Origin of the sequence: Nonomuraea sp. KM88 (assembly GCF_052245635.1) — a bacterium.
Lineage (GTDB): Bacteria > Actinomycetota > Actinomycetes > Streptosporangiales > Streptosporangiaceae > Nonomuraea.
In genome coordinates this window covers 170955-226101 of record NZ_JBQQCC010000015.1, presented here as the reverse complement: position 1 = coordinate 226101, position 55147 = coordinate 170955, and the positions used below count along the sequence as shown (strand labels likewise).

Annotated in this window: 53 protein-coding genes, 2 tRNA genes and 1 pseudogene (2 of these 56 only partly in view); 26 read left to right on the top strand and 30 right to left on the bottom strand. The window is 71.4% G+C overall.

The features are described from left to right. The 4 genes in view from ACTWPV_RS36380 to ACTWPV_RS36365 are tightly spaced (at most 23 nt apart) and all read right to left on the bottom strand, a layout consistent with a single transcriptional unit that may run on beyond the window. Window positions 1-891 carry the 5' portion of an ABC transporter permease gene (locus ACTWPV_RS36380; protein WP_443155248.1) on the bottom strand. 126 nt of this gene lie to the left of the window's left edge, so only the first 891 of its 1017 coding nucleotides appear in the window; its start codon is at window positions 889-891; its stop codon lies off the left edge, out of view. A gap of 5 nt (window positions 892-896) precedes the next feature. Further along, the gene (locus ACTWPV_RS36375) at window positions 897-2510 is read right to left on the bottom strand and encodes an ABC transporter substrate-binding protein (protein ID WP_443155247.1); all 1614 of its coding nucleotides are present in this window, start codon (window positions 2508-2510) and stop codon (window positions 897-899) included. Between the two features lie 23 nt (window positions 2511-2533). Next, window positions 2534-4207 carry a hydantoinase/oxoprolinase N-terminal domain-containing protein gene (locus ACTWPV_RS36370; protein WP_443155246.1) on the bottom strand — a complete coding sequence of 558 codons (1674 nt, stop codon included), beginning with the start codon at window positions 4205-4207 and terminating at the stop codon, window positions 2534-2536. Continuing rightward, window positions 4200-5270, bottom strand: a complete 1071-nt coding sequence (locus tag ACTWPV_RS36365) for a DUF917 domain-containing protein (protein ID WP_443155245.1) — start codon at window positions 5268-5270, stop codon at window positions 4200-4202. The genes ACTWPV_RS36370 and ACTWPV_RS36365 overlap by 8 nt, the downstream gene beginning before the upstream one ends. Window positions 5271-5496: 226 nt before the next feature. Here ACTWPV_RS36365 and ACTWPV_RS36360 point away from each other — a divergent pair. The 6 genes from ACTWPV_RS36360 (at window position 5497) to ACTWPV_RS36335 (ending at window position 10181) form a co-directional block, all read left to right on the top strand. Then, a tRNA-Met gene (locus ACTWPV_RS36360) sits at window positions 5497-5569 on the top strand. A 3-nt stretch (window positions 5570-5572) separates the two neighbouring features. After that, window positions 5573-5645 (top strand) — tRNA-Arg (locus ACTWPV_RS36355). Window positions 5646-5679: 34 nt separating this feature from the next. Further along, window positions 5680-6114: an RpiB/LacA/LacB family sugar-phosphate isomerase gene (locus ACTWPV_RS36350; protein ID WP_443155244.1), complete on the top strand. Its 435-nt coding sequence runs from the start codon at window positions 5680-5682 to the stop codon at window positions 6112-6114. Between the two features lie 15 nt (window positions 6115-6129). Then, window positions 6130-6354, top strand: coding sequence for a PF20097 family protein (locus ACTWPV_RS36345; protein ID WP_443155243.1), 225 nt, complete (start codon window positions 6130-6132; stop codon window positions 6352-6354). 128 nt (window positions 6355-6482) lie between these two features. Continuing rightward, window positions 6483-7646, top strand: coding sequence for an amidohydrolase (locus ACTWPV_RS36340; protein WP_443155242.1), 1164 nt, complete (start codon window positions 6483-6485; stop codon window positions 7644-7646). Between the two features lie 27 nt (window positions 7647-7673). Then, window positions 7674-10181 (top strand): Tex family protein, encoded by a 2508-nt coding sequence (locus ACTWPV_RS36335; protein ID WP_443155241.1) that lies wholly within the window; start codon window positions 7674-7676, stop codon window positions 10179-10181. A gap of 157 nt (window positions 10182-10338) precedes the next feature. Here ACTWPV_RS36335 and ACTWPV_RS36330 read toward each other — a convergent pair whose 3' ends face one another. Next, a complete protein-coding gene (locus ACTWPV_RS36330) occupies window positions 10339-10641 on the bottom strand; it encodes a hypothetical protein (RefSeq protein ID WP_443155240.1) in 303 nt (100 codons plus the stop codon). A gap of 131 nt (window positions 10642-10772) precedes the next feature. Beyond that, window positions 10773-13619, bottom strand: coding sequence for an AfsR/SARP family transcriptional regulator (locus tag ACTWPV_RS36325; protein WP_443155239.1), 2847 nt, complete (start codon window positions 13617-13619; stop codon window positions 10773-10775). 149 nt (window positions 13620-13768) lie between these two features. Between ACTWPV_RS36325 and ACTWPV_RS36320 the strand changes: the two genes are divergently transcribed. Next, window positions 13769-14740 carry a hypothetical protein gene (locus tag ACTWPV_RS36320; RefSeq protein ID WP_443155238.1) on the top strand — a complete coding sequence of 324 codons (972 nt, stop codon included), beginning with the start codon at window positions 13769-13771 and terminating at the stop codon, window positions 14738-14740. 110 nt (window positions 14741-14850) lie between these two features. Here the strand turns inward: ACTWPV_RS36320 and ACTWPV_RS36315 are convergent, their stop codons facing one another. Next, window positions 14851-15465: a M23 family metallopeptidase gene (locus ACTWPV_RS36315; protein WP_443155237.1), complete on the bottom strand. Its 615-nt coding sequence runs from the start codon at window positions 15463-15465 to the stop codon at window positions 14851-14853. Window positions 15466-15633: 168 nt separating this feature from the next. On the opposite strand from ACTWPV_RS36315, the gene ACTWPV_RS36310 reads away from it, so the two are divergent. Then, window positions 15634-16077, top strand: a complete 444-nt coding sequence (locus ACTWPV_RS36310; protein WP_443155236.1) for a hypothetical protein — start codon at window positions 15634-15636, stop codon at window positions 16075-16077. A gap of 3 nt (window positions 16078-16080) precedes the next feature. Further along, window positions 16081-16386, top strand: coding sequence for a winged helix-turn-helix domain-containing protein (locus ACTWPV_RS36305; protein ID WP_443155235.1), 306 nt, complete (start codon window positions 16081-16083; stop codon window positions 16384-16386). A gap of 165 nt (window positions 16387-16551) precedes the next feature. On the opposite strand, the gene ACTWPV_RS36300 is transcribed toward ACTWPV_RS36305, so the two are convergent. The 3 genes from ACTWPV_RS36300 to ACTWPV_RS36290 are packed head-to-tail and all read right to left on the bottom strand — an operon-like array spanning window position 16552 to window position 18731. Further along, window positions 16552-17625 (bottom strand): spore photoproduct lyase family protein, encoded by a 1074-nt coding sequence (locus ACTWPV_RS36300; RefSeq protein WP_443155234.1) that lies wholly within the window; start codon window positions 17623-17625, stop codon window positions 16552-16554. Between the two features lie 18 nt (window positions 17626-17643). After that, window positions 17644-17994 (bottom strand): hypothetical protein, encoded by a 351-nt coding sequence (locus tag ACTWPV_RS36295; RefSeq protein WP_443155233.1) that lies wholly within the window; start codon window positions 17992-17994, stop codon window positions 17644-17646. 38 nt (window positions 17995-18032) lie between these two features. Continuing rightward, a complete protein-coding gene (locus ACTWPV_RS36290; RefSeq protein WP_443155232.1) occupies window positions 18033-18731 on the bottom strand; it encodes a TetR/AcrR family transcriptional regulator in 699 nt (232 codons plus the stop codon). Between the two features lie 98 nt (window positions 18732-18829). On the opposite strand from ACTWPV_RS36290, the gene ACTWPV_RS36285 reads away from it, so the two are divergent. Next, a complete protein-coding gene (locus tag ACTWPV_RS36285) occupies window positions 18830-20092 on the top strand; it encodes a saccharopine dehydrogenase family protein (protein ID WP_443155231.1) in 1263 nt (420 codons plus the stop codon). 33 nt (window positions 20093-20125) lie between these two features. Continuing rightward, a complete protein-coding gene (gene ilvD / locus ACTWPV_RS36280) occupies window positions 20126-21775 on the top strand; it encodes a dihydroxy-acid dehydratase (RefSeq protein ID WP_443155230.1) in 1650 nt (549 codons plus the stop codon). Window positions 21776-22005: 230 nt separating this feature from the next. Here ilvD and ACTWPV_RS36275 read toward each other — a convergent pair whose 3' ends face one another. The 7 genes from ACTWPV_RS36275 to ACTWPV_RS36245 all read right to left on the bottom strand — a co-directional run bounded on the left by ACTWPV_RS36275 (window position 22006) and on the right by ACTWPV_RS36245 (window position 27487). Then, entirely contained in the window at window positions 22006-22389 is a 384-nt protein-coding gene (locus ACTWPV_RS36275) for a hypothetical protein (RefSeq protein WP_443155229.1), read from the bottom strand. A 275-nt stretch (window positions 22390-22664) separates the two neighbouring features. Next, window positions 22665-23051: an STAS domain-containing protein gene (locus ACTWPV_RS36270; protein ID WP_443155228.1), complete on the bottom strand. Its 387-nt coding sequence runs from the start codon at window positions 23049-23051 to the stop codon at window positions 22665-22667. A gap of 41 nt (window positions 23052-23092) precedes the next feature. After that, window positions 23093-24070, bottom strand: a complete 978-nt coding sequence (locus ACTWPV_RS36265; protein ID WP_443155227.1) for a phosphotriesterase family protein — start codon at window positions 24068-24070, stop codon at window positions 23093-23095. Between the two features lie 38 nt (window positions 24071-24108). Continuing rightward, on the bottom strand, window positions 24109-25587 hold the full coding sequence (gene metG / locus ACTWPV_RS36260; protein WP_443155226.1) for a methionine--tRNA ligase: 1479 nt from the start codon (window positions 25585-25587) through the stop codon (window positions 24109-24111). A gap of 137 nt (window positions 25588-25724) precedes the next feature. Continuing rightward, window positions 25725-26228: a TrmH family RNA methyltransferase gene (locus tag ACTWPV_RS36255; RefSeq protein WP_132505553.1), complete on the bottom strand. Its 504-nt coding sequence runs from the start codon at window positions 26226-26228 to the stop codon at window positions 25725-25727. 110 nt (window positions 26229-26338) lie between these two features. Next, window positions 26339-26797 carry a universal stress protein gene (locus ACTWPV_RS36250; RefSeq protein ID WP_347647211.1) on the bottom strand — a complete coding sequence of 153 codons (459 nt, stop codon included), beginning with the start codon at window positions 26795-26797 and terminating at the stop codon, window positions 26339-26341. 66 nt (window positions 26798-26863) lie between these two features. Then, window positions 26864-27487 (bottom strand): DUF998 domain-containing protein, encoded by a 624-nt coding sequence (locus ACTWPV_RS36245; protein WP_347647210.1) that lies wholly within the window; start codon window positions 27485-27487, stop codon window positions 26864-26866. Between the two features lie 233 nt (window positions 27488-27720). Here ACTWPV_RS36245 and ACTWPV_RS36240 point away from each other — a divergent pair, with 233 nt between their 5' ends. Further along, window positions 27721-28695, top strand: coding sequence for an aldo/keto reductase (locus ACTWPV_RS36240; RefSeq protein WP_443155225.1), 975 nt, complete (start codon window positions 27721-27723; stop codon window positions 28693-28695). Between the two features lie 9 nt (window positions 28696-28704). Here the strand turns inward: ACTWPV_RS36240 and ACTWPV_RS36235 are convergent, their stop codons facing one another. Then, on the bottom strand, window positions 28705-29637 hold the full coding sequence (locus ACTWPV_RS36235) for an anti-sigma factor RsbA family regulatory protein (RefSeq protein WP_347647208.1): 933 nt from the start codon (window positions 29635-29637) through the stop codon (window positions 28705-28707). Between the two features lie 180 nt (window positions 29638-29817). Between ACTWPV_RS36235 and ACTWPV_RS36230 the strand changes: the two genes are divergently transcribed. Continuing rightward, the gene (locus ACTWPV_RS36230) at window positions 29818-30372 is read left to right on the top strand and encodes a DUF1707 SHOCT-like domain-containing protein (protein ID WP_347647207.1); all 555 of its coding nucleotides are present in this window, start codon (window positions 29818-29820) and stop codon (window positions 30370-30372) included. On the opposite strand, the gene ACTWPV_RS36225 is transcribed toward ACTWPV_RS36230, so the two are convergent. Next, a complete protein-coding gene (locus tag ACTWPV_RS36225; RefSeq protein ID WP_443155224.1) occupies window positions 30342-31436 on the bottom strand; it encodes an aromatic ring-hydroxylating oxygenase subunit alpha in 1095 nt (364 codons plus the stop codon). The two genes, ACTWPV_RS36230 and ACTWPV_RS36225, sit on opposite strands and share 31 nt — an antisense overlap. Before the next feature lie 81 nt (window positions 31437-31517). Beyond that, complete coding sequence (locus ACTWPV_RS36220) at window positions 31518-32648, bottom strand: FAD-dependent oxidoreductase (protein ID WP_443155223.1); 1131 nt, start codon at window positions 32646-32648, stop codon at window positions 31518-31520. Window positions 32649-32698: 50 nt separating this feature from the next. Here ACTWPV_RS36220 and ACTWPV_RS36215 point away from each other — a divergent pair, with 50 nt between their 5' ends. The 3 genes from ACTWPV_RS36215 to ACTWPV_RS36205 all read left to right on the top strand — a co-directional run bounded on the left by ACTWPV_RS36215 (window position 32699) and on the right by ACTWPV_RS36205 (window position 35286). Further along, window positions 32699-33262 carry a TetR-like C-terminal domain-containing protein gene (locus ACTWPV_RS36215; RefSeq protein ID WP_443155222.1) on the top strand — a complete coding sequence of 188 codons (564 nt, stop codon included), beginning with the start codon at window positions 32699-32701 and terminating at the stop codon, window positions 33260-33262. An 87-nt stretch (window positions 33263-33349) separates the two neighbouring features. Beyond that, entirely contained in the window at window positions 33350-33724 is a 375-nt protein-coding gene (locus ACTWPV_RS36210) for a hypothetical protein (protein ID WP_347618804.1), read from the top strand. Window positions 33725-33816: 92 nt separating this feature from the next. Further along, the gene (locus ACTWPV_RS36205) at window positions 33817-35286 is read left to right on the top strand and encodes a DUF2079 domain-containing protein (protein WP_443155221.1); all 1470 of its coding nucleotides are present in this window, start codon (window positions 33817-33819) and stop codon (window positions 35284-35286) included. On the opposite strand, the gene ACTWPV_RS36200 is transcribed toward ACTWPV_RS36205, so the two are convergent. Beyond that, on the bottom strand, window positions 35262-36428 hold the full coding sequence (locus ACTWPV_RS36200) for a glycosyltransferase family 4 protein (RefSeq protein ID WP_443155220.1): 1167 nt from the start codon (window positions 36426-36428) through the stop codon (window positions 35262-35264). The genes ACTWPV_RS36205 and ACTWPV_RS36200 overlap by 25 nt on opposite strands. Window positions 36429-36451: 23 nt before the next feature. On the opposite strand from ACTWPV_RS36200, the gene ACTWPV_RS36195 reads away from it, so the two are divergent. From ACTWPV_RS36195 to ACTWPV_RS36185, 3 genes are all read left to right on the top strand, one after another. Next, a complete protein-coding gene (locus ACTWPV_RS36195; protein WP_347647200.1) occupies window positions 36452-37270 on the top strand; it encodes a PIG-L deacetylase family protein in 819 nt (272 codons plus the stop codon). 93 nt (window positions 37271-37363) lie between these two features. Continuing rightward, on the top strand, window positions 37364-38422 hold the full coding sequence (locus ACTWPV_RS36190; RefSeq protein WP_347647199.1) for a lysylphosphatidylglycerol synthase domain-containing protein: 1059 nt from the start codon (window positions 37364-37366) through the stop codon (window positions 38420-38422). 252 nt (window positions 38423-38674) lie between these two features. Then, the gene (locus ACTWPV_RS36185) at window positions 38675-42049 is read left to right on the top strand and encodes a BTAD domain-containing putative transcriptional regulator (RefSeq protein ID WP_443155219.1); all 3375 of its coding nucleotides are present in this window, start codon (window positions 38675-38677) and stop codon (window positions 42047-42049) included. On the opposite strand, the gene ACTWPV_RS36180 is transcribed toward ACTWPV_RS36185, so the two are convergent. Next, window positions 42039-42545 (bottom strand): hypothetical protein, encoded by a 507-nt coding sequence (locus ACTWPV_RS36180; protein ID WP_443155218.1) that lies wholly within the window; start codon window positions 42543-42545, stop codon window positions 42039-42041. The genes ACTWPV_RS36185 and ACTWPV_RS36180 overlap by 11 nt on opposite strands. 163 nt (window positions 42546-42708) lie before the next feature. Between ACTWPV_RS36180 and ACTWPV_RS36175 the strand changes: the two genes are divergently transcribed. Next, on the top strand, window positions 42709-43239 hold the full coding sequence (locus ACTWPV_RS36175) for a DedA family protein (protein WP_443155217.1): 531 nt from the start codon (window positions 42709-42711) through the stop codon (window positions 43237-43239). On the opposite strand, the gene ACTWPV_RS36170 is transcribed toward ACTWPV_RS36175, so the two are convergent. Next, entirely contained in the window at window positions 43236-43463 is a 228-nt protein-coding gene (locus ACTWPV_RS36170; protein WP_443155216.1) for a YegP family protein, read from the bottom strand. The two genes, ACTWPV_RS36175 and ACTWPV_RS36170, sit on opposite strands and share 4 nt — an antisense overlap. A 73-nt stretch (window positions 43464-43536) precedes the next feature. Between ACTWPV_RS36170 and ACTWPV_RS36165 the strand changes: the two genes are divergently transcribed. Beyond that, on the top strand, window positions 43537-44376 hold the full coding sequence (locus ACTWPV_RS36165; RefSeq protein WP_443155215.1) for a D-alanyl-D-alanine carboxypeptidase family protein: 840 nt from the start codon (window positions 43537-43539) through the stop codon (window positions 44374-44376). Window positions 44377-44445: 69 nt separating this feature from the next. On the opposite strand, the gene ACTWPV_RS36160 is transcribed toward ACTWPV_RS36165, so the two are convergent. After that, window positions 44446-44808, bottom strand: a complete 363-nt coding sequence (locus tag ACTWPV_RS36160; RefSeq protein WP_347647193.1) for a DUF4267 domain-containing protein — start codon at window positions 44806-44808, stop codon at window positions 44446-44448. A 155-nt stretch (window positions 44809-44963) separates the two neighbouring features. Between ACTWPV_RS36160 and ACTWPV_RS36155 the strand changes: the two genes are divergently transcribed. After that, window positions 44964-45284: a hypothetical protein gene (locus ACTWPV_RS36155; RefSeq protein ID WP_443155214.1), complete on the top strand. Its 321-nt coding sequence runs from the start codon at window positions 44964-44966 to the stop codon at window positions 45282-45284. Window positions 45285-45375: 91 nt separating this feature from the next. On the opposite strand, the gene ACTWPV_RS36150 is transcribed toward ACTWPV_RS36155, so the two are convergent. Beyond that, window positions 45376-46365: an NAD(P)-dependent alcohol dehydrogenase gene (locus ACTWPV_RS36150; protein WP_443155213.1), complete on the bottom strand. Its 990-nt coding sequence runs from the start codon at window positions 46363-46365 to the stop codon at window positions 45376-45378. A 177-nt stretch (window positions 46366-46542) separates the two neighbouring features. Between ACTWPV_RS36150 and ACTWPV_RS36145 the strand changes: the two genes are divergently transcribed. Continuing rightward, complete coding sequence (locus tag ACTWPV_RS36145) at window positions 46543-47208, top strand: DUF2306 domain-containing protein (protein ID WP_443155212.1); 666 nt, start codon at window positions 46543-46545, stop codon at window positions 47206-47208. Here the strand turns inward: ACTWPV_RS36145 and ACTWPV_RS36140 are convergent. From ACTWPV_RS36140 to ACTWPV_RS36120, 5 genes and pseudogenes are all read right to left on the bottom strand, one after another. Further along, window positions 47198-47854: a response regulator transcription factor gene (locus tag ACTWPV_RS36140; protein ID WP_347618790.1), complete on the bottom strand. Its 657-nt coding sequence runs from the start codon at window positions 47852-47854 to the stop codon at window positions 47198-47200. The two genes, ACTWPV_RS36145 and ACTWPV_RS36140, sit on opposite strands and share 11 nt — an antisense overlap. After that, window positions 47851-48981 carry a sensor histidine kinase gene (locus tag ACTWPV_RS36135; protein ID WP_347647189.1) on the bottom strand — a complete coding sequence of 377 codons (1131 nt, stop codon included), beginning with the start codon at window positions 48979-48981 and terminating at the stop codon, window positions 47851-47853. The genes ACTWPV_RS36140 and ACTWPV_RS36135 overlap by 4 nt, the downstream gene beginning before the upstream one ends. 52 nt (window positions 48982-49033) lie before the next feature. Beyond that, window positions 49034-49297: a DUF4235 domain-containing protein gene (locus tag ACTWPV_RS36130; protein WP_347647188.1), complete on the bottom strand. Its 264-nt coding sequence runs from the start codon at window positions 49295-49297 to the stop codon at window positions 49034-49036. Window positions 49298-49378: 81 nt separating this feature from the next. After that, window positions 49379-50191 carry a TrmH family RNA methyltransferase gene (locus ACTWPV_RS36125; protein ID WP_443155302.1) on the bottom strand — a complete coding sequence of 271 codons (813 nt, stop codon included), beginning with the start codon at window positions 50189-50191 and terminating at the stop codon, window positions 49379-49381. Window positions 50192-50308: 117 nt separating this feature from the next. Further along, window positions 50309-50896, bottom strand: a pseudogene (locus tag ACTWPV_RS36120) (DUF4184 family protein); the annotation flags it as partial. Between the two features lie 282 nt (window positions 50897-51178). Between ACTWPV_RS36120 and ACTWPV_RS36115 the strand changes: the two are divergent. From ACTWPV_RS36115 to ACTWPV_RS36105, 3 genes are all read left to right on the top strand, one after another. Next, the gene (locus tag ACTWPV_RS36115; RefSeq protein WP_443155211.1) at window positions 51179-51733 is read left to right on the top strand and encodes a cation transporter; all 555 of its coding nucleotides are present in this window, start codon (window positions 51179-51181) and stop codon (window positions 51731-51733) included. 134 nt (window positions 51734-51867) lie between these two features. Then, window positions 51868-53640, top strand: a complete 1773-nt coding sequence (locus ACTWPV_RS36110; protein WP_443155210.1) for a substrate-binding domain-containing protein — start codon at window positions 51868-51870, stop codon at window positions 53638-53640. Window positions 53641-53750: 110 nt separating this feature from the next. Next, window positions 53751-55147, top strand: partial view of a sigma-70 family RNA polymerase sigma factor gene (locus ACTWPV_RS36105; protein ID WP_443155209.1) — the 5' portion only. Its footprint extends 181 nt past the window's final position; 1397 of the gene's 1578 nt are visible here — the first part of the coding sequence; its start codon is at window positions 53751-53753; the stop codon falls past the right edge of the window.

Sequence of the window (55147 nt, the reverse complement as noted above, 5' to 3'; positions counted from 1 at the left end):
CGACTCGGCGGCGTAGCGGCCCAGGCCCGGCCAGTTGAAGATCGCCTCGACGAGGAAGCCGTTGACGAGGGAGTAGGCGAAGACCAGGGCGATCAGCGACAACACGGGGCTCAGCGCCGGCCTGAGGGCGAACTTGGTCAGGATGGACGTCTCGCCGAACCCGAGCGCGCGTTCCAGCCTGGCGTGGTCCTGGCCGGACTCCTCGATGAGGGTCGCCCTGGTCATCTGGGCGATGACGCCCGCGGGGTAGGCGGCCACGACCAGGGCGGGCAGCGCCAGGTGGTGGAGGGTGCTGGTGAGGATGGGCCAGTTGCCGGTGATGAGGGCGTCGACGACGGTGATGTTCGTCCACAGGGTGAGAGGGCTCGTGGTGTCCAGCGAGGAGTCGTACTCGCCGGCCACGGGGAACCAGTCGAGCTTGCCGGCGAAGATCAGCTGCAGGGCCAGGGCCAGCCAGAAGACGGGGACGGAGACGGCCAGCATGCTGCCGAACCGCACCCCCAAGTCCGGAAATTTCATTTTATAGCGGGCGGCCAGCACCCCGACCGGGATCCCCGCCGCCACCGCGATCAGCAGAGCCGCCCCGACCAGTTCGAGCGAGGCGGGAAAGGCGAGATAGAGATCCTCGCGCACGGGTTGCCGGGTGCGCAGGCTGACCCCCCAGTCGCCGGTGAACAGGTCGCGCACGTAGGCGAAGAGCTGCGCCGGCAGCGGATCGTCCAGCCCGAACCGCTCGCGCGCCGCGGCGAGCTCCTCCGGCGAGGCCTTCGGCCCGGCGAACGCCACCGCCGGATCCCCCGGCACCAGCCGCATGACGGCGAACGTGAGCACGACCACGCCGGCGACGACCAGGAGGGCCTGGCCGAGCCGGCGGGCCAGATAGCGCAGCATGGGCGTCAGCGTGCGCGTTTGAGGTCGTAGAAGAAGACGACGTTGGGATAGGCGGGGTTGTCCACGTACCCCTTGACATCAGCGGTCAGCGCGCGCTGGTAGGTCTGCACGTACGGCACCGCCACCGCCGCCTGCTCCCCGATGATCTTCTTCTGCAGCTCCTCGAACGCGTCCTCCGCCTTGAGCGCGTCGGTCGCCATGAGCTCGGGCAGCTTCTCGACGGCCGCGTCGATCTCGCGGTCCTTCAGGTACGACAGGTTGAACCGCGGCTCGTCCTCGCTCTTGAACACGTTGAGGAACCACGAATAGGCGTCCGGATAGTCCGGATACCAGTACATGACGAAGATGTCCTGCCCCTGCTTCTTCCCCAGGTCCCACTGGGCGCTCCACGTCATGGGCCTGGCCTGCAGCGTGATGTTGAGCTTCTTCAGCGCCGAGCTCAGGAGCGTGACCAGCATCTTCTGGTCCTCGTCGCCCTGCGCGTAGGTGAGGGAGAGCCTGAGCTCGGCGAGGTCGGGGCCGTATCCGGCCTCGGCGAGCAGTTCCTGTGCCCTGGCCGGGTCGTGCTCGGGCTCCATGCCGTTCACGTGGCCGAGCAGCCCTTCCGGCACCAGGCCGCCGGCCTTCAGCCCCGCCCCCTTCAGCGCCGCCGCCAGGCCGTCGTAGTCGATCGCGAGCTGGAGCGCCTTCCGTACCCTGACGTCCTTCGTCGGGCCCGCGGCCGTGTTGAACAGCACCAGCAGGTTCTGGAACGACGGCGACCGCGCCGTCTGCACGTTGTCGGTCATGCCGGCCTGCTCGAACAGCTGCGGGTTCAGCCGCTGGACGAAGTTGACCTCGCCCTTCTGCAGCAGCTGCCACGCGGTGGTGGTCTCCGGGGTGACCCGGAAGGCGACCTTCTTGTACTGCTCGGGCGTCCAGCCGCCCCAGTAGTCCTCGAACGCCTTCAGCGTGAGCTCGGTCTCCTTGCCCTTCTGCCAGGAGTCGATCGTGTACGGGCCCGTGCCGGCGGTCGTCTTGCCGTCGGCGTCCACCGCGCCCACGTCGTAGATGTAGGCGGCGTAGCCCGAGGAGGCGATCAGGTCGAGCGGCGCGGCGCGCCTGAGCGTGAACTTCAGCGTGGTCGCGTCCACGGCCTCGATCGTGTCGACCGAGTTCCAGATGTAGGCGGCGCCGCCCTTCTTCTCGATCGTCCGCTCGATCGCCTTCTTGGCCGCCTCGGCGTCGAGCGTGGCGCCCGAGTGGAACTTCACGCCCTGGCGCAGCTTGAACGTCCACTCCTTGCCGCCGTCGGCCGAGCTCCACTCGGTGGCCAGGCGCGGCTCGGCCTCGCGGGACTGGAAGTTGTAACGGGTCAGGCCCTCGTAGATGTTCGACAGGGCGACGATCTCGTTGGAGTAGGAGGTGGCCGGGTCCCAGTCGGTGACCACGTCCAGGTTCGGCACGTAAACGAAGGTGCTGTCGTTGGCCTTCGCGGTCTGCGTGGCGGCCGGGCCGGAGCTCTTCGCCGTCTCCGGCGTGCCTCCGGCGCCGCGTACCTGGCCGCCCGCGCACGCGGCTGCGGTCAGGGCCAGGGCGCCGGTGAGCCCGGCTACGAGCAAGCGCTTGTGCCAGCGCATGGTGGGGGGATCCTTTCGATCTTTCACCGGGCGAGGGGTCCGGCTGCTTTGACGTGTACGCGTACGGCGGGCTCGGAGAGATAGCTCAGCGGCACCTCGAGGAGATCGACGATCTCGACGCCGGAGGGATCCGCCCCCGCCGCCACGGCTCGCGCCACCGCCTCTTCCTTGGCCCTTTCGATCGCTTCTGGCCGACTATCTCCCGCAGGCAAGATCGTATCGACTCTGCCACTCGCGAGGGCGATGGCCGCTCCCACGGCGTTGGCCACCTCGGCGTGCTCGGGGCGGATCACCCGGCTCACGCCCGGGATGCGGGCGGGCAGGATGAACGCTCCGCCACCGACCGCGACCAGGGGCCGGTCGGTCCTGCCGAGCGCCATGCGATCCACGGCGTCGATGACCATCTCGTCCGCGACGGCGATCGCCCTCGCCAGGATGTCGGCGATCGTTTCCGTCCCGTCCCGCGCGACCGGCCCTCCGCCCGGCCCGTCGCCCGCCGCCGCTGCCCGCGCGTCCGCGCCGTTCCGTCGTGCGGCCGCGCGGGCCAGGACGGCCGCGGGGAGACGCCCGCGCCATGCGGCGGCCCCCGGCGGGGTGCGGCCCGCCGCCACCGCCGCGTCGGTCATCGTCGCCGTGGCCCCGCCGAAGACCAGCGCCTCACCGGCGATCCGGTAGCCGACCGAGTCGGGGCCGACCCCGCGTCCGCGCACCACGCTCCCGCCACCGAGGGCGACGGAGAGGATGTCCGGCATGCGGAAGTTGGTGAGCACCCCGCCGATCTCGACCGCCGCCGCCGACTCGCGGGGGAAGCCGCCGGCCAGCACCCCGAGATCGGTGGACGTGCCGCCGACGTCCACCACGACCGCGTCCGCCACGCCGGACAGCAACGCGGCGCCGCGCAAGGAGTTGGCCGGGCCCGACCCGATCGTCGCGACCGGCAGCCGCGCGGCGTGCTCCACCGTCATGAGCGTGCCGTCGTTCTGCGCCAGGTACGGGCGCGCGTCCAGCCCGCGCTCGGCCAGGACGGCGCTCAGCGCGCCGGTCACGTGGGCGGCGACGCCGTAGAGGGCGGCGTTCAGCACGGTGGCGTTCTCGCGTTCGAGCAGCCCCAGCGTGCCGATCTCGTGGCTCAGCGAGACCGGCAGGCCGTACTCGGAGGTGACCAGCTCGGCGACGAGCCGCTCGTGCCCGTCGCTCGCCGGGCTGAAGACGCTGGTGACGGCCACCGCGTCGGCCTCCACGCCGTCCAGGAAGCGGCGGACCGCGCCGAGGTCGGGCGCGCTGATCTCGCGGCCGTCGACGTAGTGCCCGCCGGGGACGACGGCCTCCCCCGCCGACACGGCCTCGCGCAGGTCGTCCGGCCAGCCGGAGAGCGGGGGCACGGCGGTGGTGGCGGGCGCGCCGAGCCTGAGCACGGCGACCCGGCCGAGGTTCCCGCGCTCCAGGATCGCGTTGGTCGCGTGGGTGGTACCCAGCATGACCCGGCCCACCCGGCTCCGCACGCCGCCGTCCGGCGTCCGCGGTCCCGCGGCCCCTTCCAGCTCCGCGAGCACCGCGTCCATGGCCGCCCGCAACCCTCCGGTCACGTCCCTGCTCGTCGGCCGCTTGGCCTTGGCCACCACCCGGCCGTCGGCGCCGAGCACGACCGCGTCGGTGTTCGTGCCGCCGACGTCGATCCCCATCCGCAGGTCAGCCATGCGCCGTCAGCTCCTCGACGGGTACGTAGTCGAGGTCGTAGCCGAACGCCACGGGCCCGGCCGTCTCCAGCCCCCTGGGCGTGCGCCAGAGCGGGTCGCAGGGCCAGGCGAGCACGCTGACGCGCTGGCCGTACCGCAGGCTTTCCGTCTGGACGGCGGCGGCGGTCTCGGTGTCCACGATCGTGATGAGGTCGGGGACCATGGCCCGCACGGCGCCGTCCTCGACGGCGACGAGGTTCTCGTTCTGCAGTTCCACGGTGAGGCGGCGGCCGCGGTCGTCGCCGGTGCCCTCGATCGTGGCCGTCCCCCGGACGAAACCGCCGGTGGTGCGCCGCTCCACGTCGGTCAGCTTGCCGGTGATCAGGCGTACCGCGCCGAGCCGGTCCTGGAGCGCTCCGAGCGGGTCGGCCGCGCCCTCCGTGGCCCTGCCGATCGCCAGCGCGCGGGTGACCGTGCCCTCGATGACCGCGCCGCGGGCCCGGCCGGCGGTCAGGACGTAGTCGGCCATCAGCGCGTGCGAACCGGCGGCCACGCACACGGCCCGTGCCAGACGCTCGGACCAGAGCCCGTCGATCGGGCGGATGGTCACGACGTTCCCCACGATGTCAGACATGATCACCAGGTCGGCCGGGATCCCGGCCACGTACATCGACACCATCTGGACCTCGGGGAACGCCCGGCCCATGCCGTCGGCGTCGAGCAGCGGCACCCCGAGGCGCGCGGCCCAGGCTACGGGTGCGACCCCGTTCGAGCCGCCGATCTCGGAGGACATGATCGCGCTCGGCGGCCGGCCGAAGAGCCGCTCCACCTCCTCGGCGACGCGCTCGGGCTCGTCCTCGCCATGGATCATCTCGTGGCCGACCGTCGGCGCACCGATCCCGGACAGCGGCACGACCAGCGCGTCGCCGGGCAGGTCGGCCAGCTCGACCAGCGGCACCTCGCCGTACGCCCGGATGGCCCTGACCGCGGCCAGCGACCCCGTACGCACGTCTCCCCCGCCACCGGTGCCCAGGATCGCGCACCCCCGGGCGAGCGCCGGGATGTCACTCTCGTCAATGCTCATATGGCTGCACAACCAAGCACATGCCGCACCAATGCGCCAGTCTGACATGTGCGGCATAAACGCGTTGCGCCGTCACGCGTACGACCGCCATGCTCGATACCGGCACCTGATCCAGCGAAAGGACCTCCCATGACCACCCGGCGAATGCGCATGCGGCGCCGCACGGGCGTGTCCTGGGCGCGTCGGGGCTGATCTCCGCCCCCGGCCCCGCCCGGGCGTCTTCCCAGGCGGGTGGGGGCGCTGGTGTGCCCGGCGATTTCATGCGTCGCTCCAGGCGGGTTCGATTCCCGCACCCGCCACGGGCCCTCGTGGCGCAGCGGAGAGCGCGCCTGTTTCCGAAACAGGAGGCCGCTGGTTCGATTCCAGCCGGGGGCGCTGGTACATCTGAGGTGAGCAGCCGGGAGGACACATGCGGATTTCGGTGGCCGCCGACAGCAAGGACGGCGTGGCCGAGCGGGTCGTGGCGGAGTTGCGCAGGCGCGGGCACGAGGTGGTCGCCCACGGCGCGCTCGGCGACGGCGAGCGCGCCGACTGGGCGTGGGCCTGCGAACTCGCCGCGAGAGACGTCAGCGAAGGGCGTGCCGACCAGGCGGTCGTCTGCTGCTGGACGGGCACGGGCGCGTCCATCGCGGCGAACAAGGTGCCCGGCGTCCGCGCCGCGCTCTGCGTCGACGCCTACACCGCCGACGGCGCCCGCACCTGGAACGACGCCAACGTGCTCGCGCTCAGCCTCCGGCTGACGTCCGACGTGGTGCTCGGTGAGATTTTCGACGCCTGGTTCGAGGGGCGGCCAAGCACCGACGCCGCCGACATGGCAAACGTCTCCCATCTCGACGAGATCTGACTACGCTCGGGCCGCATGTCCATTCTGCGGTGCACGCATTGCGGGGAAGAGGCGCTGGAGCCCGGATTCATCATGGATTCCGGCCAGAGCTCCCAGGGATACGTCAGATGGGTGGAGGGCGCGCTCGAACGCGGCCTGTTCGGCGGAGCCAAGCTCTTCGGCCGGCCCAAGTGGCAGGTCGAAGCCTACCGCTGCCGTACGTGCCACCATCTCGAACTCTTCGCCCGCAACCCCAGCTGACCCGATCACCCAGCCCGTCCACCCCGGGCCTCCGTCACCCTGGATGACGTCCGCGCCCCCGCCGGCGGTCCGGAACCGTCACAGCGGCGACACGGAAATCGTCGGTCCGGCCGTTTAGGGTGCTGGGCATGACCGACGTGCTGATCCGTGGCGGGCACCCCTGGGGGCTCGGCGCACCCGCCGACGTCCTCGTCCGCGGCGGCCGCGTCGCCCGGGTCGGCCAGGGCATCGACGCGCCCGCCGCCCGGGTCGTCGACGTCACGGGTCAGCTGGTGCTGCCCGGCCTCGTCGAGGCCCACTGCCACCTCGACAAGACGCTTCATGGCGGGCCATGGGTGCCCCACTCGGCCGGCGACACGCTCGCCGGCCGCATCGGCAACGACCTCGCCCGCCGGGCCGAGCTGGGCGTGCCGAGCGTCGAGCGGATCGGCGCGCTGCTGGAGCGCATGAGCGCGGCCGGCACCACCCATGTGCGCACCCACACCGACATCGATCCCGAGGTCGGCCTGCGCGGCGTGGAGGCCGTGCGCGAGGCCGCCGCGCGCTCCCCTCTCGACGTGCGCCAGGTCGCCTTCCCGCAACACGGCGTGCTGACCAACCCCGGCACCGCCGAGCTGCTCGAAGAGGCGCTGAAGGGCGGCGTCGAGGCGGTCGGCGGGCTCGACCCCGCGGGCATCGACCGCGACCCGGTGCGCCACCTCGATCTGATCTTCGGCCTGGCCGGGCGCTACGGCACGCATCTCGACATCCACCTCCATGACGGCGGCTCGCTGGGCGGCTGGGAGCTCGAGCTCATCACCGAGCGCACCAGGGTGCTCGGGCTGGGCGGCCGGGTCACGGTCAGCCACGCCTACGCGCTCGGCCAGCTCGACGAGCCCTACGTCGACCGCCTGGCGCAGGGCTTCGCCGACGCGGGCGTGGCGCTGGCGACCGGGGCCGTCTACAACTACCCCGTGCCGCCCATCAAGAAGTTGCGGGCCGCGGGCGTCACGATCGCGTGCGGCCACGACGGCATTCGCGACCTGTGGGGCCCCTACGGCAGCGGCGACATGCTGGAGCGGGCGATGCACGTCGCCTACCGCAGCACCTTCCGCGCGGACGAGGACATCGAGCTGGCGCTGGAGGCCGCCACCTACGGCGGCGCCCGCGCGCTGGGGCTCGCGGGCTACGGCCTGGCCGAGGGTGACCGGGCCGACCTGGTGGTCGTGCCCTCGGGAGGCCCGGCGGAGGCCGTGGTCGTTCACCCTGGGCGCACTCTGGTCATGAAAGACGGCGTAGTCCTGCACAATTGACCGGCGGGACCATCGAAAGGCAGGCAAGTGCTCTCTATTCACCAGCGGATCGCGGCAGAGCTCGGCGTACGCGACGGGCAGGTGCAGGCGGCCGTCGATCTGCTCGACGGCGGCGCGACCGTGCCGTTCATCGCGCGATACCGCAAAGAGGCCACCGGCGCCCTCGACGACGCGCAGTTGCGCACGCTCGAGGAGCGGCTGCGCTACCTGCGCGAGCTGGAGGAGCGCCGGGCGGCCATCCTGGAGTCGATCGAGTCGCAGGGCAAGCTCGACGACGAGCTGCGCGAGCAGATCATGGCGGCGGAGACCAAGGCCAGGCTCGAAGACATCTACCTGCCTTACAAGCCCAAGCGGCGCACCAAGGCGCAGATCGCCCGGGAGCTGGGGCTCGAACCGCTGGCCGACCAGCTGCTCGCCGATCCCGCGTGTGACCCGGCGGCCACCGCGGAGGGCTTCGTCACCGAGGGGGTGGCCGACGCGGCCGCGGCTCTCGAAGGCGCGAGGGCGATCCTGGTCGAGCGCTTCGCCGAAGACGCCGACCTCATCGGCGCCCTGCGCGAGCAGCTGTGGAACCGTGGCCGGCTGGTCTCCAAGGTGCGCGAGGGCAAGGAGGAGGCGGGGGCCAAGTTCTCCGACTACTTCGACTTCGGCGAGCCGTTCACGAAGCTGCCCTCCCACCGCATCCTGGCCATGTTCAGGGGCGAGAAGGAAGAGATCCTCTCCGTCACGCTCGAGCCCGACGACAGCCCCGACTACGAGATGCGCGTCGCCTCCCGGTTCGGCGTCTCCGACCAGGGCCGACCGGCTGACAAGTGGCTGACCGAGACCGTTCGCTGGGCCTGGCGCACGCGCATCCTGGTGCACCTGGGCATCGACCTGCGCATGCGGCTGTGGCAGGCCGCCGAGGACGAAGCGGTGCGGGTGTTCGCGGCCAACCTGCGCGACCTGCTGCTCGCCGCGCCGGCCGGCGCGCGGCCGACGATGGGGCTCGACCCCGGCCTGCGTACGGGCGTGAAGGTCGCCGTGGTCGACGCCACGGGCAAGGTCGTCGAAACGGCCACGATCTACCCTCACGAGCCCAAGCGGCAGTGGGCCGAGTCGCTCGCCGTGCTGGGCGCGCTGGCGCAGCGGCACGGCGTCGAGCTGATCGCCATCGGCAACGGCACCGCGTCGCGCGAGACCGACAAGCTGGCCGGCGAGCTGGTCCAGCACATGCCGTCGGTGACGAAGATCGTCGTCTCCGAGGCCGGGGCCTCCGTCTACTCCGCCTCGCCCTACGCCTCGCAGGAGTTGCCCGAGCTCGACGTGTCGCTGCGCGGGGCGGTCTCCATCGCCCGCAGGCTGCAAGATCCGCTGGCCGAGCTGGTCAAGATCGACCCCAAGTCGATCGGCGTCGGCCAATACCAGCACGACCTCGCCGAATCCAAGCTCTCCCGCTCGCTCGACGCGGTGGTCGAAGACTGCGTCAACGCCGTGGGGGTCGACGTCAACACCGCGTCGGCGCCGCTGCTCACGCGCGTGTCCGGCATCGGCTCGACGCTGGCCGAGAGCATCGTCCGCCACCGCGACGCCAACGGCCCCTTCCGCGCGCGCTCGGCGCTGAGGAGCGTGCCCAGGCTCGGGCCCAAGGCGTTCGAGCAGTGCGCCGGCTTCCTGCGCATCCGCGGCGGCGACGACCCGCTCGACGTGTCCAGCGTGCACCCTGAGGCCTACCCCGTGGTGCGGCGCATCCTCGGCGCCGTCAAGAGCGACCTCAAGACGCTGATCGGCAACACCGCGGCGCTGCGCTCGCTCAGGCCCGACGACTTCACCGACGACACGTTCGGCCTGCCCACGGTCACCGACATCCTGCGCGAGCTGGAAAAGCCGGGCCGTGACCCGAGGCCCGCGTTCAAGACGGCCACCTTCAAGGAGGGCGTCGAGAAGCTCTCCGACCTGACGCAGGGCATGATCCTGGAGGGCGTCGTCACCAACGTGGCCGCGTTCGGCGCCTTCGTGGACGTCGGCGTGCACCAGGACGGCCTCGTCCACGTGTCCGCCATGTCCCGCACCTACGTCAAAGATCCCCGCGACGTGGTCAAGCCCGGAGACATCGTGCGTGTCAAGGTCCTCGACGTCGACATTCCGCGCAAGCGCATCTCCCTGACGCTTCGCCTGGAAGACGAGATCACCACCCAGTCCCCGGCCGACGGCTCCCGCCGCGGCCCCGGCCGCCAGGGCCCCCGCGGCGCCGACGACGGTCGCGACAGCGGCCGAGGCAACGGCGGCCGTGGCGACGGCCAGCGCGGACGCGGCCAGGGCGGCCGCGGTGACGGTCAGGGCGCTCGTGGTGACGGCCAAGGCGGCCAGGGCGCTCGTGGTGACGGCCGAGGCCAGGGCGGTCGCGACGACCGTCGCGGCGACGGCGGCAGGGGCAACGGGCAGCGCGGCAACGGCGACGGCCAGCGCGGGCGCGGCGGCCAGCGCCGTCCCGCACCGACGGGCGCCATGGCCGAGGCCCTGCGCAAGGCGGGCTTGGGCGGCGACAACCGCTGACCATCCCGGCCCGACGCCGGCCCTCGCGAAACGCCGCCCAGCGGCTTCCGGCGAGGGCCGGCATCCCCGCCCCGGCACCGGACAGGTCTTCCCCGGCGAGGCGCACGCCCCCGGCCAGCCCTGACCTTGGACACGCCTCCCCGCGACGCCGATGCCTTCAGCGCCCGCGAGTTGGTGAGGGTCGTCGTAGGGGTTGCAGATGTTGTGCCGCCACTGCACGGCTTCCCGGGACGCACGTGCCGTTGCCCGAGTTGGCATCCCAGGCGTAGAGATCGGCGTGGTGGGCGCCGTCGGAGGAGCGGCGGAACCAGCAGTTGTCGATGTAGACCTCGCCGGTCTTGTCGGTTCCCGGCCAGCACCTCACGCCGTTGTCGAGGGACCTGACGACCGGCGGCGGGGGCACCGGCTCGCTGCTCGCCGCGGCCGGCGACGCGGCGGTCGCGCCGCCGGCCATCGACAACGCGGCGGCAATCGCGACGCATATGCGTGGGCTTTGGGTGCGCCGGGCCCAGCGGAGGACCCTGCGGAGCGCGCGTTCAGCCGGCTTGCCTTGCTCCTCGCCGAATCGGGAGGCCCGTACGGTTCAGGAGTTCACCCCGAGGCCTGACGGTGGTTACGGAGCTTCGCGCGCACCTCGTCGGCGTCGGGGTGGGAGAGCTCGTCCAGGATGGCCAGCGCGTCCTGCCAGGCCAGTCGCGCCGCCTGATCGTCGTGCAGGGTGGCGTGCACGTCGCCGAGGTGGAGGAGCGTCTCCGCCTCCGTCACGCTGTCCCGCCCGGTTCGCAGGAGATCGAGGGCCTGGCGGTGGCACGTGATGGCTTCTTCGTGGTGGCCGAGGTGGTGGTGGGCGTACCCGAGAGCGTCCCATGCCGCGCCCTGCCCACGCGCGTCGCCGATCTCCTGGAACAGGGCGAGCGCTTGCCGGCAGCAGCTGACGGCCCGGTCGCCGTCGCCGAGGTCGGCGTACAGCCGTCCGAGCCCGCTGAGCATCTCGGCCTGCCCGTGCGGCACGTCCGCGACGCGGTACAGCTCAAGGGCGAGCCGCATGTGGTGGGCGGCCTCGTCGAGGTCACCGCGCTGCCCGTGGACCCAGGCGAGCGTATGATGCGCCTCCGCCTGCGCCGCCTCGTCGTCGATCTCCGCCGCGAGCTCCAACGCCCGCTTCGCATGGGTGTGGGCGTCGTCGTACCGCGCGAGGCTGCTGGACGCACAACCCAGGGCCAGGTGTGAGAGCACCTGCTGGAAGGTGTCGCCCCGCCGCTTGGCGGCGGCGAGAGCGATCGTCTGGATGCCGGCGAAGTCGCCCCACTGGGCCTGCCAGTCGAGGAAGTTCTCGAGAGTCCAGGCGATCTGCCAGGCCGCCGCATCGAACCCGGCGCCCACCGACAGGTCGATGGCCGCGAGAAGAACGGAACGCTCGTCGGAGAACCAGGCCTCGGCCTGCCGGCTGCCGGTCAGATCGCCGATCGTGACACCGTGAACGGGATCGTCGAGGGTGATCTCGCGGCGCGCCGGGTTGATCAGCAGCGCTGCCCGGCGGCCCGTGTGCACGTAGTGGTCGAGCAGGCGGCGAAGAGCCCTGTGCGCTTCGGCGCTGCTCTCCTGCCCGCGTACGAGCTCGTTGGCGTACGCGCGAAGCAGGTCGTGGAAGGTGAAGCGGCCGGGACGGTGCTCGATGAGCAGCTGCGCGGCGGTGAGGGTGGCCAGCAGGGGCCGCACCTGGGAGACGTGGATGCCGGCGAGACTGGCGACGGCGGTGAGCGAGACGTCCGGGCCGGGGTGGAGTCCGAGAAGCCGGAAGAGCTGGGCCGCGCCCGCGGAGAGCCCGTCGTAGGAGACGGCGAACACCGCTCTGAGGTCAGTGGCGGGATCCGGGCCCGAGAAGGCGTCGAGGGTGCTCTCGGCGTCGCGCAGCCGCTCGGCCCACGCACGGAGCGGGAAGTCGGGTTGGGCGGCGGCGCGGGCGGCCATCACCGCCAGGGCAAGCGGGAGCCGCGCGCAGCGAGAGATGATGGCGTCGACGGCCTCACGCTCGGCGACGACACGATCGTCGCCGAGCCGGCGAGCAAGCAACTCGCGCGCTTCGACCTCGGTGAGCAGGCTCAGCGGGATCGGCCGGGCGGCCTGGGCCGCGACCAGGCCGGAGAGCTGGTTGCGGCTGGTGATCAGGGCGAAGCAGCCTGGTGAGGCCGGCAGCAGCGGCCGTACCTGTTCCTCGTCACGAGCGTCGTCAAGGAGAACGAGCATGCGCTTTCCCGCCAGGAGGCTGCGGTAGAGCCCCGCCTGGGCGTCCACGTCGGCAGGGATCCGCTGCGGTGGCACTCCCAGCGCGTCGAAACACCGGCGCAACGCCTCGGCCGGCGACAGCCCGTGACCGAGCGGGTCGTGGCCACGCAGGTTCACGTACAGCTGGCCGTCGGGAAATCGCTCGGCGACCCGGTGCGCCCAGTGCACCGCGAGCGCGGTCTTGCCGATGCCGGCGGTGCCGGAGACCGCCGAGATCACCACGGCGGGCGCGTCGCCGCTCTCGCCGTCGGGCAGCAGCTCGTCGAGCAGCTTGACCTGGTCCCCCCGTCCGACGAAGTCGCGGGTGGCCGCGGGAAGGTGGCGCGGCACGACCGGTACGTCCCGTGGCCCGTGCCCGGCGAGCGCGGCCGAAGCCGGCGGCGGGCCCGGCACCGGCCCGGCCTCCGGATCGGGTGCGCCGGCAAGCATCTGCCGATGCAGTCGTTGCGCGCTCGCGCATGGCTGGATGCCCAGCTCCTCGTCGAGAAGGTGGTACAGCCGCTGGTATTCGGCCAGCGCATCGGCCTGGCGGCCCGATCGGTACAGCGCGAGCATGAGTCGTTCGCGGAACGACTCGCGCAGTGGATGTTCGGCCACCAGCGCCGTCAGCGCACCGATCTGATCGGCATGTCGGCCGAGCGCGAACTGGGCGTCGATCCTGTCCTGCACGGCCCCGAGGCGTCGTTCCTCCAGCCGTGGCCGTTCCAGGAGGATCAGCGGGCCGGTCGTGTCGCCCAGTGCGGGACCCCGCCACAGCTCGAGCGCGGCGCCGAGATCGCGAGCAGCGTCGGCCGGCCGGCCGTCGGCGAGCGCGGCACGTCCGCGCTCCGCGAAGCGCTCGAAGACAGCGAGATCGCTCGCCGTCTCGTCCAGGCGCAGGACGTAGCCCGAGGAGCGGTACACGAGTGGAGTCTCGCGGCCGGTGTGCCTGCCCAGCGCTCGGCGTAGCTTGGACGCCATCTGCTGGATCTGGTTGGCGACCGTTGCCGGCACGTCCTCGTCCCACAGCGCCGAGATCACCCGATCGACGGAGACCACACCGTTCGCGTTGAGCACCAGAAGCGCGAGGAGCGCGCGCTGTTTCGAACCGCCAAGCGGCACCGGCGCCCCGTCTCGACGGACCTCGACAGGCCCGAGAATGCGGATCTCCATGCTGCCCCACTCTTCGCCTGTGATCAGGATAGGGGGCAGGAGCGAGGGAAAAGGGGCGCGCGTCAGCGAGGTACGGTCGGATGGTGAGCACAGAGGCGTTTTCCACGGCTGTCGTCCAGGCGCGTGACCTGCTCAGGTGGCGTTCGCCCTTGCGGACCGAGCTCTGGGCGGCCAAGGTCACGGCCGGGTTGGATCCGGCGCAGATCCGGCCGTTCCTGAGCGAGCTGGCGGTGGACGGCGGTCCGGAGGCGCGGCTCACGCTGGTCGCCATCGCGGCGGTCAACGCGGGCCGTCCGCTGTCTCCTCCCGACGCCCCGGGTTTGCCGGACATGCCCGCCCCGGCGGGTGACGCGACGACGGGGGCGGGTGTCGAAGTGTACGCCGAGGCCGCTCGCGGGCTGGCCGGGACGCTCGCCGGGTGGGTGCGCCGGATGGGACGGGTGACGTGCGAGGGCGCCTGGTACGGCAAGGCCGACCCGTACGGCGAGCAGGTCCTGGCCGTGCTCTCCTTCCGCTACGACAACGGCAAGGAGCCGCACCTCCTGGTCGTCGGCATCGACCAGCCGCAAGGCGGGCTGGCGGTCGACGCGCTGGTCGAGGAGGTCAAGTTCCTTGACGATCTGGGGCTGGAGGGGGCCGAGTCCGGAACGGTGGCCGGGCGGATCCTGGACGCGTTCGAACTGGGTGACCGGATCATGGGAGCGGAGGTCGCGGACACGCTGGCGAGCGTGCGGCCGCTGGCGATCACCCGGGCCCAGGGCGTCCCGGGGCTGGTGCGTGGCGCGTCCGACGACATCTTGGCCCGGTTCCGGGACCTGCCGGAGATGCAGGGGGCGGGGGAGGCGTTCGAGAAGCTGGCCGAGTTCGTCGGGGACCGGCCGCGGTGGTGGAGCCCGCAACGGGTCTCGGCGTTCCTGACGTCGTGGTTGCCCCGGGAGGCGATCCTTTCGGAGGCGGCCATCGCGGCGATGCCGGAGGTGGTCAGGGCGTGGAGTCGTTTCAGCGGCGACCATCCCGCGGTGCTGCGCCGGATCGACGAGGACGCGCCGCGCCTGCCCGCGCTCATGGCCGACGACTCCCTGGCCGGTCTGGGCAAACGCATCGCCCAGAACCGCCTCTGACCCCTGATCAGATCCGAGCCGACACATCCCCAGAACCGTCCCTCACCCCTGGACGAGGCTGTACCGCCCCTCGGAAGCACAGGACTGGGCGGGTAGGTCACCTGGGCGGATCAGTGCGGTCCCAGTTCCCCGACATTGCAGTTGTTGCTGGAGACATTGCGGTATTCCTGGCCGTCGCGGTTTCCGTAGACGGCGCCGTTAAAAACGGATGGGACCCGTTCCACTCCCGGTCCGCCCCATCCGGTCTTTCCGTCACCGTTCTTGTCGTACCAGGTCTCGAAGTGCAGGTGAGGGGTATTGCCGTTCGTCCCCGTGCCGCCCACCTGTCCCAGCACGGAACCGCGGGTGAGCCGGTCGCCGACCTTGACGCTGCGGACCCGCAGATGGATGTAGACGGTGTACCACCCGCCACCGTGATCGATCTTGACGCTGTGCCCGGCGCCGTTGCTCCACTTCGACATGACCACGGTCCCGGCAGCCGGCGCGATGAGCTTGGATCCGTTGGTTGCTCTCTGCGGTTCCCGCACCATGTCCAGTGCCGGCGCGTGGCCCCAGGTATTCAGACGCCACTTCTGCTCGCACGGGAACGGGAGCTGCATGGCTGGACGCGGCCCTCTTGCGTGCGAAGCGTCGGCGTGGGCCAACTGAGCGGGCCCGACCAGCCCGACGCCGGTGAGTACGGCCAGCGTGAGTGCGGCCAGCGGTTTGCGGATTTCCCCCGTCATGTGTATCCCTCCTGCGCTTGATCACATCCGGTGGAACCAGTGTGAGACGAGGGGGTTATCGCGCCGCTTATGCGCAGGCTTTGGATTCGCTGCGTTCGATCCGGGGCTCGACACTTGAACGACGGTTGAGTACTCTCTTCAGAGTAAAGAATGTGACTTGGAGGAAACATGCCTGAACATGACGAATTGTCAGCGGAAGCCGCCCTGCGCGAAGTGAACCGCGCGCAGAGCGCCGTACGAAGGACGGGCCGACGGGGCGCGATCTTCTTCCTGTCGTTGTGGCTGATCACCACCGCCTACTGGCTGGCCGAGCTGTTCGGCCCCGAGGCGGTCCAGGACTACAGCGGCCTAGGGCTCCTCCTCGTCGTCGGCGTGGTGCTCGGCGCTCGCCTCGTCTTCCGCGAGCGGGTCTACAGTCGGCTGATGTCCCGGATCGTCTACCCTGTCACCGGGGCATTCGTGGGGACGGTCGTGCTCGCGTCCCTCTACAACATGTTCCTGCGCCCGATTGAGCCGGGGCCGGAGTGGGTGGTGCCCGACGTCGTGGTCGCGCTGATCGCGGGCGCTCCCCTGCTGTACGGCGCGGTGCGCGTGTTCCGCTCCGGGGAGTGATCGGTGAGCCATCCTCGGCACGCGCTCGACGAGATCATCCACGCGCCGGTACGGCTGTCCATCACGGCCATGCTCGCGGCGGCGGAGACGGTCGAGTTCAGCTACCTGAGGGACACGATCGAGGTCAGCGACTCGCTGCTGTCCAAGCACATCCAGACGCTGGAGAAGGCGGGTTATGTGCGGGTGACGAAAGGCTTCGTCGGCAAGCGTCCTCGAACCTGGCTGTCGCTGACCGACGCCGGGCGTGACGCCTTCCAGAGCTACATGGCCACACTCCGGCAGATCACGGATGGCACCCCTCGCGCATGAACGCGGGAAGTGACTGATCATCCCGAAAGGTGGATCGATATGTGCGCGGCATTGAGGTGAGTTCACGTCCCCGAATCCGCGGGTGACCGACTCGCCCGAGTTCGGGCGCGCCGTCCGCGTGGCGCCGGGTTACGTACGGGATGACCCTCCCGCTGTGGACCGGGCTCAGAAGGCGTAGCGGATGCGGCAGTAGGGAAGCCTGGTGGTGATCAGGTCGGTGAGGGCGGCCACGTAGCGTCCCTTGAGGCCGGTGCGGTAGCGGACGTTCCAGCCGCCCGTCTGCGACCGTTTGGCCTGCTGCACGTCCGGCCGCCACAACACCTCCTCCGCCTGGGGATGCCAGCCCAGGTTGACCTCGTGGAGGCGTTCGTTGTGGGTGAGGAACACGATCTCGGCGGCGAGCTGCCGGCGTGCCTCGGGGTTGAGGGCGTCGTCGAGTTGCTCCAGCAGTTCGGCCCAGCTCTCCAGCCAGCCGTCGCGGACCACGACCGGGCTGAGGTTGACGTGCACTTCGTACCCGGCGGCGACGAAGTCGTTGATCGCCGCGATCCTGTCGGTGAGGGGTGAGGTGCGGATGTCGAGGAGCTTGGAGTCGGCGGCGGGCATGAGGCTGAAGCGGATCCTGGTACTCGACCGAGGGTCCCAGTCGAGCAGGTCGCGGTTGACGTACTTGGTGGCGAAGCTGGCCTTGGCGCCGGGGAGGTCGCGGAACGTCTCCACCAGGTCGCGGACGTTCCGGGAGATCGTGGCGTCGACGGAGCAGTCGGAGTTCTCGCCGATGTCGTAGACCCAGTCGTGGGGATCGACCTGGTTGGGCTCGGACTTGACGCCCTGCCGGGCGGCGTGACGCCGGAGGTAGGCGATGATCTTGTCGATGTTGGCGAAGACGGTGATCGGGTTGCTGTATCCCTTGCGGCGCGGCACGTAGCAGTAGGCGCAGGCCATCGCGCAACCGTTGGCCGTGGAAGGGGCGATGAAGTCGGCGGAGCGGCCGTTGGGGCGGGCCGTCAGCGACTTCTTCACCCCGAGCACCAGCGCCTCGGTCTTGATGCGCACCCATCGGGCGACGTTGCGCTCGTCGCCGTAGAGCTCGGGGATGCGGTGGTGGCCGGCGATCTCGATGAGCTCGGCGCCGGGAAAGCGGGCGAGGATCTCCTGGCCCCGGGGCAGCTCGGCGGCCGCGGGCTCGAGGTAGATGCGCCGGATGTCCAGCAGGTGGTCACGTGTGGTGATGCTCATGTCACTCCTGCTGCCAGGCTACCCGGACTGGTCCACCGGGCAGGCATACGCGGTTCTGGAGGCGAGCTGCCAGGTCCGTACGGCGGCCCCGCACCGGCGGCAACGTTCACGCTTGCAGACCCGGCGCTCGTCCGGGGCGTCCGGGTCGCTGACGACCTGCCCGGCGTCCCTGCCGAGCGGCATGTACGCGGTCGCCGCCTGCCACATCCCGCGCAGCGGGTCGGGGCCGAGCGAGGCACGCGGGCCGAGCGGCTCGCACTGGATGGGGGCGATGAGGTCGTACGCCACCTCGTCCGTGGCCAGCCGGAGCCGGGTGCCGCGTTGCGGGACGGCCGACGGGTCGGCGTGGCGCAGGAAGAGGCCGCGCATGCCCAGGTGCACGTGGATGGCTCGGGCATACCTGCGATCTACCCGCCGAGCTGGGACGAAGCGCTGGACAGCAGCATGTCGAGCGCCGTCGGGTAGGCGCTGTCGTTCATGCGGGCGACCAGGAGCGGCGCGGTGGCGGCGATGTTGGGGTGGGTGGTGGCGGGCAGCCGCGCGTACGTGTCGCGCCACACTTCCTCGTCGGCCTCCCGCGCCGCCTTGGGGAGCGCCAGGGTGGCGGCGTCGAGGATGGCGAAGGCCAGGCTCTGGTCGATGAACGCGTGGTAGATCCGGACGGCGTCGTCGTCGGGGAAGCCGGCGCCGCGCAGGATGCCGAGGATCGTCTCGTCGCCCGCCACCTCGTTCGGCCGGCCGGTGACGCGGCTGGCGGTCAGCAGGGCGGCCTGCGGGTGGGCGAGGTAGGCGTGGTGGATGCGCAGGCCGAGGTCGCGCAGGTCGGCCTGCCAGTCGCCGGTGGCCGCCCAGCCGGCCATGGCGTGGCCGTACAGCTCGTCCGCGATCGCGAGGACGAGGTCGTCCATGCCGCGGAAGTAGCGGTAGACGGCGCTGGCGTCGGCCCCGAGCGCGAGGCCGAGCCGGCGGGCGCTGAGCCCTGCCGCGCCGTGCTCGCGCAACATCCGCAGGGCGGTCTCGACGATGAGCCGGTGGGTCAGGACCTGCCCTTGCTTGGTGGGGCGCCGCCGCCTGCGCGACGTCTCGCCGACCATCCGTTCGGTCATGGCCCGCCCTTTATGTCAACACCATTGACGTTGATGAGCCTACCGGCATGGGATGGACGACACGCCCCTCGAATCCACTTAGAAGGGGATTTATCGTCATGCGCATCCTTCTCGTGGGATCCGGCGGTGTGGGCACCGCCATCACCAGGATCGCGGCGCGCCGCCCGTTCTTCGAGCACATGGTCGTCGCCGACTACGACCTCCCCCGCGCCGAGGCGGCCATCACCGCGCTGGGCGAGCGGGCGGGCAGGTTCACCCCCGCCAGGGTCGACGCCGGCGACACCGCCGCCGTGGCCGCGCTGCTCGCCGTACACCGCTGCGACGTCCTGCTGAACGCCACCGACCCCCGTTTCGTGCTGCCGCTGTTCGAGGCGGCGCTCGCGGCCGGAGCGGACTATCTCGACATGGCGATGTCGCTGTCGCGGCCGCACCCCGACCGGCCGTACGAGGAGGTGGGGGTGAAGCTGGGCGACGAGCAGTTCGCCCGCGCGGACGCGTGGTCCGCGTCCGGGCGGCTCGCCCTGGTCGGCATGGGCGTGGAGCCGGGCCTCTCCGACGTCTTCGCCAGGTACGCCGCCGACGAGCTCTTCGACGAGATCGAGGAGATCGGCGTCAGGGACGGCGGCGACCTGACCGTCGAGGGTCACGCGTTCGCGCCGTCGTTCTCCATCTGGACCACCCTCGAGGAATGCCTCAACCCGCCGGTCGTCTACGAGAAGGGCCGCGGCTGGCACACCACTGAGCCGTTCAGCGAGCCGGAGGTCTTCGACTTCCCCGAGGGCATCGGCCCGGTCGAGTGCGTGAACGTCGAGCATGAGGAGGTCGTGCTGGTCCCGCGCTGGGTGGACGCCGGCCGGGTCACCTTCAAGTACGGCCTCGGCCAGGACTTCATCGACAAGCTCAGGGCCCTGCACACGCTCGGGCTGTCCGGCACCGAACCGGTCAGGATCAGGTCCGGCCAGGGCACCGCCCTGGTGGCCCCGCGCGACGTGGTCGCCGCCGTGCTGCCCGATCCGGCGGGGCTCGGCGACCGCATGCGCGGCAGGACCTGCGCCGGCACCTGGGTGAAGGGGGCCAAGGACGGGCGGGCGCGCGAGGTGTACCTGTACCACGTGGTGGACAACGCGTGGTCGATGCACGAGTACGGCTCCCAGGCCGTGGTCTGGCAGACCGCCGTCAATCCCGTCGTCGCCCTCGAACTGCTGGCCGGCGGCGTGTGGAAGGGCGCGGGCGTGCTGGGGCCGGAGGCGTTCGAGCCGCGTCCGTTCCTGGACCTGCTGGTGGCGTACGGCTCGCCGTGGGGCCTGCGCGAGCAGGAGGGGGCCGGAGGAAGCCGCCGGGAGCGGGCACAGGATCATTGAGGTGCGACGACCCGTACACCGGAGGTTGACCCCTTGAGCATCGCCGACGACCCCGACCGCGCACCCGCCCGCTCCCACCTCTATGCCATGGGCCTGTCGGACGAGGACATGCGCCGCCCCGTGGTGGGCATCGCCTCCACCTGGACCGGCACCATGCCGTGCAACCTGAACCACCGCGAGCTGGCCGCGCACGTGGCCGACGGCGTGCGCGCGGCGGGCGGGCTGCCGATGGAGTTCAACACCATCGCCGTCTCCGACAACCTCACCATGCACACGCCAGGCATGCGCGCCTCGCTGATCAGCCGCGAAGTGATCGCCGACTCGATCGAGCTCATGGGCCGGGCCCACTCCTTCGACGCCCTGGTGGCCATCGTCGGCTGCGACAAGACCGTGCCGGCCGCCATCATGGCGCTGGCCCGCCTCGACGTGCCCGCGGTCGTCCTCTACAGCGGCAGCATGCTGCCGGGCCGCTGGCGCGGACACGACGTCACCATCCAGGACATGTGGGAAGCCCTCGGCGAACGCGCCGTCGGCCGCCTCGACCAGGCCGAACTCGACGACCTGGCCCGCCACGCCTGCCCCGGGGCCGGCACCTGCGCCGCCCAGTACACCGCCAACACCATGGGCAGCGTCGCCGACTTCCTCGGCCTGGCGCCCTTCGGCATCGGCGACATCCCCGCCGTGGCCCCGGAGAAGGACACCGCCGCCCGCCACGCCGGCCAGATCGCCATGGAGGCGCTGGCCCGCGACGCCCGCCCCTCCCGCATCCTGACCGCCGACGCCCTGCACAACGCGATCGTCTCGGTCGCGGCCATGGGCGGCTCCACCAACGCCGTCCTGCACCTGCTCGCCATCGCCCGCGAAGCGGGACTTCCCCTCGCCATCGACACGATCGGCGAGGTCTGCCGCCAGGTCCCGATCATCACCGGGCTCAAGCCGAGCGGCGGCCCTCACACCGCCGCCGACCTGTGGCGGGCGGGCGGCACCTCCCTCGTCGTCCGCCGCCTGCTGGAAGCCGGCCTGCTGCGCGAGAACGTCACCCTGGTCGACGGCCGCACGCTCGCCGACGTCGCCGCGCAGGCCCGGGAGACACCGGGCCAGACCGTCGTGGCCGGCGCGGACCAGCCGTTCAAGGCCCGCGGCGCCCTGGCCATCCTGCGCGGCTCACTCGCCCCCGACGGATGCGTGCTCAAACTGGGCGGCAAGGACGACTTCCGCCACGAAGGCCCGGCCAAGGTCTTCGACTCCGAGGACGCGTGCATCGCCGCCATCGAGGCGGACCTCATCGTGCCCGGCGACGTGATCGTGGTCCGCTATGAGGGGCCGGCGGGCGGGCCCGGCATGCGCGAGATGCTCTCGATCACCGGCCCGTTGGTCGGCCGGGGCCTCGGCACCTCGGTGGCCCTCGTGACCGACGGCCGTTTCAGCGGGGTCTCGCACGGGCGGGTGATCGGGCACGTGGCCCCCGAGGCGTACCACGGCGGGCCGATCGCGCTGGTGCGCGACGGCGACCCGATCGTCATCGACAGCGCCGCCGCGACCCTCGACCTGCTGGTGCCCGAGGCCGAGCTGGAACGCCGCCGCGCCGCCTGGCAGCGGCCGGAACGCGAGGTCGAACGCGGCGTGCTGACCAAATATGTGGCCACCGTCCGCTCCGCCTCCGACGGCGCGGTCACCGCCTGAGCCCGGCGGCGAGCTCCGCGAGCTCGGCGACCTCGGCATGGTCGGCGGGCGGCTATGCTGCCCATTGACGTGTGCCTGCCCCGGAGAAGGAGATTCACGCGATGTACAAGGAGTTCGCTGTCGAGGCCGTGATGTGGCTTGTCCCGGTCGTGGTGCTGATCGGGCTGGCGCTCCTCGTCACCGCGTAGGCCCGAGGGCCGGCCGCGACGCGGCCGGCCCTCGTCCGTCGTCTAGCGGTAATACCTGTAGTAGGTCGTGGTGAAGACGTGCCGGTTGTAGTCGCTCCTGCCGGCGAGATACCGGTTGTAGGCGCGGGAGAGGCTCCTGGACCGCACGGTGCACGAGGCCCAGCGGGTCTTGCGGGCCCTGATGGTTCCGACGTTGTCGTAGCACGTGCCCACGTGCCTGCCGTTGACCTTGAGCCGGGCCTTGAGCCTGACGTTGAAGACGGTCGTACGCGAGATGTTCTTGATTCTGACCTTGACCCGGCAGGTGTGCCCGCACCGGCCGAAGGAGATCTTGCCGCGAATGAGATGAGGCTTGGCGGTGACCGCGACCGCGCCGGCCGAGGACGCGCCGGCCGAGGACGACGTCGCGCCGGCGGGCGCGGCCATGAGCGAGGTAGCCGCAGCGGCGACTAAGAACGTTCCAACCAGACTTTTGATCATGATTTCCCCCAGTGATGCCGTCGCCATCCCCCTGTGGCAGCGACCGGTATCCAGTCGATTACAACAAGAATCCGGAAATACCAACATTTCACCAAGGCGATCTGATATGAAACAGTTACATTTTTATGCTGGGCTTATACCCGGATGCCGGAGATGCCCAGCCTGCTGAGCAGGGACAGCACGGCAGCAGACGGCCCTTCGGCTGGGCCCTTTGCCGGCACTCAGTCGGTGAACGGCGGCACATCGCCCGCTTCGTTGAGCTCGGCGATGGCCAGCTCGGCCGTGCTGCGGATGTCGAAGAACTTGTCGAGCGCGGTGATCGCGAACAGGTGCTTGCAGCGGCCGTTGAGCCCCGACAACAGCAGCCGGCCCCCTGAGGCGGTGACGGCCTTGTGCAGGTAGACCAGCACGGACAGGCCCGAGGAGTCGCAGACGCTGACCGCCTGCATGTCGATGACGAGCAGCGGAGGCTGGGTCAGGTCGAGAGCCTTGGTGACGCGGTCGCGAACCTCCGCGGCGGAGCCGAAGTCGAAATCCCCCGTCAACCGCGCGATGACACAGGGTCCCTGGAGTCCGAGGCTTATCGACAAGGCCTGCTCCGAAGTCACCCAGCTCCACCTACCTGCGTTGCTTGCCCGATCCAACCACTCTACGAGAAGTAGCGCTTCGGGTTGAACACCAGCATCTGCTCAATCTGGCCATCGGTCACACCCGAGTCGAGCAGTGCGGCCAACACGTCGTCGTGAATGTGATCGTAGCGCCAGTTGGGCGCGAGCGTGGCGCGGGCGTCATCCCAGGCACCGCCGAAGTAGTCCATGAAACAGGCGGTGTCATGACTGAGGACCATACGGTCGGCGTATCCGCGCTGACAGAGCTCCGCGATCGTGGCCACCCGCTGCGCGGTCGAGTTGTAGACGTCCAACCCGAAGCGGTCCATTCCGAGGGTCGCGCCGGTGTCGGCCATGCGCATGAGGTAGTCGAGGTCGTTGCTGTCCCCCGCGTGCCCGACGATCACCTTCCCCAGGTCGGTTCCCTCCTCGGCGAACAGGTCGAGCGCGAGAAGTCCGCTCTGGGTGAACGCGTTGGTGTGGACGGTGATCGGCGCGCCGGTGCGCGCGTGCGCCCGCGCGACCGCCCGGCAGATGCGCTCGACGCCGGGCGTCAGGCCCTTGGCCTCGACGACGCACTTCAGGAACGCCGCCCTGACCCCGGTGTCGGCGATGCCGTCGGTGAGGTCGCGGACGAAGTCGTCGACCATCGGGTCGGGCCCGTCGAGGAACAGGCCCGGGCCCCGGTGCTCGTACTGGTGCGGCAACTCCTCGAAGGAGTAGAGGCCGGTGGCGACGATGATGTTCAGGCCCGGCACCTGCTCGGCGACCCGCTGGACGCGCGGGATGTAGCGGCCCAGCCCCCACACCGTCGGGTCGACCAGCGTCCGCACGCCCTTCGCCGCCACCGCGTTGAGCTTCCCGACCGCGTCCGCCACCCGGAACTCCTCGTCCCACCACGCGCCCCTGCCGTAGTTGTCCAGGTGTTCGGCGGCCACGACGAAGATGTGCTCGTGCATGAGGGTCTGCCCGAGATCGTCAACGTCCACGGGACCGCGCAGGGTGTCGACGGTGGGCATGCGGCGCCTCCATACCGGCGGGTCTGGTGCGCGCCAACCTAGGCTGGCGACCGCCCGCCGTCAACACCGGCTCGCGGGGCGTCACGGGGCCCGGCGGTCGGCACGGCCAGCCGCCGGAACAACGGCTCCGGCCGGGGCAGCCGCCCGTCACCCGCAAAAGTCACGGCCGCGGCCACGCGCGCCGCCGCCGTGGGCAGGAACGGCTCCAGCTGTACGGCCAGCGTCCGGCACGCGTGCACCAGCGTGGCCAGGGCAACCTCCTGGCCGGCCCGCGACCGCGCCCAGGGCCGGGTCCGCTCGACGTACCGGTTGGCCTGCTCGACCAGCGCCTGCACGGCGCTCGCCGCCCGCCGGAAGTCGAAGGCCTCCAGCGCCTCGTGCACCGCGTCATCCACGTCGAACGGCACTTCTTCCCGTGCCTCCACGGGGACCCGGCCGTCCAGGAACCGGTGCACCATGGTGACGACCCGGTTGACCAGGTTGCCCAGCCCGTTGGCGAGGTCCTCGTCGGCGCGGGCGGCCAGCCGTCCTTCGGTGAAGTCGGCGTCGCCCACGCGCGGCACCTCGCGCAGCAGCCACCACCGCACGGCGTCGACCCCGTACGCGTCCACCAGCGCCACCGGGTCGGCGGCGCCACCGGACGACTTGCTGATCTTGCGGCCGTCCGCCGTGAGGTAGTCGTGCACGAAGATCCCCGTGGGCAGCGGCTTTCCCGCGGACAACAACATGGCGGGCCAGTAGACGGCGTGGAAGCGGATCACGCCCTTGCCCATGAGGTGCACCTTGCGCGGCTCGGCCACCCACCAGCGGTCGTAGTCGCCGCCTTCGAGCGCGGTGACGTAGTTGGCGAGAGCGTCCCACCACACGTAGACGACCTGGCCGGGATCGCCGGGTACCGGGATGCCCCACCCCCGGGCGCGGGCGGCGGACCGCGAGACGCTGATGTCGTCCAACCCTGCCTCGATGAACGCCAGCACCTCGTTGCGCCGGGCCGCCGGCTCGATCCTGAGCCGCCCGCCGCGGACGAGGTCGAGCAGGATGTCCTGATAGCGGGAGAGCCGGAAGAACCAGTTCTGCTCGGAGACGAGCTGCAGCGGGGCCTCGTGGCCATCGGGACAGGGCCCTTCCGGGTAGAACTGCTCGCAGCCCACGCAGTAGAGCCCCTCGTAGTGCCGCTGGTAGAGGTCGTGCCGGGTGGCCTCCCAGATCCGCTCGACGCCGGCACGGTGCCCCGGATGGCTGCTCGTCCTGATGAACGCGTCGAAGGACAGGTCCAGCGGCCCCCGCAGCGCCTCGAACGCGGCGGCGTTCCTGTCCACCAGCTCCCGCACCGGCACGCCCTCCGCCTCGGCGGCCAGCACGTTCTTCAAGGAGTTGTCGTCGGTGCCGGTCTGGAACCGCACGGGCTCGCCCCGCCGCCGGTGGTGCCGGGCCAGCACGTCGGCCTGGACCAGCTCCAGGGCGTGCCCGAGATGCGGGCGGGCGTTGACGTAGGGGATGGTCGTCGTGATGTACATCGGATGCCTCCAAGGGGCCCCGGACACGACGAGAGGCCCCGCTCGCAGGGCCTCAACAAGACGTCGCCGATGAGCAGCCCCCTAGGGGCTCATCATCACCAGGCACGTCGTCATGATCCCCATGCTACAGGGCGAGCTCAGGAGAATCCGGCCAGTTTGTACAGCACGAGCGACCCGGCCACCGCCACGTTGAGGCTCGCGCCCGTGCCGATCATGGGGATCTCGACCACGGCGTCGAGCAGGTCGAGCGCCTCGCCGGGAATGCCGGTGGACTCGTGGCCCAGCACGACCACGGTGGGCTCCCTGGCCATCGGCAGGTCGGCCAGCCGGATGGCCTCCTCGGCCAGCTCGACGCCGAGCACCCGCTCCTCCCTGCGGGCCAGCCAGTCCAGCGGGCGCACCCAGTGCACGCAGGCCCCCTTGCGCAGGGTGTTGCCCTTGGCCAGCGCCTCGGGCACCCACGGCAGGCGGGGCACGGCCAGGCACGCGCCGACCGCGTCACAGGTGCGCAGGAGGGTGCCGAGGTTGGCGTTGTGCATCGGCCAGAGCGGCGCGACGGTGAGGTGACCCAGGCAGCGGGGCGGTCGCCGCCGTCGCTGGGACCGGAGATCTTTCCTGGTGCGCACCCGGATCCCGCTCATGCGCGCGGGAGGGTGGGCCTCTCGGTGGTGTGCATGTTCGGGGCGCTTTCAGCGGCACGCCCGGGCCATCGACGTCACGGTGCCCTCATCGTACGCGAACACGTGAACGCTCAGTCCTTCCGCTCCGGGGCGGGCACCACCAGCACCGGCCTGCCCGCGTGGTGCAGCACCCGGTCCGACGTGCTGCCGAGCAGCAGCGAGCGCACCCCGCCGAGCCCGCGCGTGCCGGTCACGATGAGCTTGGCGTCGATCTCGCCGGCGACGTCCACGATCGTCGACCAGACGGCCACGCTGTCCACGTCGCACCGGGGCACGGCGTTCAGCCCGCCCTCCTTCGCCAGGTCCGCGCCGCGCCCCGCCAGCTCGCGCATCGCCTTGGCGATCGCCTCGTCCTCGAGGGCGGACTGGTCCATGGCCATCATCAGCCCGGCGGAGGCCCTGGCCGAGGTCATCGCCAGCCGCTCCCACACCGTCAGCACGACCGCGTCCGCGCCGCGGAACATCTCGGCCGCGAACGCGATCGCGGCCTTGGCGTCGTCGGAACCGTCGTACGCGATCAGAATCGTCATTACAGCCACTCTTCAGGTGAATGCGGAACTCTCCCCTTTCCCGGGAGGCTGCTTTCACTCCTGGGGCTAGGCCATGATCGGCGAGACGCCGGAGCGCCGGGCCGAGGGCTTGAGCATCGACAGGCCGGCCAGCGCCAGCACGCCCAGCTCCGTGATGACCACGACCCGCTGGGTCAGGCCGGCCGGGATGTCCTCGTTGGTCAGCGGGACGCCGAGCATGCGGACCACGTACGGGATCACGACCAGCAGCAGGGCCCCCAGCGCCACCCCGCTGAGGACCCGCACCGCTCTGGCGAACCGCACGTTCGCCCGGGCCAGCAACAATCCTGCCGCGGGCATCACCAGGAAGGCGGCGAAGGCGGCATAACGGTGGATGCCTCCCGACAGGGAGAGCGGTACTCCAGGCCGGTCCGTGGGGAAGGCGCCGACCAGGAACATGCTCGTCCCCCACACCAGAAGCAGCGCGACGACCCAGAGGTTCGTCCCGGACCGGCGCAGTGCCTCGGCGATCAGCGCGGAGCCTGCCGCGAACAACGTCAGCGAGGCGGGCAGCAGCCATCCGGCGGACTGCCACGCGTACTCGCTGATCACGCTGTGCAGCGGGTCCAGGTCGGATCCCGCGTGCAGGGCGAGCATGGCGCCGCTCCCGGTGCCGATGGCTGCGAATCCCGTGGCAAGCAATCCCTTCATGCCTCCAAGCTCGTGGAACGCGAGCTTTGCGACCATCGGAGATGGGCCCGAACCGGCCCTGAAGGATCCCCTAATTCCTTGGTCGCGGCAGACCCTGTCCGACACCGGTGACCTGCCTGGACATGACCCTGGGTAGGGCTTGCCCCCTCAGGGTGGGTGGAGCCGGCCGCAGCCCGATTTGACCTGGAGTGCGCTCCAGAGGTGACCCTGGAGGGAGGACCAAGGAGGCAGTGATGAAGAGGCGCACGCTCGGAAACGGCGGACCCGAGGTCTCCGCGCTCGGGCTCGGCTGCATGGGGATGTCAGAATTCTACGGCCGGGGCGACGAGGGCGAGTCGATCGCCGTCATCAACCGCGCACTCGACCTCGGCATGAACTTTCTGGACACCGCCGATATGTACGGCAAAGGGGCCAACGAGGAGCTCGTCGGCCGCGCCATCAAGGGCCGCCGCGGCGAGGTGGTGCTGGCCACCAAGTTCGGCGTCAAGCGTGAAGGGGACAGCCGCTCGGTCGAGAACAGCCCCGGGTACATCAGGGCCGCCTGCGACGCCTCGCTCAAGCGGCTCGGCGTCGACCACATCGACCTCTACTACATGCACCGCCGCAACCCGGCCGTCCCGGTCGAGGAGTCGGTGGGCGCCATGGCGGAGCTGGTCGAGCAGGGCAAGGTGCGCCATCTCGGGCTGTCGGAAGTGAGCGCGCGCACGCTGCGCGAGGCCTGCGCCGTGCATACGATCGCCGCGCTGCAGAGCGAATACTCCCTGTTCACCAGGGGCATCGAGGAGGAGATCCGGCCGGCGGCCCGCGAGCTCGGCGTCGCGCTGGTGGCCTACTCGCCGATCAGCCGTGGCTTCCTGACCGGCACGCTGCCGCCGGCCGACGAGCTGCCCGACGACGACTTCCGCAAGCATATGCCGCGCAACGTGGGCGACAACGCCCGGCACAACCATGCGCTGGTGGCCGAGGTGAAGAAGATCGCCGACGCGGCCGGCGTCACCGCGGCGCAGCTCGCGCTGGCCTGGGTGCTCGCCCAGGGGGAGGACGTCGTGCCGATCCCGGGCACGAAGCGGCTGCGCTATCTGGAGGAGAACGCCGCCGCCGCGGACATCAGGCTGACGCCCGAGCAGCTCGGCGCGCTGGCCGCGGCCGTGCCCGCCGGCGCGGTGCGCGGCACGCGCTATCCCAGCATGGCGGAGGTCGAGCTCTGACGCCGCCGCTCAGCGGTGGCGGGGGGCGTCGAAATAGGCCCGGGTGGTGGTGCCCTCCGGCGTCGAGTGCACGCGTACGAGGTCGCTGAGCAGGTTGACGATGAGCAGCCCGCGCGAGCCCGCCTGGCGCGGGTCGACCGGGCTGCGCCCGGCCAGCGGGTCGGTGATGTGGCCGGCGTCGCTGACCTCGCACACCAGCCGCCCGTCCGCGAACCACACCTTGATCGTGCCGTCGCCGCCGCCGTGGTCGAGGCTGTTGGCGCCCAGCTCGGCCACGACCAGCCGCACGTCGTCGAGCCGGTCGCCGTCGAAGCCCAGCGTGGCGGCCTCGCGCGCGGCCAGCGCCCGCGCCGCCGACAGGTTGCCGCTGTCGAACCGCAGCGTGGGGCACTTCGGCGGGGGCTCGTCCAGCGGCCGGTTGTGCGCGTCGATCACCAGCTCGGGCGCGTAGGCGGGGCTGCGCCGCTCGCCGGAGGCGTCGCGCAGCACGGGATGGGTGCGCGCCGCCTCCTCGATCACCGCCGGGGCCAGGGCTGCGACGTCGTAGGGGCACAGGATCGTGACGTGCCGGCCCGCGAACGACAGGTTGATCAGCGCCTCGTGCTGGGCGCATGCGGGATATTCCGTCGTGGTGCGGCCCGGCCAGACGGGCTCGCCGATGATGCGCACGTGGTCGCCGGCGTGCCGGTCGGCGAAGTCGCGCAGCACGGCGGGGATGATGCGGCCGGGGTTGCGCCCCTCCTCGCCCATGTCGATCAGGCTGACCGCCCTGGCCTCCGGCCCCAGCGCGGCCTCGATGAGCGAGAGATTGCGGGCGGGGACGGCTACGGCGACGGGATCGCCGGCCGCCAGGCCCTCGCGGACGAAGGCGGTCGTGGCAGCAACGTATTCCGGCTCGCCTCGGTAGAGGAGAGCCGGATGCGAGAACGGTTCTGCCAACATCAGCCTTCACGCTACCCAAGGATCGCGACTTCACGGCGATCCGCCGGGTACCCAATAGATGTGAAGAGAATACAGGTCAGCCACCGCCCCCGGCCTGTGCGCCCGTCGCCGCCCCTCGATTTGCGCACCCCTTCCGGCCGACGTCTCCCGTTCTGAGCGTTGCGAACCTATGCTCATGACATGTCGGAAATGCAGATGCGGGTCTCCGACGAAGATCGGGAACGCACCGCCCAGCAGCTTCAACGGGCGTTCACCGAGGGTCGTCTCACCCAGATGGAGCTCGAAGACCGGCTCGAGGTCGCCCTGAGTGCGAAGACCTACGGCGACCTGCTGAGTCTGATCAACGATCTCCCCGTCGACCAGCCCCAGGTCAACGACGTGGTCGAACTGGAGGCGAAGCACGGCCATCTCAAGCGCTCGGGCGACTGGGCCGTCCCCCGGCGGCTGCGGGTGTCCTCCAAATACGGCAGCGCCGAACTCGACCTCTCCCAGGCCGTCATCACGCACTCGGTCGTCGACGTCGAGCTCGACCTCACGTACGGCTCCGCCAAGATCATCCTGCCCGAGGGCGCGGTGGTGAACGTGGACGCCTTCCAGAGCGACTGGGGCAACACCTCGACGAGCCACGTCCCGAGCCGGCCTCGCCCCGGCGCCCTCCAGGTGGTGATCAGCGGCAGGGCGAAGTACGGAGGGCTCACCGTGCGCTATCCCCGCAAGCGCTGGTTCACCCACTGATGGAAGAGGGCGATGTGGTGCTCGCTCGGCACGAGCACCCCGCCCTCCACGTACGCCCTTGACGACATGCCGGGCTGGGTCCGCTCGCAGGCGTCGAAGTCCTGCTCGTTGACCCGGTGGAACAACTCGACGGACGTCGACAGGTCCGCCCCCGAGGCGATCACGTCGGGATGGTAGAGCCAGTCGCACTCGACGACCGTCCTGTCGGCGGCCATCGGGTACATGCGGTGCATGATCACGTGGTCGGGCACGAGATTGACGAACACCTGCGGCCTGACGGTGATCGCGTAGTAGCGCCGGTCCTGTTCCTGTGACAACTCGGGCAGCCGGCCGAAGCCGGGGCCGCCGTCCACGGTGAAGCCCTCGGCCCTGGCGGCGAACTCGGCGCCGTGGCCCACGTAGTACTGGGCCGCGTAGCCGCCGGCGAACTCCGGCAACACGGCCGTCAGCTCGGGATGGATGGTGGCACAGTGGTAGCACTCCATGAAGTTCTCGACGATGAGCTTCCAGTTGGCCTTGACGTCGTAGCGGATCCTGCGGCCGAGCGCGAGGTCCTCGACGTGGTAGCGGTCGATGGCGGCCGGGTCGCCGAGCCGTTCGGTGGCGGCGTTGAGCACCGTCTCCTCGAACGAGGGCGGCTCGGCGGCCAGGCACACCCACGCGTACCCCAGCCATTCCCGCAGGTGCACGGGCACCAACCCGTACGCCACGCGGTCGATGTCGGGCATCTTCACCAGGTTGGGCGCGGCGGCGAGCCGGCCGTCGAGGTCGTAGGACCAGGCATGGTAGGCGCACCTGATCGTCCGGCGTACCTCGCCCTGCTCCTCCACGCACAGCCGGGCGCCGCGGTGCCTGCAGACGTTGAGGAAGGCGCGCAGCCGGTCGTCCCGGCCGCGGACCACGATCACGTTCTCCCTGCCGACCTGGACCGTCCTGAACGCGCCCGGCTTGGGCAGATCCCCTGCCCTGACGGCGCAGAACCAGAGGGTCTCGAAGATCCTTGCCTGCTCGTGCGCGAACACCTCAGGGTCCGTGTAGGAGCTCCCCTGAAGGGTCGCGATCAAGCTTGACGTCGTCGTCAACCGTCACCTCTTGTTGCGTATTACGCACCGAGTTGCTCTATATGCGACATCGTCAGGTCGCGCTCAGGACGCTGTCAAGAGGTATGTGCTGACTCTCCGCAACCACTTGACATACAGCCAGGTCGCGAACCGGTCAGGGAACAATCCGGCGAACGAGCCCTGCCTGTCGGTGATCGCGGTGGCGGCCAGCCGGGCGGGCAGGCGTACGACCTTCGACCTCGCCCGCTCGTACGCGCGCAGCGCGCCGGCCAGTTCGTCGCGACCGGACCCGGACCCCAGGCCGCCGATCGCCGTACTCAGCAGCCAGGCGTCCTCCAGCGCCTGGTTGGCGCCCTGGGCCATGGTGGGCGGCATGGTGTGGGCGGAGTCGCCGGCCAGCGTGGTCGGCCCCTTGCCCCAGGCCGCGGCGAACGGCTGCTTGTGATGGGGGAAGAAGTCGATCTCGGTGATCGTCTCCAGGATGTCCGGCACCGGGTCCGCCCATCCGCGGAACCGCTCCCGCAGCCGCTCGGCCACGTCGGGATCGCCGTCCCAGAAGGGCCCGCCCGGCGCGGCCTTGACGTCGAACCACCACAACAGCCGGCCCCCGCCCGCCGGGATCAGCCCGCACAACCCCCGCGCGCCGGCGATCATCACGGCCCTGGCCTGCTCGGTGAGCGTCGTGGGCCTGGTGGTGAACCCCTGCCAGGTCACCCAGCCGCTCAGCTTCGCGCGGTCGCCGCCCCACAGGGCCTCGCGCACCGCCGAGCGCCGCCCGTCGGCCCCCACGAGCACGTCGCCGCGGACCGTACGGCCGTCGGACAGGCGAACCTCGGCCCGCTCGGGCACCACGTGCTCGGCGCCCACCCCGTAGGTCACCGGCATGCCGTCGGCGAGCAGCTCGACCAGGTCGCGGCGGGCCACGTGCACGCTCGGGTGGCCGTAGCGGCGTTCGGCCTCGGTCAGGTCGACGGTGAACAGCCTGCGCCCGTCGACGGCCCAGGACTCCATGGTCTCCAGGCGCCGCCCGGTCCCGGAGTAGTCGGCCTTGAGCTCGCGGAGGATGGCCGTGGCGGCCGGCCAGAGCGTGACCGAACCGCCGGCCGTACGCAACTCGGGGGCCTCCTCGTAGATCTCGACCTCGTGACCGGCGTTGAGCAGGCCGCGCGCCACGGCGAGCCCCGCGACGCCCGCTCCGACCACGATTACCCTCATAGCAACCCCTGATTGTGAGACCGTTGATATCTGATATTGGGAGTATCATTATGTCTGCGCGTGGACGCAAGCCCGATCCCACGGTCGATCACCGCATCAGGCAGGCCGTGGCCGGGCTGGTGCTCTCCCAAGGCCTCGACTTCACCGTGGACGACGTCGCGGCGGCGGCGGGCGTGGGCCGGGCCAGCGTGTTCCGCCGCTACGCCAGCAAGCGCGACATGGTGCTCGAAGCCATCACCGGCCTCATGAACGCGCACGTCGCCATCCCCGACACCGGCTCGTTCGAGGGCGACCTGCGCGTGGTGGTCTCCGACACCCTCGCCCTCTGGCACCAGCCCGACGTCGCGCGCATGGCCAAGCAGGTCTTCGGCGAGGCGGGCCGGGACCCGGCGGTCGCCGAGATCATCCGTACCGGGATGCGCGCCAGGATGGAGCGCTCGTGGATCGTGTACGAGCGCGCGATCGAACGCGGCGAGCTGCCGCCGAACGCCGACCTCTGGATGCTTACCGATATGTTCGCCGGTTTCGTCGCTTACCGGGGGCTCCTGGATCTTCCCCTACCCGAGCCGGAGCAGATCGTGCAGGTCCTGCTGCACGGCTTTACGCCTGTCTGACGCCCGTGGTGTTAGTGGGGTGCAAGTGGCGGTCAAGTCGTGCCCCATAATGTTCCCTTCGTTAGCAAACCTACGAAGGGCACGGAAATGACTCCCCCACGCCGTCGTCTGGCCGTCGCGGCCGCGACGCTTACTCTTGCCGTCCTCACCACCGCCTGTGGTGCCCTGGGCAACGCCGTAGACTGCAACACCGCGGCCGGCGAGGCCAGCAAGATCGCCAGCGAGTGGAGCACCGCGGTCACGAAGAACGCCACCGACACCGACGCCATCGGCACCGCGTCGCAGACCGCGGCCGACAAGACCAAGGAGCTCGCGGGCAAGTACGACGGTGAGGTCGCCGCCGCGCTCAACGACCTCGCGGCCGGGTTCGACTCCATGAAGGGCGGCGACCTGAGCTCGGTCTCCGAGTTCAGCGGCAAGGTGAACGGCTTCACCAGCAAGATCACGGCCGCCTGCTCCTAGCCGGGCGCACGGTCGCCGCTCCGCCCGTGGGGGGCGGTAAGGGGCGGCGGCCGTGTCCGGGTTCGGGCTGATCCGTTCTAGTCTTGCTCCCCGTGACGGGACAGACGCTTGAGACGCCGGTGAGGGCCGGTGGCGGCGACGTCCCGTCATGGAAGAGCCGGCTGCCGGGCCACCGCGTGCGGGTGGGCGCCGTCGCGCTCGTCGCCGGGGTGGCCTACGCCGTGCTCGGCCTGGTCAAGCTCGCCACCTTCAGGGCCACCACGTTCGACCTGGTGATCGTGGACCAGGCGGTGCGCAACTACGCGGCCCTGCGGCCTCCGTACATCCCGGTGCGCGGCATGTTCGGCGGCCGGGGCATGGACTACGTCCAGCTCGCCGACCACTTCTCGCCCATCTACGCGGTGCTGGCGCCGTTCTACTGGATCCACGACGGCCCCGGGACGCTGGTCGTCGCGCAGGCGGCGCTGTTCGCCGCCGCCATCCCGTTCGTCTGGCTGTTCACCCGGCGCGTCCTCGGCACCTGGCCCGCCTACCTGGTCTGCGTCGCGTACACGCTGTCGTGGCCGGTGGCGCAGGCGGTCGCGTTCGACGTGCACGAGGCCATGTTCGTCCCCGTGCTCACCGCGATCATGATCGAGCGTTACCACGCCGGACGCATGCTGCCCGCGTTCCTGGCGATGGCCGCCCTCCTCCTCGTCAAGGAGGACATGGGGCTCATGGTGATCGGCGCGGGAGCCTGCCTGATCGCTCTCGGCGACCGGTGGCGCGGCGTGCTGAGCGCGCTGCTCGGCCTCGGCGCCGTGCTGCTCGTACGCGGGCTGACGATCTCGGTGTTCGGCGGCGACGCCAAGGACTACTGGGCCTACGGGCATCTCGGGGACGACCTGCCCGGCGCCCTCCTCGGCATCCTGCGTGACCCGTTCGCCGCGGTGCTGCTCGCCTTCAGCGAGGAGGCCAAGGTCGACACCCTGCTCCTGATGGTGTGGCCGACGTTGCTGTTGTGCCTGCTCTCCCCGCTGTCGCTGGTCGCGCTGCCGCACGTGCTCGTCCGCATGCTGGCCGACCGGCCCCAGTGGTGGCAGGCGGACTTCCACTACAGCGCGTTCACCGTGGTGATCCTGCTCTGCGCGGGCGTCGACGGCCTCGCGAGGCTGTTACGGCTGATCAGACGCTCCGGCGACCGCTCGCTCAAGCTGGCCTGGGCGGCGGGCGCCTGCGCGGTGGCGCTCACCCTGGTGCCCCGGTTCGCCCTCGACCAGCTATACCATCCGGGCTTCTACACCGAGCCCAAGGCGGCCGCCGCCGAGGCCGTCGCCAAGGTGCCCTCGGGGGTCACCGTCGAGGCCGCCAACTCCGTCGGCCCCGCGCTGACCTCGAGGACCACCGTCCTGCTGTGGGGGGCCACGCCGCACGGCGCGCCGTGGGTGGTGGCCGACACCTCCCGCTGGGAGTTCCCCTTCGGCTCGCCCGAGCAGCAGGTCGCCGCGGTCGGCGAGCTGGAGGCCCAGGGTTACGTGAAGGTGTTCGAGCGCGACGGCTACGTGGTGCTGCGGCGCGACTGAGAGGGCCGCTCACCTCGCGGCTCATGGGGCCGCTCATGAGGGCTGCGCATGGACCTCGCCTGCGCGTACGCCTGGTCGAAACCCTCGATCACGGCCGGCCACGAGCCCGCGGCGGGCGGCGTGGCACGGTTGTGCGCCGCGATGGACTCGCGCAACCCCGGATCGGCGCACAGTCGCGCCACCGCCCGTGCCAGGTCGCCCGGTGTGCGCCCGAGCAGCCCCTCCGTGCCGTCCTTGACGAAGTCGGCGACCCCGCTCTGCGCCCTGGCCACCACGGGCAGCCCCGCCGCCCGCGCCTCGAGCGCCGCGATGCCGAACGACTCGCGCGGCGCCGGAGCCACGAAGACGTCGGCCGTCTCCAGGACCTTGGCGATCTGCTCACGGGTGTGCCGCCCGGGCAGCGAGACCCAGCCGGTCATGCCGTGTTTGGCGAGGAATCGTCCCATCTGGCCCCGTGCGGGCCCGTCGCCGACGATCGTGGCCCGCATGGGGATCTCGGAGGGGACCCGCGCGCGGGCCGCCTGCAGCAGCTTCAGCAGGCGTACGGGGTGCTTGCGCGGAGCCAGCCGCCCGACCGCGACGACATGCACCTCCTCGCGCGGGGCGGGCGGGCCTGGCGGCGGCGCCCAGCCCGACAGGTCGAGCCCGTTGGCGACCACGCGCACCGGCACCCCGGGCCCCGCCACCTCGCGGATGGGAGCCGCGGCGGCGTTGCTGACGGTGGTCGCCACCAGCCGCCACCGCTGCCAGCCGAACGCGAGCCGCAGCAGCCGGTAGAGGCCCCGCGTGACCGGATCCCACATGCTGTGCACGGTCACCACGCACGGCACCCCGGCACGCACCGCGGCCCGCGCGCCCATCCAGGCGAACGGCGAGACCGCCCCCGCGTGCACGTGGACCACGTCGGGCCGGACCGCGGCGAGCCGGCGCGTGAGATGCCCCACTCCGAACGGGTGCACGGGAAGGTCGAACGGCATCCTGGCGATGATCCTGTGCACGCCCGGCAGCGGCTCGCCCCTGGTCGCCGTGGCCACGGAGACGTCGTGTCCGGCCTCCCGCTGCATCCGCACGAGATCGGCGACCTGGACCTCGATCCCCCCGAGTCGCGGCAGGTAACAGTCGCTCACGTGAAAGATCCGCACCCCTCCCAGACTAATCTGGGCGTGTGCCTCCACGTACCGCTGTGTTCTTTCATGCCCACCCCGATGACGAGGCCCTGCTGACGGCGGGCACCATGGCGATGCTCGCGGCCGAGGGGCACCGCGTGGTGCTCGTGGTGGCCACGGCGGGCGAGCGCGGCCTGGCCGAGATGGAGCCGGGAGAGGCGCTCGGCGAGACCAGGCTCAAGGAGCTCTACGCGTCGGCTGCGCTGCTCGGCTGCGCCCGCGTGGAATGCCTGGGTTACGGCGACTCGGGGCTGAGCCCCCAGGGCGGCAGCGCGGACGAGCGACCCGACAACGCCTTCATCGACGCCGACACCGAGGCGGCGGCCAAGGCGCTGGCCGCGATCCTGCAGGAGGAGGAGGCCGAGCTGCTGGCGATCTACGACCCGGCGGGCGGCTACGGCCATCCCGACCACGTGCAGGTGCACCGGGTGGGCAAGCGGGCGTCGAAGATCGCGGGCACGCCGATCGTCCTGGAGGCGACGGTCAACCGCGATCCGCTCGTCAGGCTGCTGCGGCTGGCGAGCCGCTTCTACCGGTTCCCGCCGGAGTTCGACGTGCGGACGTTCGAGAGCGCGTACTCGGCGAGCGAGACGATCACCCACCGCGTCAATGTCCGGAAATATGCGAAACAGAAGCGGGCGTCCATGGCCGCGCACGCCTCGCAGGCCAGCGGCGGCGACAGCGACCGCACCCTCGCTGTCATGCTGAAGGTCCCCCGCCCTCTCTACCGCCTGGTCTTCGGCACGGAGTGGTACGTTCGCCGTGACCTCCCTCCCGGCGCCCGCCTCACCCATCCGTTCGACCGGTGGCCGACCTAGTCCCCCGCCGGAGTTCCCCCGCAGTTCTCCGAAGTTCCCCGAAGTTCCCCCGAACGACGAGCGCCGCCGCGTCACCCGTCAGACTGGATCCCGATGAAGAACAAGTGGCTCCAGATCGCCCTGTCCGTCCTGTCTCTCGGGCTGGCCGTGCTGCTCGTGGTCTACCTGCCTCAGATCGTGCGCGCGCTCACCGGCAAACCGGTCTCCTGGGCCGAGATCGGCGCCTTGTTCGCCGCCCTCGGCGCGGGCGAGATCGCGATCATGGCCGTGCTGTGGCTGCTGAGCCTGGTGGCCTACACGTTCGTGCTGACCAACTCCCTGCCGGGGCTGAACAACCTGCAGGGCCTCACGCTCAACGCCGCGGGCAGCGCGGTGAGCAACCTCCTGCCGTTCGGCGGGGCGGTCGGCGTGGCGGTGTCGTTCGCCATGACGAAGGGATGGGGCTTCTCCAACCGCTCGTTCGTGGTCATGACGCTGGTCAGCGGCATCTGGAACACGTTGTTCAGGTTCATCCTGCCGGCCGTCGGGATCATCGCGCTGCTGATGGCGGACGAGGCGCCCAACGCGACGGTCGCCAAGGCGGGCTGGACGGGCGCGATCTCCATCCTCGTGCTCTGCGCGGTCGTGGCCGCGGCGCTCTACTGGGAGCGCGCCGCCACGCTGCTCGGCCGGGCGCTCGACGGCCTCACCAAGGTGCTGCGGGTGAAGTTCCACGCCTCCGCGGCCTTCCACCGGCTGCGCGCCGACACCGCCGGCGTCGTCAGGACCCGGTGGCCCGGCCTGTCGCTCGGCATGATCTTCTTCCTCGGCTTCCAGTGGGCGATCATGGCCGCCTGCATGCAGGCCACCGGCGCCTGGCCCGGCCTGGCCGAGTCGATCGCCGTTTTCGCGCTGTCGAGGGTCCTGACCAGCGCCCTGATCACGCCCAGCGGCGCGGGGATCATGGAGAGCGGCGTGGCCGCCCTGCTGATCGCGTTCGGGGTGCCGGGCACTCCCGCGATCGCGACCGCACTGCTTTTCGGCTTCTGGACTTACACTATCGAGATCCCGTTCGGCGGCCTGGCACTGGGCGCATGGGCGCTCCTGCGCCGGCGAAACGGCCGAGACGCCGAGGCGGAGCCCCCGTCCACGATCTCGAAGGCCCCCTCTTGACCACCGCTCCGGCCCGCTCGGCCGAAGACGTTCCGCGACCCGGATCGAGCCGTCCGCCGCGCCCGGCGGCCGGTCGGCACGCGCTCCAGGTCACTGCACCACGACCACGAGGTGAACACCATGTCCTGGCACCCTGCAACGACTCACCGCACCGGGGGACGCGGTTTCCAAGCGGAGGTAGATCGGTGACAATCCCAAACCCAACAAAGACCTTGTGCGTGATTCGCAGGCCCGCATAGCGTGGCGGCTGACATGGTGGCGTTCCGAGTTCTGGGGCCAGTCGAGGCGTACGAACACGACGACGAGCTCGACCTCGGCGGGTTGCGGCAGCGGGCCGTCCTCGCCCGGCTCCTCGTGGCCAGAGGCCAGGTCGTGCCCGTTGACACGCTTCTTTACGACTTGTGGGACGACGATGCGGCCAAGGGCGCGCAGTCGGGCCTGCAGGTCTACATCTCGCGCCTGCGCAGGGTGCTGGAGCCGGGCCGCCCGCGCGGCGGGCCCAACCGGCTGCTGGTGACGGTCGCGTCGGGCTACGCGCTGCGCGTGGCCTCCGACCAGGTCGACGCGCTCAGGTTCGAGCAGCTCGTACGCGCGGCCGGCGAGCACCTCGACGAGGGCGATCCGCAGGCCGCCCGCGGCCGCCTGGAAAAGGCGCTGGGCCTGTGGCGCGGCACCCCCTACTCCGACTTCGCCGACCAGCCGTGGGCGGAGGCCGAGGTCAACCGGCTGACCGAGCTGCGCCTCGTCGCGCGCGAGCGGCACGCCGACACCGGCCTGCGGCTCGGCATGCACGCCGAGACCGTGCCCGACCTCGAGGCACTGACCACGGAGCATCCGCTGCGCGAGGAGGGCTGGCGGCTGCTGGCACTGGGCCTCTACCGCTGCGGCCGGCAGGGCGACGCGCTGGCCGCGCTGCGCAGGGCGCGCAACATCCTGGCCGACGAGCTGGGCATCGACCCGGGGCCGGCGCTGCGCAAGCTGGAGTCCGACATCCTGGCCCAGTCGCCCGAGCTGGAGCTGGCCGCTCCGGCACGGCCAGCGCGGCAAGCGCCGGTCACCGACACCTGGCCGCCCCGGCCGGCCACGCCCGTCGACCCGCCGCCGCTGGAGCCCGAGCCGTTCGTCGGCCGCGACGCCGAGCTGACCCGGCTGACCACGGCGGCCTCCCGCACCGGCAGGTTCCAGGTCGCGATCGTGACCGGGGTCGCGGGCGCGGGCAAGACCACCCTGCTGCGCCAGGTGGAGACCCGGCTGGCCGGCGACGGCTGGATCGCCGCCTCCGGGGCCTGCCCCGACTCCAGCGCCACCCCGCCCGGCTGGGCGTGGGTCGAGATCCTGCGCGCCCTCATCGGCGTGACCGGCGCCGGCGAATACGCCCAGCTGCTCGCGCCGCTGCTCGACGACGCCGCCCCCGACCCCGACGAGGACGAGGTGTCCGGCGGCTTCCGGCTGCACCGCGCGGTCGGCGGCTATCTGGCGGGGGTCGCGCGCAGGTCGCCCGTGCTGCTGACGCTCGAAGACCTCCACTGGGCCGACGACCAGACGCTGGCCCTGCTGCGGGCGCTGCCCAGCCTGCTGGCCACCAGCCGGGTGCTGCTCGTGGTGACGTGCAGGGAGAGCGAGCTCGACGACCGCCAGTCCGACGTGCTGGCCGCCCTCGCCCGGCTCGGCCCGGTCCGCGTGGGCCTGTCGGGGCTCGACCCGAAGGCCGTGGCCGAGCTGGTCAAGGCCACCTGCGTGCGCGAGATCGACGATGACGCGGTCGAGTCGATCGTCGAGCGCACCGGCGGCAACCCGTTCTTCGTCCGCGAGACCGTGCGCCTGCTCGACTCCGAGGGCGCGGCCGACCGGGCGAGCGCCACCGAGGTGCTCTCGCAGGTGCCCTCCGGCGTGCGCGACGTGCTGCGGCGGCGCATCTCGCGGCTGCCGTCCGGCGCGCAGCAGATCCTGCTCCAGGCCGCCGTGATCGGCCGCGACGTCGACCTCGACGTGCTCATCGCCGTGGCGGGCGACGAGGACGCCGTCATCGAGGCCGTCGAGGCGGCACTGCTGGCGGGCCTGGTGACCGAGCCGGGGCCCGGGCTGCTCAGGTTCGACCACGACCTGGTGCGCGACACGATCTACTCCGACGCGTCCCGGCTGCGCCGCACCCGGCTGCACGCGGCCGTGGCCGCCGTCATCGAGGAGCGCACTCCGTCCGACGTGGCCGCGCTCGGCCACCACTACTTCCTCGCCGACGCGGCCGAGAAGGCCGTCCACTACGCGGGGCTGGCGGCCGAGCAGGCCGAGCGGCGCTTCGCCCACCGCGAGGCGGCCACGCTGTGGGAGCAGGCCATCGCCGCGTTCGACCGTTCGCGCAACGACGAGCCGGGCGGCGCGCAGACGCCGGAGCGCACCAAGAAGCGGCTGGCGCTCATGCTGCGCCAGATCAGGGCCCTGGCGCTGTGCGGCGACATGTCGGCGGCCAGGGTGCTGCGCCGCCAGGCCATGGACACCGCGCTCCCGCTGGGCGACCTCGAGATCACCGCGAAGGTGGCCGCCTCGCTGGCCGTGCCGCACAAGGGCATGGCCCGCGACTTCACCCGCACCGCGTGGGAGATCGTCGACGTCACCGAGCGGGCGCTCATGGAGCTGCCCGAGGGCGAGCAGCGGCTGCGGGCCAGCCTGCTGACCACGCTCGCCCTGGAGCTGGAGGGCTCCTCCTCCCCCGAGCGAGGCCGGCAGGCGTCGCTGGAGGCGCTGGAGCTGGCCAGGCAGAGCGGCGACTCCGCGCTGATCGCGGCCGCGCTCAGCGGGCGGCTGCGCCAGTCGTACGACATCCCCGCGGTCGACACGCGCGAGAGCATCGGCAGGGAGCTGCTGGAGGTCGCCCAGCGCTCCGGCCAGATGGCCACGCAGGCGCTGGCCCATCTGGTGCTGCTGGAGTGCGCGGCGGCCAGGGGTGAGTTCGCGACCGCCGACGAGCACGCCGCCGCCGCCGACCGCCTGGCCAAGCAGTACGACCTGTCGGCGCCGGCCGCGGTCGTCGTCTGGTACGCCGGCCAGCGGCTCATGATCGCCGGTGACTACGCCGGCGCCGGGCGGGCCTACCGCGACGCGGCCAGGATGACGGAGCGGGCCGGCATGCTGGAGGGCCGCCAGGACCTGCCGCTGATCACGACGTTCTGCCTGCACCTGGTCGACGGCCGGGCCGCCGGGATGGTCAACCAGCTCGCCGAGGCCCACCTGCGGGGCGCCAAGTGGACGCTCGACGCCTACGCCCTCGCCCTCGCCTCGGCGGGCCGTCTCGACGAGGCCAGGGCCGTGGCCGCCACCCGTCCGCCGGTGCGTCCCGACTTCCTCTACGAGCTGGTGATGACCTGGCGGGCGCTGGCCGGCATGCTGCTGGACGACCGGGAGCGGATGGTCGACTGCTACGACAAGCTCAAGCCGTTCGCCGACCGGGTGGCGGGCGCCGGCACCGGCGTGGTGGCGCTGTGGCCTGTCGCTCTGACGCTCGGCGACCTCGCCATCCGCCTGGGGCAGCCCGACGCCGCGCGCGACCACTACCACAAGGCCCTCGAGGTGGCCGGGCGGGTCGGCGTGCCGCGCTGGGTGGAGGCGGCGCGGCAGTCGGTCAACAGCTGACCTGGAATCGCTCGCTCCTGATGGTCTCGGCGCCCTCGACGGCCAGCTCGACGCGGTACCACCCGGGGTTGCCCGAGACGTGGGGCCGCCACTCGACGGTGCTCGCGGCGGCGGCGAAGCCGCCGTGGTCCACCAGGTAGGTGCGCCAGGCCCGGCTCGCGGGGCTCCAGCGGGTGAGCCGCCAGCCGTACGTCACGGCCTGGTCGGGGTCGGGGTTGACGACCACGCTCCGGGCCACGTACGGGTCGGCGCAGCCGGCGCCGCCGCCGACGGAGACCTCTCCCGCCCTGGCGGCGGGGGCCGTCCGCCTGGTGGGAGCGGAGATGGGACTCTCGCGGGCCGACAGGGTGATGGTCGTCACGGGCTCGGTCGCCGAGTTGGCGTTGTGGTAGGCGGAGAAGCCGACGTAGGCGCTGGTGAACGCGAGCGCGGCCACGAAGAGCTTGACCGTGTTCGCGGTGCCGCTGGCGAGGGCGGCTGCGCTTCTCGTCGTCATCGTCAACACCCCTTTCGCCTCCGCCATAGAGTGAGGCAGGGCGGTTGAGTCCCGCTTGTCGGCTGGTTGCACCCGTTGCGGGAGACTTGCAGCCGCTGTGGCAGGCAAGCGGGACTTTGATTAAGGTAAGGCTGACCTAAGGCATTGGGAGGGGTGGCTGCGGATGGTACGTGCGATCGCCCCCGTCTCCGACGGCTTCGCCGAGCCGTTCTGGCTCGGCCTCCCCTACTGGCTCGTCGGCGCCATCCTGATGCTCGCCCTGTTCGGAGCGTTCCAGGTCTACTACTGGGTAGGCCGCAAGCTCGGCGAGAAGCTCTACGAGTCCCGCGTCGGCGTCAAGCTGGGCCGCGAGCGCATCACGAAGATCGAGCAGGTCGTCGAGAAGTGGGGCGCGCTGGCCGTCTACGGCTGTTTCTGGGTGCCCATGTTGCGCCACACGTTGCCGTGGGTGGCCGGGGCGCTGCGCGTGTCCTACCCCTGGTACGTCGTCGCCAGCGCGCTGGGCTGCCTGACCTGGGCGCCGCTGTGGTGGTTCGGCGGCACGGCGATCGTGTGGGGGTGGCTGCAACTGGCCGCCGCCTCGCCCCTCGCCGCGGCCGCCGTGGCCGTGGTGGCCGTCGCCGCCGTGGCCGCGCTCGTAATCCGCCGTCGGCGGCGCCGCCGGGCCTCCGAGGACGAGGCCCTGGTCTCCTAGGTCTCCTGCCCGCTCCGGTCGTCGATGACGGCCTCGGGGGCGTTCCTGCGTACGGTCTCGATGCCGTTCACGCAGGCCACCTTGGTCGGGAATCCCGCGCCGACCGCGAGCGTCTGCCCGTTGTTCGCCACGAGCGCGAAGCGGTAACCGCCCTGTTCGTCCTTGTTGATGATGAACCTGCCTGCCATGGCCGCCGCCCCCGTCATGTCGGATCTATCAACCATTTACCCGTGCCAGATCCATACCTATGGCCGTGTCAGGCAAACGAACCCTTGATCTCCTGACACCATGATTGCCATGCGTATCGCCGGTTTCATGGGTTCTGTCGTGGTCACTGTGCTGGTCGGGGTCGCCACCCCTGCCGTGGCGGCGGACGAGCCCGCCGTGGCGGCCAAGGCGGCGTACGTCATCGACTCGGCCGGGACGATCCACCTCGACAAGCGCGAGACGCGCCGGATGCCGGTCGCCAGCCTCGTCAAGATCATGACCGCGTACGTCGTGCTGCGCGAGGCCAGCCTGAGCGACACGGTCAGGATCTCCGCGACCGACGTGACGTACGCCGCACGCAACGGCGCCGCGACGGCGGGCCTGCGCAAGGGCGAGCGCTTCACGGTCAGGGACCTGCTGTACGCCCTCATGCTGCCCTCGGGCGCCGACGCGGCCAACGCGCTGGCGCGGCGCTACGGCCCGGGCAAGACCGCCTTCGTCGCCAAGATGAACCGCACCGCCCGCTCGCTCGGCCTGGACGACACCCGCTACACCAACGCCGACGGCATGCCCACCCCGAGCAATGGCGGCTACTCGACGGCCGCCGACCAGGCGAGGCTGGCCCAGTGGGCGCTGGACGACGACACGTTCACGACCGTGGTCAGGCGCACGGTCCACAGGGTGGCGAAGACGAAGGTGCACCGGGCGCACACCTGGCACAACACCAACAAGCTGCTCACGCGCGCGGACGGGGTGCTGGGCGTGAAGACCGGCTACACGAGGGCCGCGGGATACTGCCTGCTGTTCGCGGGCGTACGCGGTGGCGAGCAGGTCGTGGGCGTCCTGCTGAACGACAGCTCGGCGGAGCGCCGCTTCACCACGGCCGAACGGCTCCTCGACCACGCGGGCGACCGGATCGCCCTCGGCTGACGGACCGGCCCTCGGCGTCGCTCCCGGCGGGCCGGAGTGGCCATGGTGCGCCCGGGGCTGACGGCGCGCTCAACTCAGGAGCAGCAACAGCGCCGCAGCGACGGTGACCGCGGCGGTGCCGCCGTGCATGCCGTACGCCAGCGCCGGGTGGCCGCCGCGGCGGGCCACGATGATCGCGTCGCCCAGCGGGATGACCGCCATGGCCAGGAAGGCCCAGCCCAGAGTGCGCGGTTCGCCGAGGGCGAGCAGGACGAAGATCAGCAGTGCGGTGGCGAGGTCGCGCACGGCCTTGACGGAGAAGTAGGCGCCGGCGGCCGTACCGGGCACCCCGAAACCCGCGGCGGCGGACTCGGGCACAAGGAGGAAGCGCAGGCTGATCACGATCAGTCCGGCGCCGATGAGCGCGGCGATCACGTATGCGGTGGCAACCATGGCATGCATTCCAAGCTTCGGTCATTGACAGGTACTCCAGTCACCGTAGCTTAGCAATGACCAGACTTCTAGCAATGCTAGAAGCAATCTGGGGCACATCTCTCGCGCACCTGAGGACAGTAGGGTTGGCCTTCACCCCCTCGAAAAGGATGACCATGGCGGAATTCATCGAGGTCCGCGCGACGATCGAGGGCCACGAAAGGGCGGCCGTGCTGGCCAACGGCATCCTCCGCGCGGGACTGGCCACGTCGATCGACATAGCCGAGACGCCACGCCCGACCGCCCGCCACGACGAGATCAGCTGGGAGCTCACGCTCATCACGACCGCGTGGCAGGCTCCCGCGCTCGAACGCCACATCAGGGAGACGGGCCTCGACAGCGCCATCGTGAGCCGTCCGGTCGTCGCCGACCCCGGCAGTCACCTTGACCGGCACCCTGACCGGCAAACTGACCGGCTCAACGAAGGTCAGCCCTGAGAGGTGCACGGCGGGAAGGCCGAACGGCGCCCGGCGCACGGCCCCGGGGACGACGACCGGGACGACGACACCGTCCCACGGCCCCGGACTCCTAGTCGCCGACCGTGATGACGACCTTTCCGGGAGCGTGCCCGGCCTCCTGGTACGCGACGGCCTCCGGGATGCGCTCGAACGGGAAGCTCCGGTCGATGACGGGCGAGACCTCGCCGCCCTCGACGAGCTCGGTCAGCGCCAGCAGGTTCCGCTTGGTGTCCTCGCAGTTCACCACGTCCGCGGACGACACCCGCTGGGACACGAACGGCCCCGCGGCCAGCACCGAGAAGACGTGCCCGGCGGGCTGCAACCACCGGCTGGCCTGGCCGCCGACGGCGACGAGCGCTCCCCTGCCGGTCAGCACCCGCCGGCAGGCCGATCCCGGGCGGCTTCCGGCGATGTCGATCAGCACGTCGTAGCGCTGCCCGTTCCGCGTGAAGTCCTGCCGGGTGTAGTCGATGACCTTGTCCGCGCCGATCGACCGCACCATGTCCACGTTGCGCGAGCTGCAGACGCCGGTGACCTCGGCGCCGTACGCGCGGGCGAGCTGCACGGCGAACGTGCCCACGCCGCCCGAGGCCCCGTTGACGAGCACCTTGTGCCCTGGCTGCACCTGCCCGTGGTCGCGCACGGCCAGCAGGGCGGTGCCGGCCGCCAGGGGCACCGCCGCGGCCTCCTCGTACGACAGGTTCCTGGGCTTGGGCGCCAGCATGCGCTCGGGAACGCAGGCGTACTCGGCGAAGCCGCCCTGCAGGGGCATCCCGTACACCTCGTCGCCCGGGCTGAACTCCGTCACGTTCTTGCCCACCGCCGCCACCTCGCCGGCCACGTCGGCGCCCAGGATGCTGATCTTCGGTCTGCGCAGGCCGAGCTCGCCGATCAGGCGGGCGACGATCGGCTCGCCTCTCATCAGATGCCAGTCGTAGGGCTGGACGGAGGTGGCCCGCACCCGGACCAGCACCTCGTCGTCACCGGGCTCCGGCTTGCCGAGCTCCTTGAGCTCCAGGACGTCGGGTGAGCCGTACGAGCGCAGAACGAACGCCTTCATGGGATGCTCCTCGGGCCGTTGGTGACGCCGGTCGCGTACCACCACGAACGTCAGTGTGAACAGCCCTGCACGAGGGCGTAACAGCCGAAAGTACGACCTTCCCGTCAGCCGTTCGGACGCCCGGAACCGGTCCTGAAAGGCGATGACCGCGACCGCTCGCGCGGCCACGATCGGGGCATGACCCACGAGAGCACGACGATCACGCGCCTCGGGGCGGGCAGGGCGACCTGGCTCGCGCGCACCGGGCTGATCGCGCTCGGCTTCGTCCCCCTTCTCGCGGGGGCGATCCGCCTGACAGAGCTGACCGGCGGCGCCGAGGTCACGCCGGACAACGCGCGGTTCTTCGCCGCGCCGCTCCCCGTGGCCCTGCACATCGTCGCCGCCTGCCTGTACAACCTGCTGGGCGCCTTCCAGTTCGGCGGGCGGTGGCGGCCGCGGCGGCATCGCGTGCTCGGCAGGATCCTGGTCCCGCTGGGGCTCGTGGCGGCGCTGACGGGCCTGTGGCTGACGCTGTTCTCCGCCCTGCCGCCCGGGGACGGTGGCCTCCTCGCCGCCTTCCGGCTCGTGTTCGGCACGGTCATGGCCGGATCCCTCGTGCTCGGCGTCGCCGCGGTCCTGCGCCGGGACATCGCCCGCCACCGCGCCTGGATGATGCGCGCGTACGCGCTCGGCCTGGCCGCGGGGTCGCAGGCGGTGACGCAGGCGCTCTGGTTCCTCTTCGTGCCCGCTCCCCCTGATGGGACCGGCAGGGCGCTGCTCGTGGGCGCCGGCTGGATGATCAACCTCGCCGTGGCCGAGTGGATCGTCAGGAGGCGGCGGGCGGGCCGCCCGGTCAGGGCCTGACGCGGCGGGTCTCGTAGGCCCACATGGCGATCTCGACGCGGTTGCGCACGCCGAGCTTGGTCATCAGGCTCGCGATGTGGCTCTTCACGGTGCTGAGCGAGATGTGCAGCTCGGCGGCGATCTCGCTGTTCGTCCGGCCGCGCGCCACGGTGAGCAGGATCTGCTCCTCGCGGTCCGTCAGCGCCTCGACGGGCTGCGCCGGCGGGGTGCCGCGTCCCGAGTCGGCGAAGGCGGCGAGCAGCCGGGCGGTGACGCTCGGGGCGATGAGGGCGTCGCCGCCCGCGGCGGCGCGTACGGCCTGGCCGAGCAGGTCGGGGCCGGCGTCCTTGAGCAGGAATCCGCGGGCGCCGGCCCTGAGCGCGGCGTAGACGTACTCGTCGAGGTCGAACGTGGTGATGACGACCACGGCCAGCGGGGCGTCCACGGCCGGCCCCGCGACGGAGCGGGTGGCCTCGATGCCGTCGAGGTGGGGCATGCGGATGTCGAACAGGCACACGTCTGGACGTAACCGGCGCGCGAGCTCGACGGCCCGCCGCCCGTCGCCGGCCTCGCCGACGACCTCGATGTCCGGCTGGGCGTCCAGGATCATCCTGAGCCCGGTGCGCGCGATCTCCTGGTCGTCTGCGACGATCACCCGGATGCTCACGTCGCCGCCCCTGCCCTGGGCAGGACGGCGGTCACGGTCCAGCCGCGTTCGGGGCCCGGGCCGGCCTCGCAGGTGCCGCCGAGCAGGTCGGCGCGCTCGATCATGCCGAGCAGCCCGTAGCCGGGCGAGTCCGCCTGGCGCGGCGAGGCGGTGTCGCCGTCGTCGCTCACCCGTAAGCGCACCGACGTGTCGTCGGCGGCCACCAGGACGTCGATGCGGGTGGCGTGGCGGGCGTGCCGCCGCGCATTGGTGATCGATTCCTGGGCGATGCGGTAGATCGCGGCCCCGACCGACGGGGAGAGGCCGTCGAGATCTCCGGCGAGCCGCACGTCCACGGACGGGCCGACGCGGCCCTTGCCGGCGAGTTGCCGCAGGTCGGAGATGTGCCGGCTGGGCGCCAGCTCCGCCGGCTCGTTCCTGCGCAGGACGCGCACCATGGCGCGCATCTCGGCGAGGGCGCGCGTCGCCTCGGCCTCGATCACGCGCAGCGCGTCGGTGGCGGCCTCCGGCCGGTTCACCGCCGTCGCCAGGCCCGCCTGGGCGCGGATCGCCATGGCCGAGACGTGGTGGGCGACGATGTCGTGCAGGTCGCGGGCCAGTTGTTCGCGTTCGAGCAGCTTGACCTGGTCGAGCTCGCGCATCCGCGCCCGCGCCCGGTAACGCAGCGCCCCGCCGAGCGCCATGGCCGAGAAGAGGACCGCGAACGCGCCGACGGCGTCGGCGGGGGCGAGCGGCGCGCCGGCCAGCGAGAAGCGCACCCCGGGGAGCATGACCGCCAGCCCGATCACGACCTCGCGGCCGGACCCCCAGCGGAACAACGAATAGACCAGGATCAGCACGAACACCATCGTGTACGCGTCGGGGCGACCGCCGTCCATGAACAGCGGGACCACGCTCGAGGTGGTGAAGGCGATCACGACCATCAGCAGCGGCCGCGTCCTGCGCCAGAGCAGCGTGGGCACCAGCACGACGGTGACGATCACCGAGACGGCCCGCCACGGCATGTCCGGCCGCACGGCTCCTTCGAGCAGGGCGAGCGACAAGAGCACCCCTACGAGCGCCCAGTCCCGCCGGCCCCGCGCGGGCGGGCTGGGGGGAGGGGGCTCGTTCCACACGGAACGAAGCACGCCCTCATCGTACGAGAGTCCGCCCCGCCGGGGACCGGTCATGGAGCGTTCGTCAGACCTTCGCCCGGCCCTGGATCGACCTGCGCCGGAACGTCTTCGCGCTCGCCCGGTGCACCATGGCCTTGATGAGGCCGAACAGCGCCCCTTGCAAGGCCGCGGCGACCAGGATCTCCGTCAGGTCGCGCTCGAGGTCCTCGGCGTCGGGCGAGTCGTCCTCGCCCGCGGCCAGCTTCCACATCCGGCGGAACAACAGGGTCGCCAGCGCGCCGCTGAGCACGCCCATGCCCAGCGAGGTGGCCTTCTGTACAGGGTGCATCTCCGTCTCCTCACGACGGTTTCGCCGTGCCCCGTGTGCGCGTCCTAAACACGTCCCGGCCGAGCCACCCGGGGTGAGACGTCAGGGGGACGAGCGCATCAGCCCGTGACAGGCGATGGCCGCGGCGGCCACGACGTTGAGGGAGTCGACCCCGGCGCCCATGGCCTCGGCGCTCATGGGGATGCACACGGCCTGGTCGGCCTCCTCCAGCCAGTGGGACGAGAGCCCGTCGCCCTCGGCTCCCAGCAGCAGCGCCACCCGGCCCGCGGCCCTGACCTCGTCTATGGGGACGGCGGTCTGGTCCGGGGTCAGGGCCAGGGTCCGGCAGCCCGCCTCCCGCAGGTGCGCGAGCCCTTCGAACCAGTCGTCCATCCGCGCGTACGGGATCGAGAACACCGCACCCATCGACACCTTGACCGCCCTGCGGTAGAGCGGATCCGCGCACCGGGGCGAGAGGATGACGCCGTCCACGCCGAGCGCCGCCGCGGACCTGAAGATCGCCCCGACGTTGGAGTGGTCGACCAGGTCCTCCAGCACGAGCAGGCGCCGCCCGCCCCGCTTGAGCAGGGTTTCGACGCCGGGCAGGGGCAGGCGTTCCATCGAGGCCAGCGCCCCGCGATGGACCTGGAAGCCGGCGATGCCGGACATGATCTCGTCGCTCACCACGTAGACGGTGGCGTCGCCGAGCACGTCCTGCAGCGGCGCCAGCCAGCGGCGGGTGGTCAGGACCGAGCGGATCGGGTAGCCGGCGCCGATGGCGCGCCTGATGACCTTCTCGCCTTCGGCGAGGAACAGCCCGCGCTCGGCCTCCAGGCTCTTGCGCAGCTCCACGTCCCTGAGCCGGGTGTAGTCGCTCAGGCGCGGGTCGTCGGGGTCGGTGACGTACTCAAGCACCTTCCGATACTGCCATGCGCCGCCTGACCTGCCAGACCACCGCGTAGCAGTGAGGACGAGGCACAGTCCGATCAGGGTGCCCGCGCCCGTCTTGGTGAGCACGCTGGGGACGCCCAGTTCCGGGCTCGGCTCGTCCACGAGCGGCCACAGGAGGGCGCCCGCCACCGTGCCCGCCGCGCACGCGGCCAGGACCGACCACCGTGCGCGTGGCGAGATCCGCAGGCGGCCGGGCACCGGTTCGGCGGGCATCCTGGCCAGTCCGCGCCGGCCCCACCACACGACGACGGCCAGCCCGATCGCGGAGGAGACGTACTGCAGGAGGCGGAAGAGCGGGATCTCGCCGAAAAGGGGGTCTCCGAGCCGGCCGCCCCATTCCACGACCCCGGTGGAGTGGGTGAAGGAGTCCCAGAGCACGTGAGAGGCGGCGCCGATCACCGCGCCCGCGGCGATCGGCAGGAGCCTGAGCCGTTCGGGAGCCAGCAGCGCGGCGCGGCCGGCGAGCGCGGCGGGCAGGAGGGCGACCAGCGGGTCCCTGAACACGACGTGCAAGAGCGGCAGCAGCACGAGCACCGCGGCGAGGTCGAGAGTGACCACGCCCGGCCAGGAGTGCCAGTCGGTGTAGTCGGGCAGGAACGGCAGGAACAGCGGCAGGTCGGGCGCCATGGCCCCCAGCGCCAGCGCCCACGGGTCGGCGAACCTGCGCACCCGGGAAGATGCCAGCAGCGGCACCACCGCGGCGATGTGACTGGGCGTGAACGGCAATCGTCTCCCCCCATCTGATGATCTTCGTCCATTATGCGTCGAACCTTGAACATCCTTTGCTCCCGCACTCTAGAGTTACGGAGAGTAGTGGGTACGGTACGTAGCGCTGTCGACGGCCGGAAGCCGGGAGTTCGGGGGTTCATGGTGCCTGACCAGCGGATTCGTGAGCATCCGGCCGCGTCAGCAGACTGGTTGCGCGCCGCTCGCGCGGCTCGCTCACTCTCGGTGGCTACGCTCGTCTGGCTGGGCGTGGAAAGCACGCTCGGCCTGGCGGCGGGCCTCGTGGCACACTCCGTCGCGCTGATCGGATGGGGCCTGTGCGCCGTGGTCGAGGCGGCGGCCAGCATGATCGTGGTGTGGCGGTTCACCGGCGCCCGCACGCTGTCGCCGAGCGCGGAGACCACCGCCAGGCGGGCGGTGGCGGTGAGCTTCTGGCTGCTCGCGCCCTATCTGGTCATCCACGTGGCGTACGACCTGGGCGCGGGGCACCGGGCGGTGCCGAGCGTGCTGGGGATCGTGGTGACGGCGGTCAGCCTCGTCAGCATGCCGCTGCTGGGCATCGCCAAGCGGCGGCTCGGCGCGCGGCTGGCGTCGCCGTCGACGGCGGGCGAGGGCACGCAGAACCTCATCTGTGCCGCCATGGCGGCGGGCGTGCTCGCCGGATTGTGGCTCAACACGATCGGCTGGTGGTGGGTCGACCCGGCCGTCGCGGTCGCCCTGGCGGTGATCGCCGTACGCGAGGGAAGGCGCGCCTGGCGCGGTCACGCATGCTGCCATTGAAGGCAACACACCGTAATCAACGCACCAAAAGGGCTGTTTAACCACACTGACCGCACCGAGTATCGTTCCCGGAGTATTGCGGAGCTTCTCCCGCTAGGGTCTCCGGAAGGTTCCTACACACCTAAGAGGGCATCGTGGGGCGACACCGCACAGACGATCTCGACGGCGGATACCGGGCCAGCGAACCTCCACCCCCGCGCAAACGATCCGGCAACGGTCGCGGCAGGGTGCTGGTGCCGCTGGCGGGCGCCGTCGCGATGGCCGTGCTCCTCGGCGTCGCCGCGTTCGTCATCTTCAACAGGAACCACGACTGTTCCAGCGGCAAGCTGCCGCTGCGCGTCGTCGCGACCCCCGACATCCACCCCGCGCTCAACAAGATCGCCGGCAATTACAACAAGGCCATGCACTCGATCGACAGCAAGTGCGTCGAGGTGACGGTGGCCAAGCAGGCGGCGGCGAAGACCGCGAACGCGCTGGCCGCGGGCAAGATGCCGGCCGACTTCTGGGTGGCCGACTCCAGCCTGCTGATGGAGAGCATGCGCCAGACCTCGGCAGGCAAGGCGCTGCCGCAGGTCGAGGGGTCGATCGCGACCTCTCCCGTGGTGCTGGCGGCGGCCGAGTCGGCCGCGCAGAAGCTCACCGGCACCCTGCAGCCGAGTTGGAGCGCGATGATCGCGGCGGCGAACGTCGCGAACGTGGACGGGCCCGGCAAGAAGGTACGCGTGCTGGCTCTCGACCCCCAGAAGAACTCCGCCGGTCTGGCCGCGCTGCTGGCCGCCGCCGGCACGGCCAGGGAGGCCAAGCAGGACAAGGCGCTCGTGGGCGCGCTGAAGGAGCTGTCCGGCCAGCTCGCGCCCGACCCGACGGCGCTGCTGGCCAGCCTCACGGTGAAGTCCAGCAGGGTGCCCGTCGGGGTGACCTCCGAGCAGGCCATCCATGCCCACAACGCGAAGAAGCCGGAGGCGCCGGTGGTGGCGCTCTATCCGAAGGAAGGCACGCTCAGCCTCGACTACCCCGTCACGATCCTGACCAAGGACCCGGCGGTGCTGAAGGCGGCGGCGGACTTCAAGCAGAACCTGACGACGGAGTCGGCCGGGAAGATCCTGCGCGCCGCCGGGTTCCGCGGCACCGACGGCAAGGCGGGCGACGCGCTGTCGGAGGAGAAGGGCTTCACCGCCGACCCGCCGACCGCGCTGGAGCCGCCCGACACCGCGACGGTGGCCAGGATGGTGCAGACCTGGTCCAGGCTGAACCTCGGCTCCCGGCTGCTCACCCTGCTCGACGTCTCGGGAACGATGGCGCTGCCCGTGCCCGGCACGGACATGACCCGCATGCAGGCCATCAACAAGATCGCGACCGAGGGGCTCGCGCTCTTCCCCGCCGACTCCGAGGTGGGTCTGTGGACGTTCTCCACGCATCTGGACGGGCGCGACAAGGACTGGAAGGAGCTGGTCTCCGTCGGGCCGCTCTCCGAGTCGATCGACGGGGCGCTGCGCAAGGAGGCGCTGGCCACGACGTTCTCCCAGATCCAGGCGAAGCCCACGGGCGACACCGGGCTGAACGACACGATCAGGGCCGCCTACGCCGAGCTGACCAAGACGTTCCGGCAAGACAAGATCAACACGCTGCTGATCCTCACGGACGGCGCCGGCAACGACGATCCCGACGGCGGCGTCAAGAACGCCGAGATCCTGCGGTACCTGAAGAAGACCTACAACCCGAAGCGGCCCATCAGCATCCTGCTCATCGCGTTCGGCCCGGAGGCCGAGAAGGGCAAGCGGCAGATGGACGCGCTGGCCAAGGCCACGGGCGGCGAGGCGTACATCGCCAAGGACATCCTGCAGGTCCGCGACTTCTTCCTGCAGGGCATGGAGCGCCGCCTCTGCTCCCCCAACTGCGACGGCTGAACCCGCCCACCCTCATAACCGTTCGGCATGGTGGGCGAACCGGCTCAAAGGGGGCGGCGTCCTCTCCGCGTGGGGCTGAGTAGCCCGTACCACCCGCGGGGAGGGAATCCGTGCCTGGATGGCCGAGCGTCGACCGTACCGACGATCAGGAGCTCGTCGAGGCTCTGCGGCGCGCGGACACCGACGCCCCCGCCAGGCTGTACGACTCCTACGGCGAGCGGCTGCACGACTACGCCTGCTCGCTCATCGAGGAGCGGGAGGTCGCCGGGGACGCCGTGCACGACGCGCTCGTCACCGCGCAAGGATGCGTGGACCGGCTGAAGGAGCCCGCCAGGCTGCGGGCCTGGCTGTACGCGCTGGCCCGGTTCCAGGCGCAGGCCAGGATGTCGCACCGGAGCGGCACCCCCGTGGAGGGCCTGCCGCTGCCGGAGCCCGGCGACCACGACGACCCCGAACTGGCCGACCTGGTCCACGAGACGCTGGGCGAGCTGAGCAGGAACGAGCGCGAGGTCCTGGTGTTGTCGCTGCGCCACGGGCTGACCCCGGCCGAGGTGGGCGCGGTGCTCGGGCTGACCTCGCGGCAGGTGACCGCCAGGCTGGGCCGCGCCCGCGACCACCTGGAGAACGCCGCCGCCGCCGTGGTGCTGGCCAGGACCGGGCGGGCGCACTGTCCTGACCTGTCGGCGATGGTGGACTCGTGGGAGGGGCCGCTCACCCCGCTGCTGCGCCGGCGGCTGTCGGGGCACATCGGCGGGTGCGAGGTGTGCACCGAGGGCCGGCACCGGCAGATCTCGGCCCTTCGGCTGCTGGACATGGTGCCGGTCGTCTTCGCGCCGCTGTCGCTGCGCCGCCGGGTGGTCGACACGTGCGTAAACCCGGAGCGCGACCAGACCCGTACGTTGATCACCGACCGCGGCGACAGCTTCGACCGGACGGGGTTCCCCGTGGCCGCCGAGGGCCGCTCGCGCCGGCGCAGGCCGCGCCGGCTGGCGCCGGTCGCGCTGGCCGGGGCCTGTCTGCTGGCCGCGACGGGCGCCGTGGTCGTGATCAACGGGCGGGACGTCTCCAGCGGCGCCGCGCTGCCGCCGGCACCGTCCCCCGCGCTCTCCGTGGCGCTGAGCCCCGATCCCGAGCCCGTTCCCGTTCTGGAGGAGGAGGACGAGCCGGCGCTCTCGCCGACGCCGACCCGGACGCCGACCCCGAGCGCGACCCGGCCGGACAGGCGCGCGCCGAGCGGGCGGCCGGTCGCCACGCGGCCCCGCACCAGGCCCGCGCCCGCTCCCACGGCCTCCCGGCGCAGGCCCGCGCCCGGCCCGCGGCTCGTCGCGTCGTGCCCGGAGGGGATGGACGGCCTGGCCAGGATCGGGCTCAGCGCCCGCAACGCCCCGGTCTCCTGGGTTGCCACCGCCTCGCAGGGCCTGGACGTGCACCCGGCGAGCGGGTCCATCAAGGCGGGCGGCTCCGTGCGGGTGGTGGTGACGGCCGTCGATCCGACCGTGCCCGGCCG

What these genes read in the sequence shown, in the direction of transcription:
- ACTWPV_RS36180 (WP_443155218.1), bottom strand. Translation starts at nt 42,545, where the DNA reads ATGACGACGAGAAGCGCAGCCGCCCTCGCCAGCGGCACCGCGAACACG.
- ACTWPV_RS36275 (WP_443155229.1), bottom strand. Translation starts at nt 22,389, where the DNA reads ATGGCCGCGCCCGCCGGCGCGACGTCGTCCTCGGCCGGCGCGTCCTCG.
- ACTWPV_RS36250 (WP_347647211.1), bottom strand. Translation starts at nt 26,797, where the DNA reads ATGACGATTCTGATCGCGTACGACGGTTCCGACGACGCCAAGGCCGCG.
- ACTWPV_RS36290 (WP_443155232.1), bottom strand. Translation starts at nt 18,731, where the DNA reads ATGACCGAACGGATGGTCGGCGAGACGTCGCGCAGGCGGCGGCGCCCC.
- ACTWPV_RS36265 (WP_443155227.1), bottom strand. Translation starts at nt 24,070, where the DNA reads ATGCCCACCGTCGACACCCTGCGCGGTCCCGTGGACGTTGACGATCTC.
- ACTWPV_RS36150 (WP_443155213.1), bottom strand. Translation starts at nt 46,365, where the DNA reads ATGAAGGCGTTCGTTCTGCGCTCGTACGGCTCACCCGACGTCCTGGAG.
- ACTWPV_RS36160 (WP_347647193.1), bottom strand. Translation starts at nt 44,808, where the DNA reads ATGGTTGCCACCGCATACGTGATCGCCGCGCTCATCGGCGCCGGACTG.
- ACTWPV_RS36345 (WP_443155243.1), top strand. Translation starts at nt 6,130, where the DNA reads ATGTCCATTCTGCGGTGCACGCATTGCGGGGAAGAGGCGCTGGAGCCC.
- ACTWPV_RS36340 (WP_443155242.1), top strand. Translation starts at nt 6,483, where the DNA reads ATGACCGACGTGCTGATCCGTGGCGGGCACCCCTGGGGGCTCGGCGCA.
- ACTWPV_RS36190 (WP_347647199.1), top strand. Translation starts at nt 37,364, where the DNA reads ATGAAGAACAAGTGGCTCCAGATCGCCCTGTCCGTCCTGTCTCTCGGG.
- ACTWPV_RS36370 (WP_443155246.1), bottom strand. Translation starts at nt 4,207, where the DNA reads ATGGCTGACCTGCGGATGGGGATCGACGTCGGCGGCACGAACACCGAC.
- ACTWPV_RS36165 (WP_443155215.1), top strand. Translation starts at nt 43,537, where the DNA reads ATGCGTATCGCCGGTTTCATGGGTTCTGTCGTGGTCACTGTGCTGGTC.
- ACTWPV_RS36175 (WP_443155217.1), top strand. Translation starts at nt 42,709, where the DNA reads ATGGTACGTGCGATCGCCCCCGTCTCCGACGGCTTCGCCGAGCCGTTC.
- ACTWPV_RS36170 (WP_443155216.1), bottom strand. Translation starts at nt 43,463, where the DNA reads ATGGTTGATAGATCCGACATGACGGGGGCGGCGGCCATGGCAGGCAGG.
- ACTWPV_RS36300 (WP_443155234.1), bottom strand. Translation starts at nt 17,625, where the DNA reads ATGAGCATCACCACACGTGACCACCTGCTGGACATCCGGCGCATCTAC.
- ACTWPV_RS36365 (WP_443155245.1), bottom strand. Translation starts at nt 5,270, where the DNA reads ATGAGCATTGACGAGAGTGACATCCCGGCGCTCGCCCGGGGGTGCGCG.
- ACTWPV_RS36215 (WP_443155222.1), top strand. Translation starts at nt 32,699, where the DNA reads ATGTCTGCGCGTGGACGCAAGCCCGATCCCACGGTCGATCACCGCATC.
- ACTWPV_RS36230 (WP_347647207.1), top strand. Translation starts at nt 29,818, where the DNA reads ATGTCGGAAATGCAGATGCGGGTCTCCGACGAAGATCGGGAACGCACC.
- ACTWPV_RS36210 (WP_347618804.1), top strand. Translation starts at nt 33,350, where the DNA reads ATGACTCCCCCACGCCGTCGTCTGGCCGTCGCGGCCGCGACGCTTACT.
- ACTWPV_RS36325 (WP_443155239.1), bottom strand. Translation starts at nt 13,619, where the DNA reads ATGGAGATCCGCATTCTCGGGCCTGTCGAGGTCCGTCGAGACGGGGCG.
- ACTWPV_RS36185 (WP_443155219.1), top strand. Translation starts at nt 38,675, where the DNA reads ATGGTGGCGTTCCGAGTTCTGGGGCCAGTCGAGGCGTACGAACACGAC.
- metG (WP_443155226.1), bottom strand. Translation starts at nt 25,587, where the DNA reads ATGTACATCACGACGACCATCCCCTACGTCAACGCCCGCCCGCATCTC.
- ACTWPV_RS36375 (WP_443155247.1), bottom strand. Translation starts at nt 2,510, where the DNA reads ATGCGCTGGCACAAGCGCTTGCTCGTAGCCGGGCTCACCGGCGCCCTG.
- ACTWPV_RS36240 (WP_443155225.1), top strand. Translation starts at nt 27,721, where the DNA reads ATGAAGAGGCGCACGCTCGGAAACGGCGGACCCGAGGTCTCCGCGCTC.
- ACTWPV_RS36285 (WP_443155231.1), top strand. Translation starts at nt 18,830, where the DNA reads ATGCGCATCCTTCTCGTGGGATCCGGCGGTGTGGGCACCGCCATCACC.
- ACTWPV_RS36255 (WP_132505553.1), bottom strand. Translation starts at nt 26,228, where the DNA reads ATGAGCGGGATCCGGGTGCGCACCAGGAAAGATCTCCGGTCCCAGCGA.
- ACTWPV_RS36310 (WP_443155236.1), top strand. Translation starts at nt 15,634, where the DNA reads ATGCCTGAACATGACGAATTGTCAGCGGAAGCCGCCCTGCGCGAAGTG.
- ACTWPV_RS36295 (WP_443155233.1), bottom strand. Translation starts at nt 17,994, where the DNA reads ATGCGCGGCCTCTTCCTGCGCCACGCCGACCCGTCGGCCGTCCCGCAA.
- ACTWPV_RS36315 (WP_443155237.1), bottom strand. Translation starts at nt 15,465, where the DNA reads ATGACGGGGGAAATCCGCAAACCGCTGGCCGCACTCACGCTGGCCGTA.
- ACTWPV_RS36145 (WP_443155212.1), top strand. Translation starts at nt 46,543, where the DNA reads ATGACCCACGAGAGCACGACGATCACGCGCCTCGGGGCGGGCAGGGCG.
- ACTWPV_RS36130 (WP_347647188.1), bottom strand. Translation starts at nt 49,297, where the DNA reads ATGCACCCTGTACAGAAGGCCACCTCGCTGGGCATGGGCGTGCTCAGC.
- ACTWPV_RS36350 (WP_443155244.1), top strand. Translation starts at nt 5,680, where the DNA reads ATGCGGATTTCGGTGGCCGCCGACAGCAAGGACGGCGTGGCCGAGCGG.
- ACTWPV_RS36235 (WP_347647208.1), bottom strand. Translation starts at nt 29,637, where the DNA reads ATGTTGGCAGAACCGTTCTCGCATCCGGCTCTCCTCTACCGAGGCGAG.
- ACTWPV_RS36155 (WP_443155214.1), top strand. Translation starts at nt 44,964, where the DNA reads ATGGCGGAATTCATCGAGGTCCGCGCGACGATCGAGGGCCACGAAAGG.
- ACTWPV_RS36220 (WP_443155223.1), bottom strand. Translation starts at nt 32,648, where the DNA reads ATGAGGGTAATCGTGGTCGGAGCGGGCGTCGCGGGGCTCGCCGTGGCG.
- ACTWPV_RS36245 (WP_347647210.1), bottom strand. Translation starts at nt 27,487, where the DNA reads ATGAAGGGATTGCTTGCCACGGGATTCGCAGCCATCGGCACCGGGAGC.